This is a genomic window from Mobilicoccus massiliensis (genome assembly GCF_000826525.2).
GTDB classification, from domain to species: domain Bacteria; phylum Actinomycetota; class Actinomycetes; order Actinomycetales; family Dermatophilaceae; genus Mobilicoccus; species Mobilicoccus massiliensis.
Genome location: NZ_LN651328.1, coordinates 286087 through 342690 on the forward strand (window position 1 = coordinate 286087; position 56604 = coordinate 342690).

51 protein-coding genes, 1 pseudogene and 1 riboswitch (2 of these 53 cut by a window edge) are annotated in these 56604 nt (G+C 70.3%); of the genes and pseudogenes, 18 read left to right on the forward strand and 34 right to left on the reverse strand.

Features of this window, described 5'->3' with window-relative positions; all coding sequences use genetic code 11:
- The 4 genes from BN1197_RS07380 to BN1197_RS07395 form a co-directional block, all read right to left on the reverse strand.
- Nucleotides 1–1131: the 5' portion of a glycosyltransferase gene (locus BN1197_RS07380; protein ID WP_040157752.1), read on the reverse strand. 132 nt of this gene lie to the left of the window's left edge; 1131 of the gene's 1263 nt are visible here — the first part of the coding sequence; its start codon is at nucleotides 1129–1131; the stop codon falls past the left edge of the window.
- A gap of 92 nt (nucleotides 1132–1223) precedes the next feature.
- Nucleotides 1224–2297 carry a glycosyltransferase family protein gene (locus tag BN1197_RS07385; RefSeq protein WP_052466179.1) on the reverse strand — a complete coding sequence of 358 codons (1074 nt, stop codon included), beginning with the start codon at nucleotides 2295–2297 and terminating at the stop codon, nucleotides 1224–1226.
- Between the two features lie 25 nt (nucleotides 2298–2322).
- A complete protein-coding gene (locus BN1197_RS07390) occupies nucleotides 2323–3405 on the reverse strand; it encodes a flagellin N-terminal helical domain-containing protein (protein ID WP_040157754.1) in 1083 nt (360 codons plus the stop codon).
- A 254-nt stretch (nucleotides 3406–3659) separates the two neighbouring features.
- Nucleotides 3660–4556 (reverse strand): sigma-70 family RNA polymerase sigma factor, encoded by an 897-nt coding sequence (locus BN1197_RS07395; RefSeq protein ID WP_052466180.1) that lies wholly within the window; start codon nucleotides 4554–4556, stop codon nucleotides 3660–3662.
- 387 nt (nucleotides 4557–4943) lie between these two features.
- On the opposite strand from BN1197_RS07395, the gene BN1197_RS07400 reads away from it, so the two are divergent.
- Complete coding sequence (locus BN1197_RS07400) at nucleotides 4944–6320, forward strand: methyltransferase domain-containing protein (RefSeq protein ID WP_040157757.1); 1377 nt, start codon at nucleotides 4944–4946, stop codon at nucleotides 6318–6320.
- Between the two features lie 282 nt (nucleotides 6321–6602).
- On the opposite strand, the gene BN1197_RS07405 is transcribed toward BN1197_RS07400, so the two are convergent.
- Nucleotides 6603–7490 (reverse strand): sigma-70 family RNA polymerase sigma factor, encoded by an 888-nt coding sequence (locus tag BN1197_RS07405; protein WP_040157760.1) that lies wholly within the window; start codon nucleotides 7488–7490, stop codon nucleotides 6603–6605.
- A 727-nt stretch (nucleotides 7491–8217) separates the two neighbouring features.
- On the opposite strand from BN1197_RS07405, the gene flgN reads away from it, so the two are divergent.
- Genes flgN through csrA form a run of 3 tightly spaced genes read left to right on the forward strand, consistent with a single transcriptional unit; the run spans nucleotide 8218 to nucleotide 9494 of the window.
- Nucleotides 8218–8730, forward strand: a complete 513-nt coding sequence (gene flgN, locus BN1197_RS07410) for a flagellar export chaperone FlgN (RefSeq protein ID WP_040157763.1) — start codon at nucleotides 8218–8220, stop codon at nucleotides 8728–8730.
- A gap of 31 nt (nucleotides 8731–8761) precedes the next feature.
- The gene (fliW, locus tag BN1197_RS07415) at nucleotides 8762–9181 is read left to right on the forward strand and encodes a flagellar assembly protein FliW (protein WP_040157766.1); all 420 of its coding nucleotides are present in this window, start codon (nucleotides 8762–8764) and stop codon (nucleotides 9179–9181) included.
- A 55-nt stretch (nucleotides 9182–9236) separates the two neighbouring features.
- The gene (gene csrA / locus BN1197_RS17955; protein WP_040157769.1) at nucleotides 9237–9494 is read left to right on the forward strand and encodes a carbon storage regulator CsrA; all 258 of its coding nucleotides are present in this window, start codon (nucleotides 9237–9239) and stop codon (nucleotides 9492–9494) included.
- Between the two features lie 129 nt (nucleotides 9495–9623).
- Here csrA and BN1197_RS07425 read toward each other — a convergent pair whose 3' ends face one another.
- Complete coding sequence (locus tag BN1197_RS07425) at nucleotides 9624–9866, reverse strand: BldC family transcriptional regulator (RefSeq protein WP_040157772.1); 243 nt, start codon at nucleotides 9864–9866, stop codon at nucleotides 9624–9626.
- Nucleotides 9867–10193: 327 nt separating this feature from the next.
- Here BN1197_RS07425 and BN1197_RS07430 point away from each other — a divergent pair, with 327 nt between their 5' ends.
- Entirely contained in the window at nucleotides 10194–10382 is a 189-nt protein-coding gene (locus BN1197_RS07430) for a DUF3073 domain-containing protein (RefSeq protein ID WP_040158125.1), read from the forward strand.
- 90 nt (nucleotides 10383–10472) lie between these two features.
- Here the strand turns inward: BN1197_RS07430 and purM are convergent, their stop codons facing one another.
- The 4 genes from purM to BN1197_RS07450 all read right to left on the reverse strand — a co-directional run bounded on the left by purM (nucleotide 10473) and on the right by BN1197_RS07450 (nucleotide 13956).
- Complete coding sequence (purM, locus tag BN1197_RS07435) at nucleotides 10473–11585, reverse strand: phosphoribosylformylglycinamidine cyclo-ligase (RefSeq protein WP_040157774.1); 1113 nt, start codon at nucleotides 11583–11585, stop codon at nucleotides 10473–10475.
- Between the two features lie 12 nt (nucleotides 11586–11597).
- Nucleotides 11598–13187 carry an amidophosphoribosyltransferase gene (gene purF / locus BN1197_RS07440; RefSeq protein ID WP_052466182.1) on the reverse strand — a complete coding sequence of 530 codons (1590 nt, stop codon included), beginning with the start codon at nucleotides 13185–13187 and terminating at the stop codon, nucleotides 11598–11600.
- Nucleotides 13188–13219: 32 nt separating this feature from the next.
- Nucleotides 13220–13513, reverse strand: coding sequence for a hypothetical protein (locus BN1197_RS07445; protein ID WP_040157776.1), 294 nt, complete (start codon nucleotides 13511–13513; stop codon nucleotides 13220–13222).
- Between the two features lie 62 nt (nucleotides 13514–13575).
- A complete protein-coding gene (locus BN1197_RS07450) occupies nucleotides 13576–13956 on the reverse strand; it encodes a sterol carrier family protein (protein WP_040157779.1) in 381 nt (126 codons plus the stop codon).
- 41 nt (nucleotides 13957–13997) lie between these two features.
- Here BN1197_RS07450 and BN1197_RS07455 point away from each other — a divergent pair, with 41 nt between their 5' ends.
- Entirely contained in the window at nucleotides 13998–14792 is a 795-nt protein-coding gene (locus BN1197_RS07455; RefSeq protein WP_040157780.1) for a spermidine synthase, read from the forward strand.
- Between the two features lie 193 nt (nucleotides 14793–14985).
- On the opposite strand, the gene BN1197_RS07460 is transcribed toward BN1197_RS07455, so the two are convergent.
- The 3 genes from BN1197_RS07460 to purD form a co-directional block, all read right to left on the reverse strand.
- Nucleotides 14986–15435 carry a phosphoribosylformylglycinamidine synthase subunit PurS gene (locus BN1197_RS07460; protein ID WP_082043710.1) on the reverse strand — a complete coding sequence of 150 codons (450 nt, stop codon included), beginning with the start codon at nucleotides 15433–15435 and terminating at the stop codon, nucleotides 14986–14988.
- An 80-nt stretch (nucleotides 15436–15515) separates the two neighbouring features.
- Nucleotides 15516–16424, reverse strand: a complete 909-nt coding sequence (locus BN1197_RS07465) for a phosphoribosylaminoimidazolesuccinocarboxamide synthase (RefSeq protein WP_040157783.1) — start codon at nucleotides 16422–16424, stop codon at nucleotides 15516–15518.
- Entirely contained in the window at nucleotides 16421–17722 is a 1302-nt protein-coding gene (purD, locus tag BN1197_RS07470) for a phosphoribosylamine--glycine ligase (RefSeq protein ID WP_040157787.1), read from the reverse strand. The genes BN1197_RS07465 and purD overlap by 4 nt, the downstream gene beginning before the upstream one ends.
- Nucleotides 17723–18034: 312 nt before the next feature.
- On the opposite strand from purD, the gene BN1197_RS07475 reads away from it, so the two are divergent.
- Both BN1197_RS07475 and BN1197_RS07480 read left to right on the forward strand, forming a co-directional pair.
- Nucleotides 18035–19078: a helix-turn-helix transcriptional regulator gene (locus BN1197_RS07475; protein ID WP_052466184.1), complete on the forward strand. Its 1044-nt coding sequence runs from the start codon at nucleotides 18035–18037 to the stop codon at nucleotides 19076–19078.
- A gap of 179 nt (nucleotides 19079–19257) precedes the next feature.
- Nucleotides 19258–21501, forward strand: coding sequence for a HelD family protein (locus BN1197_RS07480; protein ID WP_040157790.1), 2244 nt, complete (start codon nucleotides 19258–19260; stop codon nucleotides 21499–21501).
- Between the two features lie 101 nt (nucleotides 21502–21602).
- Here the strand turns inward: BN1197_RS07480 and BN1197_RS07485 are convergent, their stop codons facing one another.
- Both BN1197_RS07485 and BN1197_RS07490 read right to left on the reverse strand, forming a co-directional pair.
- Nucleotides 21603–23429, reverse strand: coding sequence for a lysine--tRNA ligase (locus BN1197_RS07485; RefSeq protein ID WP_040157792.1), 1827 nt, complete (start codon nucleotides 23427–23429; stop codon nucleotides 21603–21605).
- 25 nt (nucleotides 23430–23454) lie between these two features.
- Nucleotides 23455–24744: an adenylosuccinate synthase gene (locus BN1197_RS07490; protein ID WP_040158133.1), complete on the reverse strand. Its 1290-nt coding sequence runs from the start codon at nucleotides 24742–24744 to the stop codon at nucleotides 23455–23457.
- Nucleotides 24745–25087: 343 nt separating this feature from the next.
- On the opposite strand from BN1197_RS07490, the gene BN1197_RS07495 reads away from it, so the two are divergent.
- Nucleotides 25088–25654, forward strand: coding sequence for a hypothetical protein (locus BN1197_RS07495; protein ID WP_040157794.1), 567 nt, complete (start codon nucleotides 25088–25090; stop codon nucleotides 25652–25654).
- A gap of 142 nt (nucleotides 25655–25796) precedes the next feature.
- A complete protein-coding gene (locus tag BN1197_RS07500) occupies nucleotides 25797–27224 on the forward strand; it encodes an amino acid permease (RefSeq protein WP_040158134.1) in 1428 nt (475 codons plus the stop codon).
- Between the two features lie 255 nt (nucleotides 27225–27479).
- On the opposite strand, the gene BN1197_RS07505 is transcribed toward BN1197_RS07500, so the two are convergent.
- On the reverse strand, nucleotides 27480–27887 hold the full coding sequence (locus BN1197_RS07505; RefSeq protein WP_040157795.1) for a DUF3151 domain-containing protein: 408 nt from the start codon (nucleotides 27885–27887) through the stop codon (nucleotides 27480–27482).
- Between the two features lie 227 nt (nucleotides 27888–28114).
- Between BN1197_RS07505 and BN1197_RS07510 the strand changes: the two genes are divergently transcribed.
- Nucleotides 28115–28444 (forward strand): ArsR/SmtB family transcription factor, encoded by a 330-nt coding sequence (locus BN1197_RS07510; RefSeq protein WP_082043728.1) that lies wholly within the window; start codon nucleotides 28115–28117, stop codon nucleotides 28442–28444.
- On the forward strand, nucleotides 28441–28959 hold the full coding sequence (locus BN1197_RS07515; protein ID WP_082043711.1) for an SRPBCC domain-containing protein: 519 nt from the start codon (nucleotides 28441–28443) through the stop codon (nucleotides 28957–28959). Before BN1197_RS07510 ends, BN1197_RS07515 begins: the two co-directional genes overlap by 4 nt.
- A 131-nt stretch (nucleotides 28960–29090) precedes the next feature.
- Here the strand turns inward: BN1197_RS07515 and fbaA are convergent, their stop codons facing one another.
- From fbaA to BN1197_RS07530, 4 genes and pseudogenes are all read right to left on the reverse strand, one after another.
- Nucleotides 29091–30119 (reverse strand): class II fructose-bisphosphate aldolase, encoded by a 1029-nt coding sequence (fbaA, locus tag BN1197_RS07520; RefSeq protein ID WP_040157806.1) that lies wholly within the window; start codon nucleotides 30117–30119, stop codon nucleotides 29091–29093.
- 301 nt (nucleotides 30120–30420) lie between these two features.
- Nucleotides 30421–30591, reverse strand: coding sequence for a hypothetical protein (locus tag BN1197_RS17720; RefSeq protein WP_245851857.1), 171 nt, complete (start codon nucleotides 30589–30591; stop codon nucleotides 30421–30423).
- 49 nt (nucleotides 30592–30640) lie between these two features.
- A pseudogene (locus BN1197_RS17995) lies at nucleotides 30641–30766 on the reverse strand (MGMT family protein); the annotation flags it as partial.
- A 3-nt stretch (nucleotides 30767–30769) separates the two neighbouring features.
- Nucleotides 30770–31360, reverse strand: a complete 591-nt coding sequence (locus tag BN1197_RS07530) for a TrmH family RNA methyltransferase (protein WP_052466186.1) — start codon at nucleotides 31358–31360, stop codon at nucleotides 30770–30772.
- A 166-nt stretch (nucleotides 31361–31526) separates the two neighbouring features.
- On the opposite strand from BN1197_RS07530, the gene BN1197_RS07535 reads away from it, so the two are divergent.
- A complete protein-coding gene (locus BN1197_RS07535; protein ID WP_040157810.1) occupies nucleotides 31527–32207 on the forward strand; it encodes a DedA family protein in 681 nt (226 codons plus the stop codon).
- Nucleotides 32208–32282: 75 nt separating this feature from the next.
- Here BN1197_RS07535 and pyrE read toward each other — a convergent pair whose 3' ends face one another.
- The 3 genes from pyrE to BN1197_RS07550 form a co-directional block, all read right to left on the reverse strand.
- Nucleotides 32283–32828, reverse strand: a complete 546-nt coding sequence (gene pyrE / locus BN1197_RS07540; RefSeq protein WP_040157813.1) for an orotate phosphoribosyltransferase — start codon at nucleotides 32826–32828, stop codon at nucleotides 32283–32285.
- Between the two features lie 25 nt (nucleotides 32829–32853).
- Nucleotides 32854–33648, reverse strand: coding sequence for an SDR family NAD(P)-dependent oxidoreductase (locus BN1197_RS07545; RefSeq protein WP_040157816.1), 795 nt, complete (start codon nucleotides 33646–33648; stop codon nucleotides 32854–32856).
- Between the two features lie 83 nt (nucleotides 33649–33731).
- Nucleotides 33732–35351, reverse strand: coding sequence for a heparinase II/III domain-containing protein (locus BN1197_RS07550; protein ID WP_040157818.1), 1620 nt, complete (start codon nucleotides 35349–35351; stop codon nucleotides 33732–33734).
- 101 nt (nucleotides 35352–35452) lie between these two features.
- Between BN1197_RS07550 and BN1197_RS07555 the strand changes: the two genes are divergently transcribed.
- The 4 genes from BN1197_RS07555 to BN1197_RS07570 all read left to right on the forward strand — a co-directional run bounded on the left by BN1197_RS07555 (nucleotide 35453) and on the right by BN1197_RS07570 (nucleotide 39787).
- Complete coding sequence (locus tag BN1197_RS07555) at nucleotides 35453–36247, forward strand: exodeoxyribonuclease III (RefSeq protein ID WP_040157820.1); 795 nt, start codon at nucleotides 35453–35455, stop codon at nucleotides 36245–36247.
- 361 nt (nucleotides 36248–36608) lie between these two features.
- Nucleotides 36609–36701, forward strand: a riboswitch (TPP riboswitch).
- A complete protein-coding gene (gene thiM / locus BN1197_RS07560; protein ID WP_040157823.1) occupies nucleotides 36693–37532 on the forward strand; it encodes a hydroxyethylthiazole kinase in 840 nt (279 codons plus the stop codon). (Overlaps the previous riboswitch by 9 nt.)
- Nucleotides 37529–39034, forward strand: coding sequence for a bifunctional hydroxymethylpyrimidine kinase/phosphomethylpyrimidine kinase (gene thiD, locus BN1197_RS17730; protein WP_082043713.1), 1506 nt, complete (start codon nucleotides 37529–37531; stop codon nucleotides 39032–39034). The genes thiM and thiD overlap by 4 nt, the downstream gene beginning before the upstream one ends.
- A 102-nt stretch (nucleotides 39035–39136) precedes the next feature.
- Nucleotides 39137–39787: a TenA family protein gene (locus BN1197_RS07570; protein ID WP_052466188.1), complete on the forward strand. Its 651-nt coding sequence runs from the start codon at nucleotides 39137–39139 to the stop codon at nucleotides 39785–39787.
- Between the two features lie 84 nt (nucleotides 39788–39871).
- Here the strand turns inward: BN1197_RS07570 and BN1197_RS07575 are convergent, their stop codons facing one another.
- The 3 genes from BN1197_RS07575 to BN1197_RS07585 all read right to left on the reverse strand — a co-directional run bounded on the left by BN1197_RS07575 (nucleotide 39872) and on the right by BN1197_RS07585 (nucleotide 46617).
- Entirely contained in the window at nucleotides 39872–41290 is a 1419-nt protein-coding gene (locus BN1197_RS07575; protein WP_217991167.1) for an alanine/glycine:cation symporter family protein, read from the reverse strand.
- Nucleotides 41291–41545: 255 nt separating this feature from the next.
- A complete protein-coding gene (gene clpB, locus BN1197_RS07580; RefSeq protein ID WP_040157825.1) occupies nucleotides 41546–44206 on the reverse strand; it encodes an ATP-dependent chaperone ClpB in 2661 nt (886 codons plus the stop codon).
- Nucleotides 44207–44418: 212 nt separating this feature from the next.
- Nucleotides 44419–46617, reverse strand: coding sequence for a M14 family metallopeptidase (locus tag BN1197_RS07585; protein WP_052466190.1), 2199 nt, complete (start codon nucleotides 46615–46617; stop codon nucleotides 44419–44421).
- 178 nt (nucleotides 46618–46795) lie between these two features.
- Here BN1197_RS07585 and BN1197_RS07590 point away from each other — a divergent pair, with 178 nt between their 5' ends.
- Nucleotides 46796–47350, forward strand: a complete 555-nt coding sequence (locus tag BN1197_RS07590; protein ID WP_052466229.1) for a GNAT family N-acetyltransferase — start codon at nucleotides 46796–46798, stop codon at nucleotides 47348–47350.
- 60 nt (nucleotides 47351–47410) lie between these two features.
- Here BN1197_RS07590 and BN1197_RS18000 read toward each other — a convergent pair whose 3' ends face one another.
- The 8 genes from BN1197_RS18000 to BN1197_RS07630 all read right to left on the reverse strand — a co-directional run.
- On the reverse strand, nucleotides 47411–48286 hold the full coding sequence (locus tag BN1197_RS18000; protein WP_315969805.1) for a VOC family protein: 876 nt from the start codon (nucleotides 48284–48286) through the stop codon (nucleotides 47411–47413).
- 535 nt (nucleotides 48287–48821) lie between these two features.
- Nucleotides 48822–49421, reverse strand: a complete 600-nt coding sequence (locus BN1197_RS07600) for a hypothetical protein (RefSeq protein WP_040157827.1) — start codon at nucleotides 49419–49421, stop codon at nucleotides 48822–48824.
- Between the two features lie 242 nt (nucleotides 49422–49663).
- The gene (locus BN1197_RS18105; RefSeq protein WP_040157828.1) at nucleotides 49664–49897 is read right to left on the reverse strand and encodes a type II toxin-antitoxin system Phd/YefM family antitoxin; all 234 of its coding nucleotides are present in this window, start codon (nucleotides 49895–49897) and stop codon (nucleotides 49664–49666) included.
- A gap of 43 nt (nucleotides 49898–49940) precedes the next feature.
- The gene (locus BN1197_RS07610) at nucleotides 49941–51377 is read right to left on the reverse strand and encodes a short-chain fatty acid transporter (protein WP_040157832.1); all 1437 of its coding nucleotides are present in this window, start codon (nucleotides 51375–51377) and stop codon (nucleotides 49941–49943) included.
- A gap of 137 nt (nucleotides 51378–51514) precedes the next feature.
- Nucleotides 51515–52822, reverse strand: coding sequence for a TRAP transporter large permease (locus BN1197_RS07615; RefSeq protein WP_040157834.1), 1308 nt, complete (start codon nucleotides 52820–52822; stop codon nucleotides 51515–51517).
- Nucleotide 52823: 1 nt separating this feature from the next.
- Entirely contained in the window at nucleotides 52824–53381 is a 558-nt protein-coding gene (locus BN1197_RS07620) for a TRAP transporter small permease (RefSeq protein ID WP_052466192.1), read from the reverse strand.
- A complete protein-coding gene (locus BN1197_RS07625) occupies nucleotides 53378–54463 on the reverse strand; it encodes a TRAP transporter substrate-binding protein (protein WP_052466194.1) in 1086 nt (361 codons plus the stop codon). Before BN1197_RS07625 ends, BN1197_RS07620 begins: the two co-directional genes overlap by 4 nt.
- 10 nt (nucleotides 54464–54473) lie before the next feature.
- A protein-coding gene (locus tag BN1197_RS07630; RefSeq protein WP_040157838.1) for a glycoside hydrolase family 31 protein crosses the window boundary here: on the reverse strand, nucleotides 54474–56604 show its 3' portion. It continues 365 nt past the right edge of the window; only the last 2131 of its 2496 coding nucleotides appear in the window; its start codon lies beyond the right edge, outside the window — the gene reads right to left on this strand; it ends in the stop codon at nucleotides 54474–54476.

The window sequence follows — 56604 nt, forward strand, 5'->3', positions numbered from 1 at the left end:
CCGCGTCGCGAGGCTCTCGGGCGAGCGTGCGCCCCACAGCTTGAGCAGCAGTCGCCCGTAGCGCCGGACCTGGCCGTGCCGTGACACGAGTTCGAGGCAGCACTCGAACGCCTTGTCGTAGTCGTGCACGCGGGCCGCGAGGATCATCGTCTCGTTGAGGATCTCCGGGGGCGCGACGACGCCACCGTCCGCCCGCGTCAGCAGCCCGCGATCACGCAGCCGGTCGACGATGCGCAGCGCCTCGGACGCCTGCCCTTCCGCCGCGGAGACCTGCGCCTCGAGCCAGTCGCTGTACCCCGCGTCGGCCTCTCCGCTGCGCAGCTGCGAGATGAGGGTGCGGGCGCCGGTGAAGTGACGGTGCTCGATGAGCAGCCCCACGAGCTCCTCACGAGCGGTGTCGCGGTACCGGTCGCCGCACGGCAGCGAGCGGGCCCGGTTGAGGTCGGCGAGCGCGCCGTTGCCGTCGCCGAGGCCGCGACGGGCGCGGGCCCGTTCGACGAGCGCCGAGACGAGTTCGTCCCCGCCCTCGGCGTCGAGCACCTCGATGATGCGGGTGGCGCGGGCCTCACGCCGCTGCAGCCGGGCGCGTTCCCCGGCCGGGTCGTCGCCGTGCGCGCAGCTCACGCGCACGACGTCGGCGCCGGGGTTGAGCGGCCGCAGGGTGCGTCCGGCCTCTCGGGCCACGAGGCGTGGGCGGATGCCGCCGACGTAGTGACAGGCCTCGGTGCGGTAGAGACGGATCTCGCGCGAGGCCGGGGTGTCGGCCCCCTGCACCTCGATCTGCAGCGCGTCGGGCCGCACGACCTCGCCGGGCTGGGCCACGAGAAGCTTGCCGAGCATCGCAGGATCGGCGCTCACCCGGTCGTCGCCGTCGAGGACGAACACCCACGGCGTGCCGGCGAGCTCGGCGGCCTCGTTGCGGGCCGCGGCGAGGTCGCCGTCGTCGGGCCGGGAGACGACCTTGGCACCCGCACGGCGGGCGAAGTCGAGCGTGCGCGTCGAGGCACCCACCCCGACGACGACGGTGGCGGCGAGCAGATCTCCGAGCGCCGAGAGGGAGGCGAGGCAGCCGTGCAGATCACGGGCGTCGTCACCGAGGACGAGGCAGCAGGCGAGCGAGGGCGTCTCCATGCCTCGCCCATCGGCAGCGCGGCGCCGGATTCAAGCACCGAAACACCTTGGACGGTAAAGCGATTGGAAATCTTTGGCCGTGCGGGCCGACGTCAGCCGAGCAGGCCGCCGGCCGACGAGGCGGGCACGCGCAGCGCACCGGCCCGCTCCGCCCAGGCCTCGGCCTCCTCGTTGCGGCCCAGGACGAGGCACAGCACGTAGAGGTTCTGAGCGGCGAGGAAGCTGCCACGACCGTGCACGGCGCCCGCGAGATCGGGGCGCTCCCCCAGCTCCAGGCACCGCTTCCAGCTCGTCTCGACCAGTGGCGTGAGCTCCGGGCCGGTCTCGGGGTTGGTCAGCATCATCTCGAAGAGCAGATCGCCGACGAGGAACGCCATGTCGGGCGAGTGCTGCCAGTGCGACAAGTGTTCGTCCATGAGGGCGACCGCGTCGCGCAACCGCCCGGCCTTGACGGCGGATTCCAGCGCGCCGATGACGGCGGCGTGGCGGCGTTCGTCGCCGGTGGAGATCTCCTGCAGGGCGGCGGAGTAGCGGTCGGCAGCCTCGGCGTAGCGGGCGCTCGAGCGCAGTTCGTCGGCCAGTTGCAGGAGCAGGGTCGCATCGCCCGGGCGCACGGCGAGGGCCTGCAGCAGCACGGCCTCGTTGCGCGAGCGGTCGGCCCGCCACCGGCCGGTCTCCATGTCGTCGGAGCGCACGACGACGCCGGTGCGTTCCATCGGAAGGTCGAACACGGGCTCCTCACGATGGGTGCCCTCGTACCGCACGCCGCGCGGCAGCAGCCGCGGGGCAAGGTGGCGGGGATGGTCGCCCTCGTGCCCGCTCCCGACACCGCGACAGACCTCGACGAGACCGACGTGACCCGGCTCCTGCGTCGTGAAGGCGCGCAGCGCCTCGCCCCCCGCATCGAGCCACTCCTCGCCCTCGAGGACGAGGTTCCAGTCGGCGTCGGCGGCCTCCAACGCAGCGTTGCGGCAGGCCGCGGCGTCGTCGAGCCAGCGGCCCTCGACGACCCTCGCTCCGAGCTCGGAGAACCGTTCCCGGGTCTCGGCGGGCGAACCGACGTCGTACACGACGGTCTCGTCGACGTGGTGCTGGGCGGAACGAACCGCGCGCTCCACCAGGTCGGCCTCGTCGCGAGCCACGATCACCAGAGCGAGCCGTGCCACCTGGCCTCCGATCCCGCCCTGCCCGTCAGGGCGCGTGAGTGTGCTCCGTCCTCGTCCTATCGGCAGACTCCCGTGCAGCCCAAGGTAACTCGTCACGCGGATCAACCGGGGGCGCCTCCGGCACCGCGTCGGTCCGCGTCGTCTCCCCCACCGGGGCGGGTGGCGGAGCCGGTGACGAAGCCGGTGACGAAGCCGGTGCCAGGACCGGTGCGGGCGGGGAGATCATCACCGTCGCTCCGGGAGACGGCGGCTCGGCGCTCGCCGCGTCTGCCGAGCTCTGCCCTGCGGGCCGCACGCTCTCGGCGGGGGGCTCGATGGCCGATTCGAGCAGGAGGTCCAGGGCGCGACGTCCGGCCCGCTGCACCTCGGCGAGCATCTGCCCACCGGCCTGGGCCCAGGTCCGCGACTGCAGAAGGCGCACGACCTCGCGTCCGAGATCGGCGTCGGTGATCCGAGCGGCAGTGACGTGCGCCGTGTCGCCCTCGACGCCGAGGGTGGTGAGGATGCGTCGGAGCCGGTTCTCGGCCGCGCCGGCCGCGGCACGGTGGGCGTAGAGCTCCTCGAGTGCCTCATCGAGCACGTCGAGCGCGGATTTCGCCGATTCCGGGTCACGCACCGAGACGGCCCACGCGCGCTCGGCCTGGTCGAGGGTCGGCAGCGACATCGTCTCGCCCGCGTCGGCGCCGACCTGGATGGTGCGCACGCCGTCGCTGATCGAGCGCCAGGTGTCGTCGAAGCCGTCGAGCAGCGTGTTCACGCCGACCTGCAGCCCCGAACGCTGCTCGGCGCCGAACGTGTCGTTCGCGGCCTGCAGCGCGATGACCCGCACCTGCTGGAGGTAGGCCGTCATCGAGGCGAGGGCGCCGTCGGCGATCTGCATGAGCGAGATGCCGTCCTGGACGTTGTGGGAGGCCGCCACGACTCCGGCGGCCTGCGCCTGCATTCGCGTGGCGATGGTGAGACCGGACGCGTCGTCGGCCGCGTTCGGGGTGGCATCGGCGAGTCGGCGCGCGGCCGACACCGTTGTGTCGTGATGCATGGTGACGTGTCGCGCGACCATGCGCGCGAGGGCGTCCTGATCGACGGCGATCCGCACGGCTTCCTCCATGACCGCCCGGAGCCTGCCGGGCACGTGCCTGAGCCCGCCGTCCGTGGCGGGCCTTGTCACCCCCTCGTCGGCCGTCAGGAGAAAGGAGTGAGTGAAAACGAGAAGAAGTCGGTCGACCGTCAGTCCAGAAGGGCCCGGATTTCGATCCCGCTCACACAGGCACTTTCACCCGCCGGGAGCCGAGAATCCGGGGCGCCGAAGCTTTCGCACAGGCGTGTTCACCCGTGACGGCATCGCGAAGAGTAGTCGCGTCGTCAGCTCACGGCGGAGGCCGCGGCTTCGTCTGCGGTGGGCATCGAGAGCCGGTCCCGATACGACGAACGCGCCGCGATCTGCGCGTAATACGCCGCCTTACGCCGCGCCACCGCACCCGTGGCATTCGCCGGACGATCCGGACTCGAGGCCAACATCGCCGGATCCAACTGCGAGTTCAACCCATCCCGCAACAACCGCAACGCCTCCGCCCGCATCTGCGAGATCCGCGACTCCGTCACACCCAGATCCTCGGCCAACTCACGCATCGGACGATCCTCGAAGAAACACCCCCGCACCACCGTGGCCAACCGCTCCGGCAACGCCTCGATCGCATCCCGCAAATACGCCTGCCGCTCCCGCGCCATCAACACCGCCTCAGGAGTCGCATCCGTCGACGGCAAGATCGCATCCGCCACACCCCCACCACCAGAGGCATCCGTGATCACATCCAACCGCAACACCACCGACGCATGCAGATCAGCATCCAACCGCTCCAACTCCGCGACCGAACACCCCAACTCCACCGCCACCTCAGCAACCGAAGGCCGCCGACCCAACGACGCCGCCAACGCATCATGCACCGCATCCCGACGACGCACCTTCGCCCGCAACGACCGCGTCGCCCAATCCGCAGAACGCAACTCATCCAACAACGCCCCACGAATCCGACGCACCGCATACCGACCGAACGGCACCCCCAACGACGCATCAAAACTCTTCGCCGCCATCGCCAACGCCGCCATCCCCGCACTCACCAAATCATCAGTGAACACATGCCCAGGAAGCCGCGACCCGATCGCCCGCACCTCAAAATGCACCAACGGAAAATGCGCACGACACAACTCATCCACATCGTTCGGCGCTACTGCGCTCCGGTCCTGTCCCATGTCTTCCATCCCACCTTTTAATGCGGTCACTCAGCACACGCTAAGAACGTCGACCCGCCCCTCCAAGGCCGTCCAACTGACGAGACAGCCCAGGTCACAGGCTTACAGGGTACCCAAACCCCACCCCTGGAGAGGATCACATGAATGCATGAACGGGCCTGACCAAAGGTTTGCGCAAGCCTGAAACAAGACACGATCCTTTACGTTCGCCATACGTCGCCGACAAGGTCGATCGAGCGTATTGAACAGGTGCCCCACACAAAGAAAAGAGTTCGGCACACCCGAGCAGCGGCGCCCGCCAAGAGGGCCCGGCGGCCCTCAACGCAGGCCCCCGGAGGCCGATGAGAACCCGAGATGTGCCCGCAAGGGCCACGATTACCCACGGAAGGGACGGCGATGTTCGTCTTCGGCGTGTGCGTCGAGTCCAGCCGGCGGTTCGACCGGCACTGCCTGCCCGCGATCGCCGCCCACGGCGGCGCGGACGCGACCCTCATGTCGTCACCGGACCTACCCGTGGCCAAGACGTACAACGACGTGCTCGACGCCTGCCTCGACCTCGACGGAGCCGAGGCCGTCGTGCTCCTGCGCGACGACGTCGAGATCACCGACCCGCACTTTCGCACCCGGGTCCTCGCGGCGTTCGAGCGCGACCCGGCGCTCGCGGTCATCGGCGTGAGCGGCCCCGACGCGGCGCTGCGCTGGTGGCAGACGACGGGACCGGCACCGCGCGCCGTACGAGCGCACGAGCCGGGCAACGACGGCACCCTCGTCGACTACGTCGACGGCGCCTGCATGGTGCTGCGGCCCGACCTCGTCGCCCGATTCCGGTTCGACGACGCGGCCTTCACCGGGCCGGGCGGCTTCGAGGTCGACTTCTGCCACCGGGTGCGAGAGGCGGGGATGCACGTCTCGGTCGAGCCGATCGGTGTCACCCGGCACGCCGATCCCGACGACGTGGACGCCGCGTATCGCCAGGCCGCCGCCGTCTGGCAGGGGCGACGCGCACGCTCGGTCAGCCTGGGAACCCTCGAGCACCACGTGGCCCGCATCGAGGGCACCCACCACCGCCCGGAGCGTTACGGCTCACTCCCACCGCCGGGCCCGTCGGCCGTGCCGGAGGACGAGGCCGTGAGCCGACACCGGCGCCTGCTCGACGCCGTTCCACCGACGGCCGGCGACATCCTGCAGCTCGGCTGCGGCAACGGAGCCTTCGGTCGACTCCTCACTGTCGAACGCGGTGCGCGGGTGACCGGCATCGACCACGACGGCGGCCACCTCACCGAGGCACGGCGTCACCTGCACGAGGTCGTCGCCGCCGACCTCAACCGCCTCGGTGACCTCGACTGCGAACGCGGCCGGTTCGACGCGATCGTCGCCGTCGACATCCTCGACCGGCTCGTCGACCCCGAGGCCACGCTCGCCGCCCTCCTTCCCCACCTCGCGCCCGACGGCGTCGTCGTCGCGGGCGTGCCGAACGTCAAGCACTGGTCGGTGGTGCTGCCCCTGCTGCTGCAGGACCGCTTCGAGTACCGCGACGCCGGACTGCTGCACCGCGGGAGCATCCACCTGTTCACGATGGTCGAGGCGCTCACGATGTTCCGCCGCCTCGGCCTCAGCCGGGTCGAGATGTGCGGAGCCGAGCAGGTGCCCATGCACGACCCGTCTCACCTCGACGCGCTCGTGGCGTGCCTGTCGTCCTACGGCACCGACGCCGAGGAGGCCCGCACCATGCTCGAGTCGTTCGAATACGCCGTGCGGGCACGTCGCGCCTGAGGAGCCGGGGGCAGCAAAGACCCCCGCCGTCGTGTTGGGATCACGACGACGGGGGTCTTCTCTCCACACCGGCCGGGGAAACCGGTGGATGTTCGATGTCGCTTGGGGGAATCGACACCGAACGGGTCGACCGCGGCTGGGGAATGCCACCGGCCGACCGGACCGAAGCGAGGCTCGACGCCGGGACGGAGCCTCGTAACCCTCGGAACGCTGCAGGTCGGGGGCCCTTCAGGCCCCGCGATTCAGTTGTCAACACGATTCTGAACGGTAGTTCTTGTTTTGTCATCCGGTCATGGATGCAGCGGCGGCTTCGTCTGCGGTGGGCATCGAGAGCCGGTCCCGATACGACGAACGCGCCGCGATCTGCGCGTAATACGCCGCCTTACGCCGCGCCACCGCACCCGTGGCATTCGCCGGACGATCCGGACTCGAGGCCAACATCGCCGGATCCAACTGCGAGTTCAACCCATCCCGCAACAACCGCAACGCCTCCGCCCGCATCTGCGAGATCCGCGACTCCGTCACACCCAGATCCTCGGCCAACTCACGCATCGGACGATCCTCGAAGAAACACCCCCGCACCACCGTGGCCAACCGCTCCGGCAACGCCTCGATCGCATCCCGCAAATACGCCTGCCGCTCCCGCGCCATCAACACCGCCTCAGGAGTCGCATCCGTCGACGGCAAGATCGCATCCGCCACACCCCCACCACCAGAGGCATCCGTGATCACATCCAACCGCAACACCACCGACGCATGCAGATCAGCATCCAACCGCTCCAACTCCGCGACCGAACACCCCAACTCCACCGCCACCTCAGCAACCGAAGGCCGCCGACCCAACGACGCCGCCAACGCATCATGCACCGCATCCCGACGACGCACCTTCGCCCGCAACGACCGCGTCGCCCAATCCGCAGAACGCAACTCATCCAACAACGCCCCACGAATCCGACGCACCGCATACCGACCGAACGGCACCCCCAACGACGCATCAAAACTCTTCGCCGCCATCGCCAACGCCGCCATCCCCGCACTCACCAAATCATCAGTGAACACATGCCCAGGAAGCCGCGACCCGATCGCCCGCACCTCAAAATGCACCAACGGCAAATGCGCACGACACAACTCATCCACATCGTTCGGCTCAGTCCTGACCTTGTCAGTCATGGCTGCCTCCACACCCTGAATACACGGTTCTTGCGGTCACATCCGATACGCTAAGAAGGTCGCGAGCCGACCACAAATCGTCACTGCCACGGGCAAACTGGCTGGTCAGGGCGTCGCAGGGCCGAAAATGTGAGCAATTCGAACGTCCGCTTAGATGCATTTCAGAGCGCTTATGAACAAGTTAGCGGCATCATTGATCGAGCGTCCAATACAAACGTCCTGGAATGCACTTCGCACTTTTCACGCCCACTCACGGGCCTCCTGGCCACTCGTGCCCCGTTGCCTTTCAATGCGATTCACACTCCGCCGACGGGCGCTGCAGCTCCTCGCCCGCCCCAACCCGCCTCATCCGTCGCCCAGCCCCGGGCGACAGCGGCTCCTCCGCGTCACGGTCCCCGGCCGAGTGCGACGCCGACTCGCGCAACAAAGACCGGTCACCGACCACGCCCGATTCGCGCCCGATCCCGTGACCTGCAGCGATGCCGCGCGAGTCGCACGGTCGGTCGGGACTGACCGGTCTTTGTTGCGCGAGATTCTCGGGGACCCACGCGACGCGGCCCGACCGACCCCCACCCTCGGACGGTGGAGTCGTGAACCGGGCGCACCCGCACGGCGAGGGAGAACACGACGAGGCAGAAACCCGGTCACCGCAACGCCGATGGTGACGAAAACCTCACCTGCTCTGCCGAGGTGTCGATGGGATCGTCGTGAACGAGCTGAGGTACGCGTGACCGGGCCCTCCGACGCCGCACTGACGGCGCTCTCGAATCTCTCCGCCGGCCTGTGGCGAATCCAGGAGCTCCTCGAGCTCCTGACCTACCGGCTGGAGGTCCAACACGTCCTGATCGAGACCGGCAGGACGCGCTGGATGGGTCGCTCGACCCGCGAGATCGAGGTCGTCATCGGTGAGATGCGGGAGGCCGAACTCATGCGTGCCGTCGATGCCGGACCCGTGTGCGAGTTGCTCGGGCTGGCCGAGGACACCCCCCTCTCCGAGATCGCCTCCGCGGCGCCCGCGCCGTGGGACGACGTCCTCGAGGAGCACCGCGATGCGCTGACCAAGGCGACCCAGGAGCTCTCGCTCCTGAGCCGTTCCAACAGCGCGATGCTCGAGGCGAGTTACCGGGCGGTCCAGGAGACCCTCGACCGGTTCAATCACACGTCCCGCGATTCCACGTACACCGCCGCCGGCACCCGCGCCGGCGGGGCGGGGCGGCACCTGTTCGACCAGAAGTCCTGATCTTCTTCTTCCACTCTGGGGGTTTGACCAGATGAGCACGACCAGCAGCACTTCGACCACGTCCACCGCGGTGGAGAGCGTCGACCTCACCCTGCCCTCGGGCCTCGTCGGCTTTCCGCTCGCCCAGCACTTCCGCCTGTCGGAGAGCCCCGGAGGCCTCTTCGACATGCAGTGCCTCGACATGCCCGACATGGGCTTCGTCGTCATCGCCCCGAGTCCGTTCTTCCCCGACTACTCGCCGTCGATCGACCCCGACACCGCGGGTCGCCTCGGCCTGTCCTCGCCCGATGACGCCCTCGTCCTGCTTCTCGTGAACCTCGGCGTCGACGGCGAGCAGCCGGCGGCCAACCTCCTCGCTCCGGTCGTGGTCAACCGCCACACCAAGGAGGCGGCTCAGATCGTGCTCGTCGACCAGGACCTGCCGCTGCGCGCGACGCTACAGCTCGACTGAGCGGTTAGCCTTGCCGCACAACGTTCCTCACCCCTCCCACCCCTAAGGAACCGCCGTGCTGGTCTTGTCTCGACGTCCTCAGCAGAGCCTCCTCATCGGCCACGACGTCGTGGTCACCGTCCTCGAGGTCAACGGTGACACCGTGCGGATCGGGATCAAGGCGCCCGCCGACGTCGACATCCATCGAGAGGAGATCTACCGCGATCTCCAGAAGGCCAACCAGGACGCCTCGACCGCCCAACCGGGCGCCGCGGCGGCTCTGGCCAAGCGAATGCGAGCCCGGGAGGACGACCAGCCGAAGACCGACGGCTGACCGGCGCCCCGCGCACGACGAGAAGGCCGGCTCCCCCAGACGGGGAGTCGGCCTTCTCGTCGTCGGGTCAGGCCAGGGTCGTCGGCGCGGGGCGCGGCGACACGCGCCCGCCTCGCGGAGAAGAAGAACTCAGAACGCGGCCTCGGCGGTGCCGGTGCTCGCGCGCACGCCCTCGGGGCCGGACGCCTGGGCGAGCAGGGCGTGGACCTCGGAGGCGCGGTAACGCCGGTGACCTCCGAGTGTGCGCAACGAATGCAGCTTGCCTGCCACCGCCCACCTCGTCACCGTCTTCGGGTCGACTCGAAACAGCGCGGCCACCTCGGCCGGTGTCATGAGGTCGTCGTGGCCGTCGCTCTTGTCCTGAGATGTCATGGGCTACCCTTCACGCTTGATTCTCAGCGTCGGTGCAATTGGTCCAGCGTACCCTCGCGACCCCACCCAGCACGACGCCGACCCCACCCAGCACGACGCCTACGACCCGCAGGGCGAGACTGCGGGGTTGCGTCCCGACACGCCGGGCGGCCACCCCCGTCGCGGTCGACCGAGCCGGTTCTCCCTTTCCGCCTCGGCCATGTACCGTAGGGCCCACGAAGATATGAGATTCCCGGAGCCGCTCCGTGACGGCCTGGTACGCCTCGACGCGAGGGGTACCCGGCCGTCGTGATGCCGCCCCGGCAGACGCGTGAGGGGGTCGACGCCATGGGGCGCGGCCGAGCTAAAGCCAAGCAGACCAAGGTCGCACGGGAGCTGAAGTACTTCAGCCCCGACACCGACCTACGCGCGCTTGAGCGCGAGCTCAAAGGTGCCAAGGCGAACGGCGAGCACGAGGCCGACACCGAGGACTACGGCTACGAGGGCGACGACGACTGGCGCTCCTCCGAGCACTGAGTCCCCTCCGGTCTCACCATCACCTTTCGCAGGTCGGCGCACCACGCGTGCGCCGACCGCGTGTTTGAGGCGGCGGAACCCGTCGCGTGGTCAGCTGCGATGACGTCCGACCACCTGCACCGCTCCGCCTTGCACGCCCTTCGCTCCCTGCACGATCTCCGCGTCCGCACGGGCGGGGCTCTCGGCATCGACGACCCGGCCGGCCACCCAGGCGGGTAGATCGAGCTGGTCGCATCGGGCGAGTACGGCGGCGGCGTCGCTCTCAGGCACGATCGCGACGAAGCCCACCCCGAGGTTGAGGGTTCGCTCGAGGTCGGCCGTGGGCACGTTGCCGACCTGCTGCACGACGTCGAACACGGCCGGCCTGGCCCAGGTGCCTCGATCGACCTCGGCGCGCACCCCGGCCGGGAGCACGCGCGCGAGGTTGGCGGCGAGCCCGCCTCCGGTGACGTGACTGAGGGCGTGCACGTCGATGCCCTCGGTGCGGACGAGCGCGAGAAGGTCCTTCGCGTAGACCCGGGTCGGGGTGAGCAGCTCTTCTCCGAGCGTGCGGCCGAACTCCTCGACGTGCCGCTCGTAACCCCAGCCCGCCCGTGTGAAGACCGCGCGGACCAGCGAGTAACCGTTGGAGTGCAGACCACTCGAGGCGAGCGCGACGACGACGTCCCCGGCCTGCACCCGATCGGGCGAAAGCACCTCGTCGTACTCGACGACCCCGGTGGCGGCGCCGGCACAGTCGTACTCGGTCTCGCCGAGCAGGCCGGGATGCTCGGCGGTCTCGCCACCGACGAGTGCGACGCCCGCCTGAGCGCAGGCCGCGGCGATGCCCGACACGATCGCGGCGATGCGCTCGGGATCGACCTTGCCGCAGGCGATGTAGTCGGTCATGAACAGCGGTTCGGCGCCGCACACGACGATGTCGTCGACGACCATGCCGACAAGGTCGAACCCGATCGTGTCGTGCACGTCCATGGCCTGCGCGATCGCGACCTTGGTGCCGACGCCGTCGGTGCTCGTCGCGAGCACCGGCCGGCGCATGCCGCGCAGGGCCGACGCGTCGAACATGCCGGCGAACCCGCCGAGGCCACCGAGAACCTCCGGCCGCTGAGCACGGCGCACGGACTCCTTCATGAGCTCGACGGCCCGGTCACCCGCCTCGACGTCGACTCCGGCGGAGGCGTAGGTGACGGCGTCGTCGGTCATGACGCGTGCTCCTCATCGGTCGGGAGGTCGCCGGGCGTGGCGGTGGCCTCGGGGTGGGAAAGCGCCGGAGCGAGGGTGGTGCTCGGCCGGCACGGTCACCGACGAGGAGTCCGGGTTGCCGGGGAACAACGGTGTGGACTCCCCGGGCTCGAACACGAACGTGCCCAGCGTCGCGTCACCCGGCAGCTCCATGGGGTATTCGCCGGTGAAACAGGCGGTGCACAACCGTTCACGCGGCTGGTGGGTGGCCTCGATCATCCCGACCTCCGAGATGTACCCGAGGCTGTCGGCGCCGATGCTGCGGCAGATGTCGTCGACCTCGAGTCCGGTCGCGATGAGCTCGGCGCGGGAGGCGAAGTCGATGCCGAAGAAGCACGGCCACTTGACGGGCGGGGAGGAGATGCGCACGTGGACCTCGGCCGCCCCGGCCTCGCGGAGCATCCGCACGAGGGCGCGCTGGGTGTTGCCGCGCACGATCGAGTCGTCGACGACGACGAGCCGCTTGCCCTTGATGACGTCGCGCAGCGGGTTGAGCTTGAGCCGGATGCCGAGCTGACGGATCGTCTGGCTCGGGGCGATGAACGTTCGGCCGACGTAGGCGTTCTTGACCAGGCCCTGCCCGTACGGGATGCCCGAGGCCTCGGCGTACCCGATGGCCGAGGGCACTCCGGACTCCGGCGTGGGCATGACGAGGTCGGCCTCGACGGGGTGCTCGCGAGCGAGGGTGCGGCCCATCTCGACGCGGGAGTCGTAGACGCCGCGGTCGTTGATCGTCGTGTCGGGCCGGGCGAGGTAGACGTACTCGAACACGCAGCCGCGGGGGCGGGCCTCGACGAATCGCCGAGTGCGCAGCCCGTTCTCGTCGATGGCGACGAGCTCGCCGGGCTCGACCTCACGGACATAGCTGGCGCCGACGATGTCGAGGGCGGCGGTCTCGCTCGCGACGACCCAACCGCGTTCGAGACGTCCGAGCACGAGCGGGCGGATGCCCTGCGGATCGCGCGCGGCGTAGAGCGTGTGCTCGTCCATGAACACGAAGCAGAACGCGCCCCGCACCGACGGGAACACCTCCAGGGCGCGAGCCTCGAGGGTCTCGCCCGTGCTCTGCGAGAGCAGGGCCGTGACGACGGCGGTGTCGCTCGTGTTGCCCCGGCTCAGCTCGCCACGGCGGGTGGACTCGTTCGAGCCGTCGAGCATCTCGCGCAGTTCGGGGGTGTTGACGAGGTTGCCGTTGTGCACGAGCGCGATCGTGTGGTCCTGGTCGCCGCCGAGCGTGGGCTGGGCGTTCTCCCACGTGCTGCCGCCGGTCGTGGAGTAACGCGTGTGGCCGATGGCGACGTGGCCGGTGAGCTGGGAGAGGCTCGTCTCGTCGAAGACCTGGCTGACGAGACCCATGTCCTTGTAGACCAGCACGCGTCGGCCGTCGCTCGCCGCGATTCCCGCGGACTCCTGGCCGCGGTGCTGCAGGGCGTACAGGCCGTAGTAGGTGAGTTTGGCGACCTCCTCGCCGGGGGCCCAGACACCGAAGACGCCGCACGCGTCCTGGGGGCCCGCCTCGCCGGGGAGGATGTCGTGGTTGAGCCGTCCGTCACCGCGTCGCACGCGGCTCAGTCTCCCACACGCGGATGAGGCGCTCACCGCCGTGAGAGCAGGGCGTCGACGACGACGCCGACGAGGCCACCGGCGAGCCCGCCGACGAGGGCTCCGAAGGCCGCGATGAAGAGGATCGAGGTACGGGCGCCGTAGACCACGCCACCGTGCGACGCGTCGGGCGCGAGCAGGTGGGCGAGACCACCGAGGACGAAGCCGAGAACGACCCCGAGGCCGATGAACGCGGCCCAGTTGACGGAGAGACCGCCGCGCGACGGGCCGCTTGCTCGACCTCCCGGCTCGGAGGTGGATCGACTCGGTGAATCAGTGCTGCCCATGCGCCTCACGGTAGACGAACCCTCCGACGACCCCACGGGCGCCGTCGGGCGTGGGATCGGCGTCACCCGGCGCGCTCGGCGTCCGGTCGGGTCGTGAGCGGGAGGTGCGCCTCCAGTGCGGCCCGTTCGCCACCGGCGCGCACCGATCCCGAGGCGAGCGCCTCCTCCCAGGTGAGGTCACCGACGACGAGGCCGAGCCACGTCGGCGCATCGGTCTCGACGACCGCCGGCGGGGTGCCGCGCCGGTGGCGGGGCCCCTCGATGCACTGGACGACGCCGAACGGCGGCACGCGAACCTCGACCGAGTGTCCGGGAGCCCGTTCGGCCAGCTCTTCGAGGGTGTACCGCACGGCGGTCGCGCGCACGGCACGTGGCGCCTCGGCGTCGGCACACCAGGCCTCGAGTGCGGCGCGACCGTCGGCGGGGCGGATGCGTCTGGGCATGGCGTCATCCTCCCCCACGACCGTGCCGGTACCGTGCGCGGATGGCCGAGTTCATCCGCGACGAGTACGGGGTGAGCGTGCTCGTCGACGGTCATCCGCAGTCGCACGTCCCCGACGACCCGGCGTTCCTCGTGTTGGAGTACGTCGCGCACCTCGCGGCGTGCCTCGACCTGCTGTTGCCGCCCCCACCGCAGCGGATTGCCGTCACCCACGTCGGCGGTGCCGGGCTGACACTGCCCCGGTACGTCGAACACGTGCGCCCCGGCTCACCGCAGATCGTGCTCGAGCCCGACACCGCGCTCACCGAGGCCGTGCGGCGGGAGGCGCCCCTGCCCCGCGGGCACCGCATCCGCGTGCGGGCCACCACGGGCGAGGCCGGGATCGCCGATCTCAAGTGCGGCAGCGCCGACGCCGTCGTCCTCGACGCGTTCGCCGGCGGCAGCGTGCCGGGTGGGGTGACGACGACGGATTTCCTCGCCCGGGCCGCTGGGGTGTTGCGCGCGGGCGGGGTGTTCCTCGCCAACCTCTCGGACGAGCCGGGGCTGCGTTACGTCGCTCGTGTCGCCGCGAGCGCGGGCCGCGCCGGGCTCCCCCACCGCGCGCTCGTGGCCACGCACGACGTGCTCAAGGGGCGCAGGCACGGCAACGTCGTGCTCGTGGCGAGTGCGTCCGAGTTCGATGTTCGGGAGCTGGAACGAGCCGTGCGGCGCCTGGCGTTCCCCACCGGCGTGCGCACCGACGTCGCCACCTGGGCCAGAGGCGCACGCCCTCTCACCGACGCGGACCCGATGCCCTCCCCGGCCGCACCCGACCCGGGGCGCTGGCGGGTGCGGTGATCAGCCCGCAAGGGGCAGCGCCCTCAGGGCGATCGGTGACGGATGGTCAGCTCTTCACGTCGTCGGCGCGGCCGTAGTACGAGCCCGCCCCGACACCCGAGGCCCTCCCCGGCCGCACCCGACCCGGGGCGCTGGCGGGTGCGGTGATCAGCCCGCAAGGGGCAGCGCCCTCAGGGCGATCGGTGACGGATGGTCAGCTCTTCACGTCGTCGGCGCGGCCGTAGTACGAGCCCGCCTCGACGTGACCGAGCATCGTCTCGTCGATCTCGTGGTGTGCCGGCGCGGGACGACGGGAGGGCTGGGCCACGTCGAGCGGCACGTCGGATTCCCCGGCGCCCCAGTGCTCGGGCATGTCGTCCCAGTCGGTGCCCAGGTCGTCGTCGAGGTTCTGGGCGTCGCCCGCCTCGCGCACCGAGACGATCTCGTCGACGCCCGGCGTGATCATCGACTTCTCGGCGAGTTGACGCACGAGAGCGAGGACCTCGTCGGTCACCTCCCCCTCGACCGCGACGACGAACCGCTTGCCCTGGCGAACCCCGAGAACCTGTGGGAACGACGAGGCCGCCACCTCGGCGGTGACGGCGCGACCCAGCGGGTCGAGCTCGGTGGACTTGGGCATGACATCGACGACGACGTTTCCCACGACGATCCCCTCACTTCGACGGACGACACGAGACCGACCGGTGACCGGCTCATCCAGCCTATCGGCCGGCTGCGCGTCGATCAGCGGAAGCGCTCGCCGGTGATGGCCTCGTAGGCAGCCACGTAGGTCGCCCGCGTGGCCTCGACGATGTCGGCCGGCAGCGGGGGCGGCGCGTCGCCGGAGTGGCGGTCCCAGCCCGACTCGGAGGCGAGCCAGTCGCGCACGTACTGCTTGTCGTAGGACTTCTGCGGGCGCCCCACCTCGTACTCCTCCGCGCGCCAGAAGCGGGAGGAGTCAGGGGTGAGTACCTCGTCGGCGAGCACGAGCTCGCCGTCCGCGACGCCGAACTCCACCTTGGTGTCGGCGATGAGGATGCCGCGGGCGGCGGCGATCTCGTTGCCGTGCCGCAGGATCGAGGTCGTCATGTCCGCGACCTTCGCCGCCAGCTCGGCGCCGATCTCTGCCTCGACCTGCGCGTACGTCATCGGCTGGTCGTGCTCTCCGACCGGTGCCTTGGTCGTGGGCGTGAAGATCGTCTCGGGCAGCCGGGATGCCTCGGTGAGCCCCTCGGGCAGCGGGACGCCGCACACCGAGGAGGTCTCGCGGTACTCGGCGAGGCCGCTGCCCGTGAGGTAGGCACGACCGATGCATTCGACGGGGAGCATCGGCAGGCGTCGCACGAGGATCGCGCGTCCCTCGACCTCGGCGGGCACGTCGGTCGACACGACGTGGTTGGGCACGAGCGAGGCGAACTGCTCGAACCACCACAGCGAGAGCTGGGTGAGCACCCGGCCCTTGTCGGGGATGACGGAGTCGAGCACGAAGTCGTAGGCCGAGATGCGGTCGCTCGCCACGAGGAGCAACACGTCGTCCCGCGGCGCGCCGTCGGAGTCGAGCGGGGCGTAGAGCTCGCGCACCTTGCCGGAGTAGACCCGCGCGTAGCCGGGCAGGTCGAGGGCGTCGTCGTAGGTGTCGGGGCGGCCGATCATGCGTCGTCCTTTCCGGGCAGCGCGACGCGGTGCTGCGCCGCTGCCAGACCGATGTCGGTGCGGTGCTGCGAGCCGGGGATGTCGACGGCGGCGACGGCGGCGTAGGCGCGCTGTCGGGCGTCCTCGAGGCGAGGGCCGGTCGCCACGACCGAGAGCACCCGGCCGCCGGAGGTCACCAGCCCGTCGTGGGCCTCGTGCGTTCCGGCGTGGAGGATCTCGGCCTCCCCCACCTCGCCGATGGTGATCGGGTCACCCTTGCGAGGCGCCTCGGGGTAGCCGCGGGCGGCGACGACGACGGTGACCGCGTGATCGTCGGACCACTCGAGCGGCTCGGCCCGAGCGAGCTCGCCGAGGGCGGCGGCGTGCAGCACCCGACCGAGCCCCGACTTCAGTCGTGCGAGGACGACCTGGGTCTCCGGGTCGCCGAACCTCGCGTTGAACTCGACGACGCGCAACCCGCGGCTCGTGAGCGCGAGCCCGACGTAAAGCACCCCGGCGAACGGGATCCCGCGCCGGCGCATCTCGTCGACTGTCGGCTGGGCGATCGTCGTGACGACCTCGTCGACGAGATCGGCCGGAGCCCAGTCCAGCGGCGAGTACGCGCCCATGCCACCGGTGTTCGGACCACGGCCCCCGTCCTCGAGCCGCTTGAAGTCCTGTGCGGGTGCCAGCGGAACCACGGTCTCGCCGTCGGTGAGGCAGAACACCGAGATCTCCGGGCCGTCGAGGAACTCCTCGATGACGACCCGCGCCTCGTCCTCCCCGGGAGTCTTGTGCCGTTCGAGGCACTGCACGGCGTGCGCGAGGGCGCGGGTGCGTTCCTCGGTGACGACGACTCCCTTACCCGCCGCGAGCCCGTCGTCCTTGACGACGAACGGCGCGCCGAACTCGTCGAAGGCGTCCATGACCTGGTCCACCCGGGTGCACACGCGGGAGGCGGCGGTGGGCACCCCGGCGGCCTCCATGACGCCTTTGGCGAAGGCCTTGCTGCCTTCGAGCCGGGCCGCGCGGGCCGTCGGGCCGAAGCAGGGGATGCCGCGGGCGGTGACGGCGTCGGTCACCCCGGCGACCAGCGGCGCCTCGGGACCGACGACGACGAGGTCGACACCACGCTCGGCGGCGAGCGACGCGACCGCCTCGGGGTCGAGACCGCCGCCCTCGACGTCCACACACGTGGCCACCTCGGCGATTCCGGGATTGCCGGGTGCGGCCAGCACCTCCTCCACCGCGGGGTCACGCGAGAGCGCGAGGGCGAGGGCGTGTTCACGGGCACCGCTACCGATGACGAGGACCTTCACGCGCCCCAGCCTAAGTGCTCGACGACCTACCCCGGTCTCGCTTCCCCGCCTCCGACCGTGCGATGCCTCTCCGCCGGTGCCGCAGCGGTGACGGCGCCGAACCTATGAACGATGAGACACGGTTCGACGAGCACCTGACGGCGGCCAGCGCCCCCCTCGTGCACGCCGAGGGCGACCGACCGACGCCCGCGCACCCACGCTGGGAGCCGCCTCGATATCGTGGCTCCTTGCGCGGATCCCTCTGTGCGCGTACCTGACTCGCACCCGGGCCTCGCGCCCCCGCCGACGACGCCGCGACCCGAGGAGGAGGACATGAGCGAGAACGCCGAACTCTCGGCCGCGGCTGTCGACCGGCGCGAGACGCTCGCCTACCGCGACGCCATCGGCACACTGCCCCTCAACGACCGCCTCGACCGGCAGGCCACCCGTATGTACATGCTCGCGGTGCGCAGCCCCAACCTCACGCGTCTGCAGATGATCGCCGCGGGCATCCCGGCCGACACGATCGAGCCGGCGGTGAAGTTCCTCACCCGCAACGGACTCCTTCGCCCCAGCGGGCAGGACACGTGGGAGGCGATCCCGCCCGAGCTGGCCCTACCGTCGCTCGCGACGAGCTACGAGGCCCGCGCGACCTACCTGCGGGACGCCGCCGACGACCTCACGCACTTCTACCACAGCAGTCGGCTGCCCACGGAGGAGCCGACGCACGGGGTGACCGTGCTGCGCAGCACCGACGAGCTGAGGGCTGCGGTGCAGGTGGTCTCGGGGGCCGCGACCAAGGAGATCTGGGCCGCCTACGACGACTCCCCTCGGGCCGCCCATCTTTTCGGCAACGACCTCGACTGGCACCGCGAGCGCCTCATCACCCGCAGCGGCACCCCACTGCGACGGCGCACGACGTTCGACAGCCGCCTCTTGCAACACCCACGCGCCGGCGACGTGCTGCTCGCGCGCGTCGAGAGCGGAGAGGAGAACCGCTTCCTCAGCGGGCTGCCGTTCTCGGTGATCGTCGCCGACGACTCCTGCGCCGTCGTCGACCTCAGCTCGTACGACACCTCGGGCGCCGGCTCCCTGCTCGTGCAGGACCTGCGCATGGTGCTCGCGCTGCGCCGGCTGTGCGAGACGTGGTGGCAGCTCGCGACGCCGATGGCGTGGGAGAGCCTCGGCGAGCTCGATCGTGACAGCGCGTTCATCCTCTCCATGCTCGCCGGCGGAGCCACCGACGCGACGATGGCGGCCCAGACCGGGCTCTCCCAGCGCACCATCGAACGACGGGTGCGGGTGCTGATGAACCGGCTCGGGGCGACCACGCGATTCCAGGCCGGGGTGCTCGCGGTTCGCCGCGGGTGGATCTGAGCGCCGCGCGCTCACTGGCGTCTTCTCGCCGGTGGCCGTGATGCGTTCGTGCGCCCGGGCCGCGACCAGGGTGGTCATGGGTGGCGTGCCGACGCCCGTAGACTAGAGGGCTCGCGCCTACGGTCACGGGGCGCGCGACCTCTGGCGAGCGGGATGGGCGATTCGTGAGCGATGAAGTCATGACGGACGAGCGGGAGCACGGCCAGGCCGACGCGGGCGACGTCCTCGCCCGCGAACTCGCGCACGAACAGGCCCACGTCGACCGCGTCTACGACGAGCTGCGCAAGGCCGGAGAACGGGCGGCGCTCGTCGAGGCCGAGGGCCTGGCCCGCGGCCGCACCGACCGCACCGGCGACATCCGTGACGAGGAGATGTCGGGACTCTTCGCCCGCGACGCCCTCGTGTTCCGCGCGGGTCAGCGCCGCCACGATCTCGAGCGTCAGCACGAGGGGCTCGTCTTCGGCCGGCTCGACCTCGAGGACTCCCACGGCCGGGAGGTGCGTTACGTCGGCCGGCTCGGCGTGCGCGACGACGACTACGAGCCGCTCGTCATCGACTGGCGCGCGCCCGCCGCCTCCGCGTTCTACCGGGCGACCCCCGTCGACCCGCAGAACGTCCTGCGCCGACGCGTCCTGCGTTGCCGCGGCGACCGGGTCGTCGGCGCCGAGGACGACCTCATGGTCAACGACGCGCCCGACGACCTCGTCGTCCTCGGTGAGGGGGCGCTCATGGCGGCGCTCGGCCGCAGCCGCAGTGCACGCATGCGCGACATCGTCGCGACGATCCAGGCACACCAGGACGAGGCGATCCGCGCGCCCGCCCGTGGCGTCACCGAGATCACCGGCGGCCCGGGCACGGGTAAGACCGTCGTCGCTCTCCACCGTGCCGCCTACCTGCTCTACAGCGACCGGCGTCGGTTCGAGGGCGGCGGGGTGCTCGTCGTCGGCCCGTCGGCCGCGTACACCGCGTACATCGAGCGGGTGCTGCCCTCACTCGGTGAGGAGTCGGTGTCGCTGCGCGCGCTCGGCGACGTCGTCGAGGCCTGCACCGCGGGACGGGTCGATCCGCCGGCAGCGGCCGCGGTCAAGGGGTCGCTGCGGGTCCGGCGCGTGCTCGCCCGGGCCTCCCGCGACACGATCCCCGGCGCACCGCGGACCCTGCGGGCGATGGTCGCGGGACGCCCGGTCAGGCTGGAGTCCCGGCGTCTCGACCGCGTGCGTGCGCAGGTGCTGCGGCGCCACCACCGCAACTCCTCGCAGGACGCGATGACGATGGCCCTGGCCGCCGACGCCTGGTCGCAGGTGCGGCGCCCCGAGGACGGCGACACCGATCGCGAGGAGTTCATCGCGACCTTCGTAGACCATCGCGACGTCGAGGCGTTCCTCCACGAGTGGTGGCGGCCGGTCGACCCACGCGAGGTGCTGCTGTGGCTCGCCGACTCCGATCGCACCCGCCGGTACGCGCGCGGCGTGCTCACGCTCGACGAGGCCGAGGTCCTCGCCGAGTCGCTGCGGACGACCCTCGACACGGGCACGTGGTCGGTCGCCGACGTGGCCCTCGTCGACGATCTCGATGCCCGCCTCGGCGAGGTCAAGGAGGTGCCCGTCGAACGGGGCTTCTTCGAGATCGAGGAGCTCGACGAACTCGAGGCCCAGCGCTCGCTGCGCATCGGGGTGCCCGAACGCGACGTCCCCACGCACACGGCTCTCGCGCCGACGCGTCGGGTGTCCCACGGTGACGCCCGCGACCTGCTGCTTCGTGGCCACGTCGATCCGCCGAGCGAGTATGCACACGTGCTCGTCGACGAGGCCCAGGACGTCTCGCCGATGCAGTGGCGCATGCTGGCGCGCCGGGGCCGGTGGGCGAGTTGGACCGTGGTCGGCGACCTCGCGCAGGCCTCGTGGGAGGACCACGCGGAGGCCGCCGAGGCGCGAGAGGCGGCCTTCGGCACCGCCCCGCGGCGCTCGTTCCACATGAGCACGAACTACCGCAACGCGCGCGAGGTCTTCGAGTACGCCGAGAAGGTCATCCGCGAGCACGTCCCGGACGCGGACATTCCCGACGCCGTGCGCGAGACCGGCGTCGAGCCCGTCGACCGCACGGTGCCGGCGGCCGAGCTGGCCGCGGCGGTGCGGGAGTCGGTCGATGCCCTCGCGAGCGAGGTCGACGGGAGCATCGCGGTCATCGCCCCCGCACGCTGGGCCGGCGAGATGGCGGCGCTGGTGACGGAGATGGCGGGCGGCGAGGGCGTCGGCGACCGGCTCGTCCTCGTCGATCCGTTGTCGACCAAGGGCCTGGAGTACGACGCGACCGTCGTCGTCGACCCCGACGAGATCGTCGCGGAGTCTCCCGGCGGCGTCCGAGTGCTCTACGTCGTGCTCACCCGGGCCGCCCACCGCATGCACGTCCTGCGCCCGGCCTGATCCACGCGCCGAGACAGCCGCCGTTTCCCGCCCGCATCGGGGTCCGACCTGGCTCGCAGTGCCGGTGAGGGCGGAAACGGCGGCTGTCTCGGCGGAGTCGGTCAGGGGGTGATGAGGCTGCGGACCTTCTCCGGCTCCAGGCAGAGCAGGAGGGTGGGGAGCCGGGGGCCGGTGTCCTTACCGACGAGCAGTCGGTAGAGCAGGGCGAACAGCTCGCGCTGGGCGGCCTTGACCTCCGGCGGGAGCTTCTTCTCCCCCACCTCGAACCCGGCCTGCAGCTTGGGCACGCCGTAGACGAGGGTCGTGAGTCCGTCGAGCGACCAGTCGTCGGTGAGCCGCTGCGAGAGCATCTCCAACGCCTCGCGCCGGTGCGGCTCGAGGGAGGCCAGGAGCTCGAGGTCCGGGGTCTCGCGCACGCGGGTGCGGTCCTCCTCCGGCATCTGGGTGCGGACCCATGTGGCGGCGCAGTCGAGGCGCGGACGGAGCTGGTCGAGGTGGGTGAGCTCGACGTCGTCTCCGACCATGCCGGAGACGATGCGCAGTGTCTGGTCGGGATCGCCGCCGGTGATGTCGGCGACCGAGGCGAGCGCGCGGTACGGCACCGGCACCGGGGTGCTCGGCAGCTCGCCGGCCGCCGTACCGATGGCGCGGGCGTGCATCGCGAGATCACCGGGCTGCGCCGCGGAGGTGCGCACCTTGCGTCCAAGCGCGTCCCACTCGTCGTAGAGCCGCTGGATCTCGGCGTCGAACGCCACGGAGAACGACTGGTTGGGGCGGCGGCGGGTGTACAACCACCGCAGCACCGCCGGTTCCATGATGCGCATCGCGTCGGCCGGGGTGGGCACCCCACCGCGGGAGGAGCTCATCTTGGCCTGGCCCGCGATGCCGACGAACGCGTACATCGGACCGATCGGCTGGTGGCCGCCGAAGATCGGGCCGACGAGCTGCCCACCGACGACGTAGGACGACCCCGGCGACTGGTGGTCGACACCGGAGGGCTCGAAGTCGACGCCCTCGTAGGCCCAACGCATCGGCCAGTCGACCTTCCACACGAGCTTGCCGTGGAAGTCGGAGTCGAGGCGCATCGTCTCGGTGACCTGCTCGCCGTTCGGGCCGGTGGCAATGTAGGTGAGCTCGGTGGTCTCGTCGTCGTAGGACACGACGCGTGTCGCGTCGGTGCCGAACGCCTTGCTGTACGGCTTGTACGGGAAGTAGCCGGCCGCGCTGCCGCCGTCCTCCTCGCTCGCGGCGCCGCTGCCCTCGGCCGCAGCGGCCTGGGCCTCGGTGTCGTCGGCACCCTCGGAGCCCTCGGCGACCCGAGCCGCGTCACCGGCGTCGGGCGCATCGACCTTGGTGCGGTACTGCGCGAGCACGTCGTCGATCTCGTGACGCCTGTCCATCGCGTGCAGCACCTGGTCGCGGTAGGCGCCCGAGGTGTACTGCGCGGTCTGGCCGATCCCGCGGAACTCCACACCCATCCGCGCGAGCGACTCGGTCATCGCGGCCTTGAAGTGCTCCGCCCAGTTGGGCTGCTCGCTACCCCGCGGCGCGGGGACCGAGGTCAGCGGCTTGCCGATGTGCTGCGCCCACGAGTCGTCGATGCCCTCGACCCCGGCGGGCACCTTGCGGAACCGGTCGTAGTCGTCCCAGCTGACGATGTGCTCGACCGCGATGCCGCGGCGGGCGATCTCGTCGGCGACCAGGTGCGGCACCATGACCTCGCGCAGGTTGCCGAGGTGGATCGGGCCGGAGGGCGAGAGCCCGGACGCACAGACGATCGTGCGGTCGGGATCGCGGCCGTGGGCGGTCTCGATGACCTCGTCGGCGAGGCGCGCCACCCAGTCGACCTCGGCCTGCTTCTCCTTCTTGCCGCGGCCACGCCGGGGTGCGCGGTCGGGAGCGGAGTGCTGCGGGGCGGTGTCGGTCATGGATGTCCTTGCAGGTTGCGGTGGTTCAGTCGTCGAGGAGGGGGTGACGCTGGATGATCTCGTCGCGGCCCGGCCCGACGCCGATCACCGAGATGCGGGCGCCGACGAGCTCCTCCAGACGCAGCACGTAGCGCTGGGCGTTCTCGGGGAGATCCTCGAACTCACGTGCGCCGGTGATGTCCTCGCTCCAGCCGGGCAGCTCTTCGTAGACCGGCACGGCGTGGTGGACGTCGCTCTGGTTGGCCGGCATGTCGTCGAACCGGCGGCCGTTCACGTCGTACGCGACGCAGATCGGCAGCGTCTCGAAGCCGGTGAGCACGTCGAGCTTGGTGAGCACGTAGTCGGTGACGCCGTTGATGCGGGTGGCGTAGCGGCCGATGACTGTGTCGGCCCAGCCGCAGCGACGCGGGCGGCCTGTGGTGGTGCCGAACTCGAAGCCATTGGCGCGCAGCCGTTCTCCGTCGGCGTCGTGGAGCTCGGTGGGGAACGGGCCTTCACCGACGCGGGTGGTGTACGCCTTGAACACCGCGGCGACCCGGTCGATGAGCGTCGGGCCGATACCCGATCCCGTGCAGGCGCCCGCCGCGGTCGCGTTGGAGCTGGTGACGTAGGGATAGGTGCCGTGGTCGACGTCGAGCATCGTGGCCTGGCCCGCCTCGAACAGCACGGTCTTGCCGTCCTCGATCGCGCGCCACAGCTCGTAACCGGTGTCCTCGACCATGGGCTCCAGCCGGTCGCGGTAGGAGAGCAGCTCGGCGACGACCTCCTCGACCGCGACCGCGCGACGGTTGTAGATCTTGACGAGCAGGTGGTTCTTGACCTCGAGGGCCGCCTCGACCTTCTGCCGCAGGATCGACTCGTCGAACAGATCCTGCATGCGGATGCCGACGCGGTTCATCTTGTCGGCGTACGTCGGGCCGATGCCGCGTCCGGTCGTGCCGAGCCGGCGCTTGCCGAGGAACCGCTCGGTGACCTTGTCGAGCGTGCGGTTGTACGAGGGGATGACGTGCGCGTTGGCGCTGATGCGCAGCCGGCTGCAGTCGACCCCGCGGGCCGACAACGCCTCGAGCTCGTGGAACAGCACCTCGAGGTCGACGACGACGCCGTTGGCGATGACCGGGGTGACACCCGGGGTGAGGATGCCGCTGGGCAGCAGGTGCAGGGCGTACTTCTCGCCGCCGACGACGACGGTGTGCCCGGCGTTGTTGCCGCCGTTGAACTTGACGACGTAGTCGACGTCCTTGCCGAGCAGATCGGTCGCCTTGCCCTTGCCCTCGTCGCCCCACTGGGCTCCGACCAGCACGATCGCCGGCATCGTCGCCACCCACTTCCCGATTCTCGATGTGCGCGTTCGCCTCGTGCGACGAGCCCTGGCATCACGCCCGGGCCCGTACCCGACGAGCCTACCGCCTCCCGCCGACACGCCCACGAGGGCGAGAACCCAAGCCGCGCGCTCCGGTCGCTGCCGGTGGGCGGACGGCCACCACGACTCGTGGCGAACACCCCGCCTCGCGCGCCACGCCGGGAAAACCCGCGGGTTCTCGCTCAATTTCCTTCAGATCGAGGATGATCGAGCCGAAGAGAGACGAGTGGACCTGTGTCTCACGAGCACCGCGGCAACGCCCCGGTGTCCATCCGACCTTCGAGGAGTCCCTGCCATGACCGTCCGTCGCACCCTCGCCGCCACCGCCGCGGTCTGCGCCGTTCTCGCCGGTTGCGGCCAGAACCAGGAGCCGACGACGACCGGCGCCACCTCCGCCCTGCCGACGACGCCGGTGACGGCCACGACGAGCACGGCCGCGACGAGCGAACCGACGCCGTCGGCGGAGACGACCTTCTCGGCCACGGCGACGCGCTCGGCCACGAGTTCCCCGACACCGGATTCGACCGTCGTCACGAACAGCCAGGCCCCGAAGGACCGCAAGACCCCCGCCGGCGGCAACGCGGGCTCGACCGTTCCCGAGAAGAGCCCGGAGGACTACGGCGACGCCGCGGTCAACGCCTGGGCACGCGGCGATCACGCGACGGTCGCGAAGTACGTCTCCCGCAACGCCCGCGCCCAGGCGAGCTCGACGCCTCCCGCCGGGGAGCTGCTGCGCGTGGCCTGCGACGGGGACATGTGCAGCTACACCACCGAGGACGGCAAACGCGTCACGCTGACCTTCGACCTCGCGACCGTCAAGGCCGGCAAGACCGGCGGCATCACCGGCATCAAGATCTCCTGACGCCGACGACGATGCCGACACTCCTCGACGCATAGGCTGCGCGGGAACACGCGACCGGCGGTCGATTCGGGCGCCGGTCGCACCGCTGCTCTTGCTCGACGAGGAGTGTCTCGTGGCCGCACCAGAATCACACCCCGACGGTCTGCCCCCGGCCGATCGGCCGGGCGGTGAGGAGACGACGGAACTGGCCCGCGGCCTGAGCCTGCGGCACATCACGTTCATCGCGCTCGGCTCGGCCATCGGCACCGGCCTCTTCTACGGCTCCGCCGCCGCGATCCAGAAGGCCGGTCCGGCGGTCATCGCCGCCTACCTCGTCGCGGGCGCGGCCGTCTACATGGTCATGCGCGCGCTGGGCGAGATGGCCGTGCGACACCCGGTCTCCGGCTCCTTCGGTCAGTACGCGGCGCGCTACCTCGGCCCGTTCGCCGGGTTCGTCACGGGGTGGTCGTTCGCGTTCGAGATGATCGTCGTCGCGCTCGCCGACGTCACCGCGTTCGGCGTCTACATGCAGTTCTGGTTCCCCGGTTCGCCGCGGTGGGTGTGGGTCGTCGCCGTCATCCTGCTCATCGGCGCGATCAACACCCGCAACGTCAAGGTGTTCGGCGAGATGGAGTTCTGGCTGACGATCGTCAAGGTCGGCGCCATCATCGCGATGATCGCCGGCGGCATCGTGCTCATGATCTTGGGCGTGCGCCTTTCCGAGGGCACGCCCGTCGGCCTGGAGAACCTCGTCGCGCACGACGGTTTCGCCCCCAACGGCGCGGCCGGAGTGATCGCCGCACTCGCCATCGTCGTCTTCGCGTTCGGCGGCGTCGAGAGCGTCGGCATCACCGCCGGCGAGGCGGCGGATCCCAAGCGCGCCATCCCGCGGGCCGTCAACTCCGTGCCGTTCCGCATCCTGCTGTTCTACGTCGGCACGATGATCGTCATCATGTCGCTGGTGCCGTGGAACCAGATCACCGGCGAAGCGAGCCCGTTCGTGCAGATCTTCTCCGCACTCGGCGTGCCGTACGCCCCGGGCATCCTCAACCTCGTCGTCGTCACCGCCGCGATCTCGGCGATCAACTCCGACACCTTCGGCGCGGGTCGCATGCTCTACGGCCTGGCTCGTCAGGGACAGGCGCCTGCGGCCTTCGCCTCGGTGTCCCGCCACGGAGTTCCGTGGCTCACCGTGCTCGTCATGTGTGGCGCCCTCGCCGTCGGTGCGGTGCTCAACGCGGTCATCCCGGAGGACGTCTTCCTGCTCATCGCCTCGATCGCGACGTTCGCCACCGTGCTCGTGTGGTTGATGATCCTGTTCTCCCACATCGCGATGCGGCGCGAGATCGCCCGCGAACGCCTGCCGGAGTCGGAGTACCGCGTGCCGTTGTGGCCGGTCGCGTCTTGGCTCGCCGTGGCGTTCATGCTCGTCGTCATCGGGGTCATCGCGTGGTTCCCCGACACCCGCGTCGCCTTCTACGTCGGCGCCGTGTGGGTCCTGCTCCTCGTCGCGGCCTACCTGCTCGGAGTCCGAGGGCACGGCCGCGCCCGCCCGATCCTCGAGGACCGCACCGGCCGCCCCACCGCCTGACCACCAGCATCCCTCCGCCCCACCGCCTGACCACGAGCACCCGCCCGCCCCCCGCTCGGACAGGCTCTTTCACCACCCCTCAGCGAAGCCAGGGGTGGTGAAAGAGCCTGTCCGAGCGATCGGTTCGAGCCGGCGCGACGCGTGCGGACGCGACACGCACGGGCGCGGCACGCGCGGGCGTGACGCACACGGGCGCCACGCGCCCGGGCGTGACGTGCGCGGGCGACGCGCACGGGCGCGGCGCGAGCGGGCGGGTCAGAAGCCGAGGGCGTCGGCCGCCTCGGGGCTGGAGTCGCGGAGGAACTGTTCGCAGCGCACTCGCTCGTCCTCTTCACCGATCTGGGCGGCGGCGCGGGCGAGGGCGGCGACGCTGCGGAGGAAGCCCTGGTTGGGCTCGTGGCGCCACGGCACCGGACCGGCGCCCTTCCATCCGGCGCGGCGGAGCTGGTCGAGGCTGCGGTGGTATCCGGTGCGGGCGTAGGCGTACGCCTCGACGGTGAACCCCATCGCGAGCGCGGCCTCGGCGAGCGTCGCCCACGCGAGCGCCGACTGAGGATACCGGCCGGCGGTGATCGCGGCGTCGGCTCCCGACAGCAACTCGGCCGCGGCCGGGTCGACGTCGAGCAGCGTCTCCGGCGGCTCCAGCAGATTCTCGTGGGTCATGCGTCCTCCTGGACTGTCGGCTGAGGGCGAATTGCTCGGCAGCGTGGCCGATTCGGGCTGTGCTGTCTTCCCATGGTCTCCCGGATGACGGCCGCGCGACCACCCGCCACGTCGACCAGGGCCACGAACACGACGCGCCAGGCCCGATCATCCGACGCAGCGGCCCCTCACCGACCGCTGAATCCTCACCATTGACACGTGACCTTTTGGTCACCTACCGTCGTGGCGTGGACGACGACCTGGTGTTCAAGGCGCTCGCCGACCCGACGCGGCGGCTGCTCCTCGACGCCCTCTTCCAGAACGACGGACAGAGCCAGAGCGATCTGGAGGCCGTCGTCGTCGCGCGCACCGAAATGACACGCCACGGCGTCGCCAAGCACCTGCGCATCCTCGAGGACGCCGGGCTGATCACCACCCGCAGGCAGGGACGGACCAAGCTGCATCACCTCAACCCCGTCCCCATCCGCCTCATCCACGACCGCTGGATCGACAAGTACACGGGGCATCACGTCACCGCCCTCACCGAACTCAAACGGACCCTGGAGGATTCACCATGAGCGACACCCCGACCATGCACGACGGCACACAGCGGCAGGCACCCGAGGTGCAGGTCTTCCGGATCTACATCGAGGCTCCCGCGCAGGGCGTGTGGGACGCCATCACGACGGGTGAGTACAGCACGAAGTACGGCTACGGAGGCGTGGTCGACTACGACCTCCGCGAGGGTGGCGAGTACGTCAGCCACACCACCGATGAGATGAAGCAGATGGGGATGGGCGACGTCGCGATCACCGGCCGCGTCGTCTCCGTCGACCCGCCTCGAAAACTCGTGCAGACCTGGGTCGCGGCCTGGCACCAGCAGGAGACGACCCTGACCTGGGAACTCACCGAGCACGAAGGCCCACTGACGGCCCTCACCCTCACTCACGACTGCACCGGCGCGCAGAACACGGCCCGGGACGTCGAGGGAACCGGCGACGCCGCCCAGGGCGGCGGCGGCTGGCCGTGGATCCTCGCCGGCATGAAGACCTACCTCGAGACCGGCCACGCCATGGTCGGCTCCGGGAGCTGACACCCCAGCCGACAACCCGCGGCCGCCCACCGCTGCCGTTCCCATGGGGCACGACGCGGCCCCCGTCACGAGAAGGTGAGGGGGGCCGCGTCCGTTCCGGCGGATTGCTCCACCAGGTCAGCGAGCGTGACTCACTTGTGGGTGCCGGCGCTGCGCAGGTCCTCGCACGCCTCGACGACGCGAGCGGCCATGCCCGCCTCGGCCGCCTTGCCCCACGAACGCGGGTCGTACTGCTTCTTGTTGCCGACCTCGCCGTCGATCTTGAGCACGCCGTCGTAGTTGCGGAACATGTGGTCGGCGACGGGGCGGGTGAACGCGTACTGGGTGTCGGTGTCGACGTTCATCTTGACGACGCCGTAGTCGACCGCGTCGCTGATCTCCTGCGGCAGGGAGCCGGAGCCACCGTGGAAGACGAGGTCGAGCGGCTTGTCGCCCGCCTTGTCGCCGTACTTGGCGACGATCGCGTCCTGGCACTGCTTGAGGATCTCGGGGCGCAGCTTGACGTTGCCCGGCTTGTAGACGCCGTGGACGTTGCCGAACGTGAGCGCGGCCATGTAGCGGCCGTTCTCGCCGAGGCCGAGGGCCTCCACGGTCTTCAGCGCGTCGTCGGTGGTGGTGTAGAGCTGGTCGTTGATCTCGTTGGCGACACCGTCCTCCTCGCCACCGACGACACCGATCTCGACCTCGAGGATGATGTTCGCGGCCCTGGCGAGGGCGAGAAGCTCCTTGGCGATCTCGAGGTTCTCCTCCAGCGGCACCGCCGAGCCGTCCCACATGTGCGACTGGAAGATCGGCAGCCCCGTCTTCTTCACCTGCTCGGCCGATGCCTGCAGCAGCGGACGCACGAACCCGTCGAGCTTGTCCTTGGGGCAGTGGTCGGTGTGCAGGGCGATGTTGACGTCGTAGTTCTTCGCGACCTCCTGGGCGTAGGCGGCGAGCGCCAGCGCCCCGGTGACCATGTTCTTGATCGACGGGCCGGAGAGGTACTCCCCGCCTCCGGTCGAGACCTGGATGATGCCGTCGCTGTTCGCGTCGGCAAAGCCCTTGATCGCGGCGTTGAGGGTCTGGCTGGAAGAGACGTTGATGGCCGGGTAGGCGAAGGATCCCGCCTTCGCCCGGTCGAGCATGTCGGCGTAGACCTCGGGGGTTGCGATGGGCACGGTCGGCTCCTCAGTGTCGTCGGCTCGTCCACGCCCGGTGCGCGCGGAGCAGGGCTGATGCCATCCTAGTGGCCGTCATCCGGCCCGGCCCCGCCCGCACCCGCGCTCTCGTGGCACGTCCCGAGTCGGACACCCGGTGGGGGGCGCCGGCCGGGAATCTCGCGCAACAAAGACCGGTCAGACCACCGGGTCGAACGAGCCTCGTCGGCATCACCCCTGGTCAGGGGATCACGTGCTCGTGGACCCTCCGCACTGACCGGTCTTTGTTGCGCGGGCTCGAACCGTCGCGCCCCGCGCCGGCTCAGCGCAACGGCGGCAGATCCGCGACGGCGGCCTCGTACGCCCGGGCCCAGTCGGCCTCGTCGACACGGTGGTCGGCGAGACTGCAGCCGCGACCGTTCTTCTTGACGAGGATCCCCTCGTCGAGCCAGTGGGGTCGGGCGCGACGCAGGAATCTCCGCGGGCAGGTCACCGGAGGCGTTCGTCACCCGCCACCACGGCACGTTCGAACCGTAGGCGCGCATGATCGCGCCGACCTGGCGCGGCCCGATGCCGACGAGCCGACCGATCGCGCCGTAGTTCGTCACCCGGCCGCGCGGCACGCACTCCACGGCCCGCAGCACGTGTTCGACGACGAGCTCGTCCACGTCTCAGTCGATCTCGGCGTGCGCGCGAATCCACGCGTGCATCGCGATCGCGGCCGCCGCACCGGCGTTCATCGAGCGCGTCGACCCGAACTGACTGATGTGGAGCACGGCGTCGGCGCCGGCGAGCGCCTCACCGCTGAGCCCCGGCCCCTCCTGCCCGAAGACCATGACCGAACGGCGTGGGATCGCGAACGTCTCCAGTGGCACGCTGCCGGGGACGTTGTCGATCGCGAGGACCGCGTAATCCTCATCCCGGGCCCAGTCCAGGAGCCTGGCGACCTCCGCGTGGTGGTATTCGTGCTGGTAACGGTCGGTGACCATCGCGCCACGACGGTTCCAGCGCCTTCGGCCGACGATGTGGAACGCGCCGACATTGAACGCGTTGCCGGTGCGGATGATCGACCCGATGTTGAAGTCGTGCTCCCAGTTCTCCACGGCGATGTGCAACTCGTGGCGTCGTGTGTCGAGGTCGGCGACGATCGCGTCGTGACTCCAGTAGCGGTACCGGTCGTCGACGTTGCGGGAGTCCCCGAGCTCCAGCAACACCGGGTCGTACGGCGCGCTCACCTCGCCGTTCTCCCCGCGCGGCCACATCCCCGGGCCACCGGGCCAGGGCCCCACCCCCACGACGCGTTCGGCTTCCTCGGCTCCCACGGCGCGGAGTCTACGGGCGACACCCAGCCGACACAGCGTCGAAGAACGCCGACACCGACCCGCGCACAGCGAACTCCCAGGCTCTTCCGCCTACCCTGGTGCCGTGATGCCTGCCCTCGGTCCCGACTGGATGGACCCCCAGTACCTGCTCTCCCAGTTCGGCACCCAGTTCTTCTGGGTGAGCGTGGCCATCGTCTTCATCGAGTGCGGCCTGCTCTTTCCGATCCTGCCCGGTGACTCCCTGCTCTTCTCGATCGGGTTGTTCATCCACCGCGGCGATGTCGCCATGTCGATCTGGCTCGCGTGCGTGATCCTCTCGGTCGCGGCGTTCCTCGGCAACGTCGTCGGCTACGAGATCGGCCGGGCGATCGGCGAGCCGCTGTACCGCCGCGACGGCCGGTTCCTCAAGAAGAAGTACTTCGACCAGACGATCGCGTTCTTCGACAAGCACGGCAACAAGGCGCTGGTCATCGGCCGTTTCGTGCCGATCGTGCGCACGTTCATCACCGTGGTCGCCGGCGTCGGACGCATGGACCGCACCCGGTTCTTCACCTGGAGCGCCGTCGGCGCCGTGCTGTGGGCCACGGGCATCACGCTGCTCGGCTACTTCCTCGGCGGCATCCAGTTCATCCACGACCACCTCGAGGCCGCGATCCTGCTCATCGTGTTCGTCTCGGTGCTGCCCATGGTCTTCGAGTTCGTCATGCACAAGCGCCGCAGCAAGGCCATCGTCCGCGAGAGCACCGAGGCGGTCGGCGACGCGATCGACGCCCGTCGCAAGGACTGACCCGCCCCGCGGCCACACGCCATCGAGCCCCGCCCTCCACGTCGGAAGGCGGGGCTCGATGACGTACCGGGGCTCTCAGGCCAGCCCGAGGTCGGCGAGTCCGTAGGCGTAGCGGTACGGTACGTCGGCCTCGGCCTGGATGCGCTCGCCGGCGCCGGAGCTGCGGTCGGCGATGACCGCGACGGCGACGACCTCGGCCCCCGCCTCGCGGCAGGCCTCGACGGCGGTGAGCGGAGACCCGCCCGTGGTCGAGGTGTCCTCGACGACGAGCACCCGACGGCCCTGGATCGACGGGCCCTCGATGCGCTGCTGCAACCCGTGCGCCTTCTCGGCCTTGCGGACGACGAACGCGTCGAGCCGCTCGCCCCGCGCCGCGGCGGCGTGAAGCATCGCGGTGGCGACCGGGTCGGCGCCCATCGTCAGGCCGCCGACGGCGTCGAAGTCGAGGTCGGCGACGAGGTCGGCCATGACCCGACCCACGAGTGGCGCGGCCTCGCCGTCGAGGGTGATGCGGCGCAGGTCGACGTAGTAGTCGGCCTCCTTGCCGGAGGAGAGGGTCACCTTGCCGTGGACGACGGCCTTGTTCTTGATGAGCTCGAGCAGCTGATCGCGTGCGGTCATGCGCTCAAGATTAGGTCAGCCGGGGTCAGCGGCCGTTGCGTTCTCGCGACGGCCCCGACTGCCCCATCATCGCGGCCGAGAGGGCACGAACGGTCCCGCGAGGCAGGACTCCCGTGATCGCCTCGGCCGTGCGATAGAACGCGCCGGGTGTGCTGATCACCTTGCCGGCCCGCGCGTCCCGCAGACACGACCTCACGAGCCGGTCGGAGTCGAGCCACATGAAGTCGGGCACCGCCGACATGCTCGCGCCCATCCGCTGGTGGAACTCGGTGTGCGTGTACCCGGGGCACAGCGCCGTGATACCCACGCCGGTGCCGCGCAGGTCGAGCGCGAGCGACTGCGTGAGGGTCGTGACGAAGGCCTTGCACGCGGAGTAGCTGCCCATCGTCACGTACGACGCCACCGAGGAGACGTTGACGATGTGCCCCCGACCACGCGCGATCATCGCCCGGCCCGCGGCGTGGGTGAGCACGAGCACCGCCTCGCAGAGCACCGTGAGCTGCCGTTCCTCGTCGGCGACGTCGGAGTCGAAGAACGCCGTCTTGAGCCCGAACCCGGCGTTGTTGACGAGGAGGTCGATCGCGCCATCACCGTCCTGTGAGAGACGGTCGGCGACGCGCCGCATCCCCTCCCCGGTGGCGAGGTCGGCGGCGATCACCTCGGTGCGCACACCGTGGGCCGTCTCGACCTCCCGCGCCAGCTCCTCGAGCCTGTCGAGGTTGCGAGCCACGAGCACGAGGTCGTGCCCACCTCGGGCGAGTTCGTGGCAGAACGACCGGCCGATGCCCGCACTGGCGCCGGTGACGAGAGCAGTGGTCATGGCCTCGAGCCTAGAGCGGCGAGTCCCCACCCGTCCGCGACACTCCCCCACCTCGACGGCCGGCCGGAGCCCTTGTTCGCACGTCAGCGCACGACGAAGGTCGTCGTCATCGCGCGGCTGCCACCGAGGGTGATCTCCCAGCCCGGCACCCGCGATCCGGGCGCGGGGTAGTTCCAGCCCGCCACCGGCCTCGTCGCGCCCCTGACCCGGGAGACGATCGTGCCCGTCGTCGTGATCCGCAGCGTGCGCCCGTCGGGGTGGGTGAGCGTGAGCGTCCGACCCCGCGCCGTGACGAGCTTCCAGGCCGGATCGAGATGCCACGACTGCCGAAGGGCCGTGCGGGCCGGGTAGGTGTCGGTGACGACGAGCGTGCGCGCCGGATCGTCGACACGTAGGTGACGGGTGTGGGCGATGCCGTGCACCCGGTCGGTGACGTTCCACGAGTGCATCCCGGCCGACGATCCGGCACCTCGCAACGTCGCCGTCCGTCCCGCCTCGTACCGGCCCCGGGTGGGCCAGGCGATGTTGTGCGAGTGCGGAAGCCGCGCGTAGCTCGCGAACGGATCCTTCCAGTCGTACGAGTAGTAACCCGGGCCGACGAGCACTCGCGTCCCTGCGGTCGACCACGTCACGGCCCCCTTGTCGGGATGCCCGTGGGCGAACCGGCCCGGGCCGTAGCGGACGGTGTAGTACGTCGTCGCGGGATCCCGCCACGACCACCGGCCGACGAGCAGGCCGGCCTCGTCGTCGCGGAAGGCCTTCGCGGTCTCCGTGCCGGCCGGCTTCACCCCCGGCCCCCGACCCGTGTCGCCGATCTGGACGAGGTCACCGTCGGGCTCGGTGAGCCAGCGCGCGACGCCCTCGGCCTGACCCATCTTCGCCATCAACTGGTGTGCGGCGGCGTCGGTGGGATCGACCGCCAGCATGCGTTGCGCCGCGTCCTTCCACATCGTCATGTTGACGACGTGGTACCAGGCGGACTGCTCCTTGGATGTGCCTGCGCGAGTGAAGGCCATCCCCGACTCCGCGCGCATGCGCGCACCCGCACGGTTCACCCAGTCGCTGCGGCCGACGACCTCACCCGCGATCTTGATGTTGAGGTTGGCCATGAGGCCGTGGTTGTGCACGGGATGACGCGGCGGGCCGTAGTACCGCGGCCCGAACAACACCGCGGTCTCCGCCGACATCCGCTTCTCGAGGCGGGGGTCGCCGGTCAGCACGTACAGGCAGCTCAGAGTGCTCAGACGCCGCAACGAGGTGCCCTCGTCCCACCCCAACCGGCTCGAGCCCACATCGGGGTTGAGCCGGTAGAAGCTCTCCACCTGGCTGACGAGTTGCGCGAGCGCCACCCTCTGACGGTCGTCGAACGCGCGCTTGGCCAGCGGCTTCATCCACTCGAGGCTGTAGAACCGCATCTGCCACGTGGGGTCGGAGGAGGCCGGCCTGCGCCACTGATTGGCGGACATCCGACCCACCGTGAACGGGGCCGTCGGAGGCACGCTGGCGGTGATCGGCTCCCGGTCGCGCACGGGCGTACGGCTCGCGCCCCCGCAACGGGCGTCCTTCCACCTCTCGGCGACGACGGCCGAATCCGGTGCCGTCCCGTCGTCGGCGGATGCGGCGATCGGGCCTGCCGCCGTGCCGGCGAGGACCGCCGCGGCGAGCAGAGCGACCACGACGGTGCGACTGCGTGATCGCTTCATCGAAAGGACTCCTGAGCTGGCGAATCGGTCGATTCGCCTCTCCGATCGGCCGGCGCCCCGGCCGACTGAGGCTTGTCGGCGACCCGGCATAGGGTGGGCCCGTGCGTATCGCGACCTGGAACTGCAACTCGATCCGAAGCCGTGTCGACCGGGCGATCGGCGTGCTGCAACGCCACGACCTCGACGTTCTCGCGTTGCAGGAGACCAAGTGCAAGGACGAGCAGTTTCCGCTCGCCCCGTTCATCGAGGCGGGTTACGAGGTCGCGATGCACGGCCTCAACCAGTGGAACGGGGTCGCGATCGTCAGCCGGGTCGGTCTGGAGGACGTGCAGATCGGGTTCGAGGGCATGCCCACGTGGGGTGAGCCCGACGCCGTCGCAGAGGCCCGCGCGATCGGCGCGACGTGCGCGGGCGTGCGCATCTGGTCGCTCTACGTGCCCAACGGCCGCGACCTCGACAACCCGCACTACGCCTACAAGCTCGACTGGCTCGCGCACCTGCGCGACACCGCGGCCGGGTGGCTCGCCGACGACGCGGACGCCCAGAGCGTCCTCATGGGTGACTGGAACATCGCACCCCGCGACGAGGACGTATGGGACCCCTCGTTCTTCATCGGCAAGACCCACGTCTCCGAACCCGAACGCGCCGCCTTCCGCAGCGTCCTCGACGCCGGATACGCCGACGTCGTGACCCCACACACCGAGGGCCAGTTCACGTACTGGGACTACACCCAGCTCCGGTTTCCCAAGAAGCAGGGCATGCGCATCGACTTCGCCCTGGCCTCCCCCGCCGTCGAACGCCGGGTCACCGGCGCGATGATCGACCGAGAGGAGCGCAAGGGCAAGGGCGCGAGCGACCACGCCCCCGTGCTCGTCGACCTCGCCGACGAGGCCTGAGCCTGCGCGGCATCGGGCCGCGATCCGACTGCGGAACCCCATCGGGCATGACCGCGGCGAGCGCTGCGATCATCGCCTCCCTCGAGCGCCCTACGATGCGCCCGCGCTGACCGAATCGTCCGTGATGTCCGGCGCGCGACGGGTCGCGCCCGCTTGCCTCAGACCGCTGCGTCGCGGGTGGCGGTCGATCTCGCGCAACAAAGACCGGTGACCGAGGCCGGCCGAGCGACGCCCTCTGACGATGCCCCTGGTCAGCGGCGTGCGGCCCGTCACCTCTCGTGTGTCTGACCGGTCTTTCTTGCGCGAGATCTGACGCACCTCGGCCCGACGGCCAGCGCGGAGCCGTCCCTGGCTACAGTGGCAGGACGACGCGGGGTGCGCCCAGGCGCTGAGATCACACCCGTCGAACCTGCTTCTAGTTCGGACTAGCGAAGGGACGTCGTCGATGACGCCAACCCATCCATCCGTCACCGCGGCCGCGTGTGGGGAGGCACTCGCCACCTTCCGCGAGACCGGTCCGCTCGTGCAGAGCCTGACGAACACCGTGGTCACCAACTGGACGGCGAACGTGCTGCTCGCCGCGGGTGCGGCACCGGCGATGGTCGACAACCCGCACGAGGCCGGGCAGTTCGCGCGGGTCGCGAGCGGGGTGCTGGTCAACCTCGGCACGCCGCAGGACCAGACGGTGGAGGCCATGCGGGAGGCCGTCCGGGCCGCCTCGGAGGCCGGTACGCCGTGGGTGCTCGACCCGGTCGCCGCCGGCGGACTCACGTGGCGCACGGAGTTCGCGCGCGAGTTGCTCGCCCTCGCCCACGCGCCGGCGATCGTGCGCGGCAACGCCTCCGAGATCATCGGGCTGGCCGGCGGCGCGGGCGGCCGCGGCGTCGACTCGACCGACACCGCCGACGCCGCGCTCGACGCCGCCCGGGCTCTCGCCAGCGAGCACGCCTGCGTCGTCGCCGTCAGCGGCGAGGTCGACCACCTCACCGACGGCGCTCGGCTCGTTCGGGTCCACAACGGTGACGCGCTGCTCACGAGGGTCACGGGTGTCGGATGCTCGCTCGGGGCGCTCATGGCCGGGTTCGCCGCCACCTGCGACGATCCCCTGCTCGCGGCCACCGTCGCCACCGGGCTGCTCACCGTCGCCGCCGACGTCGCGGCCACGGAATCTCGCGGGCCCGGCTCCTTCGCCGTCGCCCTGCTCGACCGACTCGCGCTGCTCACACCCGACGACCTCACCGCGCGCGTCCGCCTCGACGCCGAGACGGACGGGAGCGCGGCATGAACACCCGGATGCGTCCGGACGAGCTCGCCGTCTACCTCGTCACCGACACCGGCCAGTGCGGGATGACCGGTGTCGTCGAGACCGTGCGTCAGGCCGTCGCCGGCGGCGCGACGCTCGTGCAGCTGCGTGACCCGGATGCCACGGACGAGGAGTTCGTCCGCCTGGGCCGTGAACTCGTCGAGGTGCTCACGGGCACCGGTGTGCGGCTCGTCGTCGACGACCGGGTCCACCTCGTCGAGGCGATCGGTGCCGACGGGGTGCACGTCGGGCAGTCCGACATGCCGCCTCCCGTCGCCCGCGAGATGCTCGGGCCGGACGCGATCGTCGGGTATTCGGTGACCGACGAGGCCGAGCTCGACCGTGCCCTGGGGTTCGGCGATGTCGTCGACTACCTCGGTCTCGGCCCGCTGTACGGCACGCCCAGCAAACCCGGTCACGCCGACCCGATCGGCATGGCGCGCCTCTCGGCGATGGCGCGCCGCAGCCCCTGGCCGACCTGCGCCATCGGCGGGGTCAAGACGCGCGACGCCGTCCCGCTCAAGGCGAGCGGCGTCGACGGGATGGCGGTCATCAGCGCGATCTGCGGCACCCCCGACCCGCAGGCCGCGACCCGCGAACTCGCCGAGGCGTGGGCGGCGGCGCCGCGCGTCGCCAACGTCCTGTCCATCGCCGGCAGTGACCCCGGTGGCGGCGCGGGCATCCAGGCCGATCTCAAGTCGATCAGCGCCAACGGCGCGTACGGCATGTGCGTCATCACGGCGCTCACCGCCCAGAACACCCGCGGCGTCACCGGCGTGCACCCGGTGCCGGTGGAGTTCGTGCGCGACCAGCTCGACACGCTGCTCGACGACATCCGCGTCGACGCCGTGAAGATCGGGATGCTCGCCTCCGCCGACCTCGCGCGCACGGTCGGTGAGTACCTCGCGGGCCCGTTCGCCGGGGTGCCGATCGTGCTCGACCCGGTCATGGTGGCAACGAGCGGCGACCGGCTGCTCGACTCGGACGCGACCGATGCCGTGCGCGAACTCATGCCGCTGGCCGACCTGCTCACGCCCAACCTGCCGGAGACCGCCGTCCTGCTCGGCGTCGAACCGGCGCGAACCCTGGAGGACCTGCGCGTCCAGGCCCACGAGCTGCTGAAAGCCGGGGCGCGTGGCGTCTACGCCAAGGGCGGGCACCTCGAGCCCGCCGAGGTCGAGGCGCTCGACGCGCCCACCCTCACGACGGACGCCGTGACCGAGCGCCTCGCCACCGACCTGCTGATCCTCGATGGCACCGAGCACGTGCTCACCGCCCCGTTCGTCGACACGCCCGACACCCACGGCACCGGCTGCAGCCTGTCGTCGGCCCTCGCCGCCCTGCGCCCGCAGCGCGTGGACTGGGTCGAGACGGCTCGTGACGCGAAGGCCTGGCTGGCGGGCGCGATCGCGGCCTCCGGCACGCTCACCGTCGGCGGCGGCCACGGCCCGGTCAACCACTTCCACACGTTGTGGGGACGCTGATCCGCGCCTGTTTCGGCCCACCCGGCCGTCACCCGACGACCCAGCGCACGACGCAAGAAACGACACCACGAACAACTCCGACAAGCGACCCACGAGGACGACATGACCACCTTCAGCCAGACCCTGTGGAGCGAGATCGCTCCGATTCGCAAGGCCATCGACGACCTGCCGTTCGTGCGCCAACTCGCCGACGGCTCTCTGGCCCGCGAACGCTTCGACTACTACATGGGCCAGGACGCGCTCTACCTCGCCGACTACGCCCGCGCCCTCGCCGCGTGCGCCGCGCAGAGCACGACGAGCGACGACCTCGTGTTCTGGGCCGGTGCCGCCCGCGACTGCATCATCGTCGAGCGACAACTGCACGACAGCCACGTCGACCACACCAGGCTCGAACGCTCCGCCACGTGCACGGCGTACGTGAGCTACCTCAACGCCCTCGCCGCGGGCGGGTCCTATCCCGTGCTCGCGGCGGGTCTGCTGCCGTGCTTCTGGATCTACGAGGACGTGGGCAACGACCTGCTCGCAGCGGCCGGCGACCTCGAGAAGCACCCCTACGGCGACTGGATCGCCACCTACGCCGACGAGCAGTTCGCCGAGGACACCCGCGCGGCCAGGGCCATCGTCGACCGGTTGGCCGAGGAGAACTCCGAATCCGTACGAGCGCGGATGCTGGAGGCGTTCCGCCACGCCTCCCGCTTCGAGTGGATGTTCTGGGACGCCCCCGACCGCATGGAGACCTGGCCGATCGGCTGAGACCCACTGCACGCGAACGCCGCCCGTCCTCGACCGGAGGAGGGGCGGCGTTCGCGTATGGATCAGGCGTCGGTCGCGCGCCGATCAGGCGTCCGGGCGGGCGGAGGCAGCGGTGATCTCGCCGGCCTTGAGCCTGGTGAAGTAGCTCTTGGTCTCACGGAACACGACGCCGGAGAGCAGGAGCACTCCGATGAGGTTGGGGATGGCCATGAGGCCGTTGAGGGTGTCGGCGATGTCCCACACGACCTTGAGGCTGCCCACGGAGCCGGCGAACACGGCGGCGACGAAGACGACGCGGTAGCCCATGATCGCGGCCTTCACGCCCGAGGTGTGCCGGAAGATGAACTCCAGGCTCTTCTCGCCGTAGTAGGACCAGCCGAGGATCGTCGAGTACGCGAACATCGTGAGGCCGATGGTGAGGGCGGTACCGCCGATCGTGCCGGGCAGGCCGTGGTTGAACGCGGCGATCGTGAGGGCCGCACCCTCGTGCTCGAGCTGCCACACCCCGGTGGTGAGGATGACGAGCGCGGTCATCGTGCAGATGATGATCGTGTCGACGAAGACCTCGAAGATGCCCCAGAGCCCCTGCTCGACGGGCTCCTTGGTGTTGGAGGCGGCGTGGGCGATGGGCGCCGAGCCGAGACCGGCCTCGTTGGAGAAGACACCCCGGGCGATACCCATCTGGATGGCCTTGGCGATCGTGTAGCCCGCCGCGCCGCCGACGGCCGCGCTCGGGTTGAACGCCGCCTCGACGATGAGCACGAGCGAGGGCACGAGCTCGCCGACGTTGATCGCCAGCAGCACGAGCGACATGACGACGTAGAACACGGCCATGAACGGCACGAGCTTCTCGGTGACGCTGGCGATGCTCTTGATGCCGCCGAGGATGACGACGGCGGTGAGGACGACGAGGGCGGCGCCGGTGATCCAGCGTTCGACGCCGAAGCTCGACTGCACGGCCTCGGCGATCGAGTTGGCCTGGGTCATGTTGCCGATGCCGAACGTGGCGAGCGTGGCGAAGACGGCGAAGACGTACGCGAGCCACGGCTGCTTGAGGCCGTTGAGGATGTAGTACATCGGGCCGCCGACGTTGCGCCCCTCGGCGTTGACCTCGCGATACTTCACGGCCAGCACGATCTCGGCGTACTTGGTCATCATCCCGAAGAACGCGCTGACCCACATCCAGAAGACGGCGCCCGGGCCACCCACGGTGATGGCGGTGGCGACACCGACGACGTTGCCGGTACCCACCGTGCTGGCCAGCGCGGTCGAGACGGCCTGGAACGGGCTGATGTTGTCGGCGTCGGCCTTGCGCCCACGCCCGCCGATGACGGTGCCGATGGTGTTCTTGAGCGCGAAGGCGAACTTGCGGATCTGGAGGAAGTTGGTGCGGATCGTGAGGTAGACGCCGGTGCCGACGAGGACGACGAGCATCACCGGCCCCCAGACGAACCCGTTGATGGCCTCGTTGACGTCCAGGAAACCGTCGATGAACTGATTCACGCTCGCGACCCCTCTGTGCTCGCATGGCTGGACCCCGCGGCGCGGGCCGCGAAGCTCGGATGCCGGGGATTTTCCCAGTGCGCCATCAGGAAAGACAGCGTTGTCGGTAAATCGCTCTCAGGTGTGAGGGGTCTCACGCGTCGTTCACGCCGGCCCGACTCCGTCCGAGACCCGGCCACGGCTGCCCGGCCCCTCGCACACGACGACGGTGCGACCGCGTCGTGCGGTCGCACCGTCGTGGGTGACAGGAGGGCCTCAGGCGTCGACGACCTCCGCGTCGATGATCTCGTCGTCGGCCTCGCCGTTCTGCTCACCGACTCGCGGCGTCTCGCCGGCGCGCTCGCCGAGCGGGCCGCGGTCGGTGAGGACGAGGTGGTCCTCGGCGAGGTCGACGTCGACCTCGACCCGATGCCCGTCGCGCACCTCGCCGGCGAGGATCGCCATCGCGAGGCGGTCGCCGATCTCCTTCTGCACGAGGCGACGCAGCGGCCGGGCACCGTACGCCGGGTCGTAACCGGTCATCGCGAGCCACTCGCGGGCACCATCGGTGACCTCGAGCACGATGCGACGGTCGGCGAGGCGCCGGTCGAGCGCCTTGACCTGCAGGTCGACGATGCGCGACAGCTCGTCGGTCGAGAGCGGCTCGAAGATCACCGTCTCGTCGAGCCGGTTGAGGAACTCCGGCTTGAACGCCGTCCGCACCGCCGCCATCACCGCGTCGCGCTTGGCCTCCGGCGTGAGGTTCTCGTCGATGAGGAACTGGCTGCCGAGGTTGGAGGTCATCACGAGGATGACGTTGCGGAAGTCGACCGTGCGACCCTGCCCGTCGGTGAGGCGACCGTCGTCGAGCACCTGCAGCAGGATGTCGAACGTCTCGGGGTGGGCCTTCTCGACCTCGTCGAGCAGCACGACCGAGTACGGGCGACGCCGCACGGCCTCGGTGAGCTGACCACCCTCGTCGTACCCCACGTAGCCCGGGGGCGCGCCGATGAGACGGGCCACCGCGTGCCGCTCGGAGTACTCGCTCATGTCGATGCGCACCATGGCGCGCTCGTCGTCGAAGAGGAAGTCCGCCAGCGACTTGGCGAGCTCGGTCTTGCCGACGCCGGTCGGGCCGAGGAAGAGGAAGCTGCCGGTCGGGCGGTCGGGGTCGGCGATGCCGGCCCGGCTGCGCCGCACGGCGTCACTGACGGCACGCACCGCGTCGGACTGGCCGATGAGGCGCTCGCCGAGCCACTTCTCCATGTGGATCAGTTTCTCGGTCTCGCCCTCGAGCAGACGCCCGGCGGGGATGCCGGTCCAACTGCTGATGACCTCGGCGATGTCGTCGGCGCCGACCTCGTCCTTGACCATCGGGTCGACGGTCGCGGCGGCGTTCTCGGCGGCGCTGGCCGCGTCGATCTCCTTCTCCAGCGCGGGAATCTCGCCGTAGAGGATCTTGCTGGCCTCGGCGAAGTCACCCTCGCGCTGGAGCCGCTCGGCCGAGCTGCGCAGCTCGTCCAGGCGCGCCTTGAGGTCACCGACCCGGTTGAGCCCGGCCTTCTCGGCCTCCCACCGCGCGGTGAGGGCGGCGAGCTCCTCCTGCCGGTCGGCGAGGTCGGACTGCAGCTTGTCGAGCCGCTCGCGGGAGGCCTCGTCGGTCTCGCGCGAGAGGTGCAGCTCCTCCATCTTCAGGCGGTCGACCTGGCGTCGGAGCACGTCGATCTCGACCGGGGAGGAGTCGATCTCCATGCGCAGGCGCGAGGCGGCCTCGTCGACGAGGTCGATGGCCTTGTCGGGAAGCTGACGGGCCTGGATGTAGCGGTCCGAGAGGGTCGCGGCGGCGACGAGCGCGGAGTCGGCGATGGCGACCTTGTGGTGCGCCTCGTACCGCTCCTTGAGTCCGCGCAGGATCGCGATGGTGTCCTCGACACTCGGCTCGCCGACGTAGACCTGCTGGAACCGGCGCTCGAGCGCGGCGTCCTTCTCGATGTGCTTGCGGTACTCGTCGAGCGTGGTCGCGCCCACCAGGCGCAGCTCACCGCGGGCGAGCAGCGGCTTGAGCATGTTGCCCGCGTCCATCGAGCCCTCACTGCTCCCGCCGGCGCCCACCATCGTGTGGAGCTCGTCGATGAACGTGATGACCTTGCCCTCGGCCTCCTTGATCTCGTTGAGCACGGCCTTGAGGCGCTCCTCGAACTCACCGCGGTACTTCGCACCGGCGACCATCGCCGACAGGTCGAGGGCGATGAGGCGCTTGTCGCGCAACGACTCGGGCACGTCGCCCGCGACGATGCGCTGGGCGAGACCCTCGACGACGGCGGTCTTGCCGACGCCGGGCTCGCCGATGAGCACGGGGTTGTTCTTCGTGCGACGGCTCAACACCTGCACGACACGGCGGATCTCGGAGTCGCGCCCGATGACCGGGTCGAGCTTGCCCTCGCGCGCGACGAGGGTGAGGTCGGTGCCGTACTTGGCCAGGGCGTTGAACTGGTCCTCCGGGTTCTCGGAGTTGACCTTGCCGCCCCCACGCATCTGCGGGATGCGCTCGTCGATGGCCTCGGCGTCGAGACCGAACTCGCCGGTGCGGGCCAGAGCGAGCAGCAGGTGGTCGGTGGAGACGTACGTGTCTCCCATCGCCTCCATGATCTGGCGGGCCTGCTCGAGCGCGGCCTGAGCACCGCGGGAGAGGCTCGGTGAGGTCACGGACGATCCGGAGACCGTGGGCAGCTGGGCGAGCTTGGCGTCGGCCGCGCGGGTGGCGGCGAGGCGCGAGGAGCCGGTGGCGTCGAGCAGCGGGCCCGTCGTCGTCTCGGTCTGGTCGGCCAGGGCCTTGAGCAGGTGGGCAGCCTCGACGTGAGGGTGCCCCTCGGCTGCGGCGGTGCGCACAGCGGTGGAGAAGGCCTCCTGGGCCTTCGTGGTGAGCTGAAGAGACAAAGCAACCCTCCTCGGGCAAGTCGTTTCGGTGACGTCTCGTGCGGGGCGGAGCCCGCGTTCATCGAGAGCAACGCCGACCAAGTTGAGTCTATTCCGCTCAAGTCTGCGCGTGCACGACTCTCTGACCGAGGAGCGCCTCGGGCGCACAGCACCACGCCCGCCCCCGAGATCCGGGGACGGGCGTGGTGACCGTGGCGAACGGAGCGGGCCTGTCAGCCCTTGCTGCGGGTGCAGACGTCGCCGAGGTTCTCGATCTCGCCGCGATCGACGATGACGTCGCGGGTCGACAGCGTCGCTCCCCGCGCGTTCTTGCAGGTCAGCGTCCACGCCTCCTTGATGCCGGAGTACGACGCGGGCTGCGGGGAGGCGAAGGTGACCTTGCCGCTCCAGTCGGCGGTCTCCCCACCGGCATAGTTCGTCACCCGCACGGTGTACGCACCCGGAACGGGATCGAGCATGACGGCCTTCTCGGGCACGTTCAGCGTTCCGGCCGAGCCGGCGGGCTTGCCGTCGGGACCGATGATCTCGACGTCCCAGTCGATGGCGGCGTCACCGGAGCGCCCGGGCCAGCCGACCTCGACCGTGACCCGGCCGTTGTCCGCCTTCGGCGGCCCCTCGATCGTGAACGTCGTCTCCTCGGTCTTGCCCTTGGCCGGGATGCCGGAGGGGTTGACGAGGGTGATCGCCGACTGCGGCGGCGCGACGGCGTCACGGCCGTAGCGGCCGGCGACGAGCGGACGCGTCGAGGGGTTGACGGCCCAGGTGAACCGGCCGTTCTTGCCCGGTCGCATCGTGCTGACCAGCGTGTCCTCGTAGTAGCGCGGAGCGCCCACCGTGCCGTCGGTGCCGATGACCGGCGAGGTCGCCGAGACGAACTTCTTGCGGATCTCCAGCGTCGAGTTCGGCTTGGCCCTGCCGACGAGCGTCGAGTGCCGCTCGGTGTTCATCGTCGACATCGAGGCCCGGTAGAAGGCCTCGCGGATGCCGCCCTTGCCCGCCCCCGCGGCCGGCTTGACGCCGACGTATTCGGCGACGACGCCGTCCTCGAACGGTGGGTGGAAGCTGTCCGGGCCGATCTCGAGAGTGAATCCCAAACCTCCGGTGGCCCAGTAGCTCCAGTCCTCGGTGCTGCCGGAGGTGTCGTACAGCTCGAACGAACGCTGGTTGACGTAGCCCATGGGGTCGGCCATCTCGGCCCCGACCGCCTTGTACAGCGGCTCGTCGGGCGCGAGGCCGGAGTCCATGATGCTCGGCGGACGCAGCACGAGGTTGCTGTACGTGTGGTTGGACAGCATGGTGACGACCTGCCGACTCGAGATGAGCTTGCGGATGTTGTCGGTCTCGGGCTCGCTGCCCGGGCCGTCGCCGCGGTAGGTGTCGCTGCGCCAGTTCGCCGAGGCGCCGGGGCCGCCCCAGAAACCGGGGTAGTTGCGGTTGAGGTCGGTGCCGCGCAATCGGCCGGCCGGGTTGTCGCCGCAGGTGCCGCCGCGCATGTCGGCGGGGGTGTTGACGCTGATCGCGCAGTTCTTGCGGCGGTTCTCGTAGTCCGTCGCCGAGAAGTCGCCCTTGGGCACGGCGTTGCGCGACACGATGAACCCGTCGACGTTGACGACGGGCACGACGATCGTGCGGTTGTTCTTGACGATGTCGCGTGCGCGAGGGTCGCCGGTGCGGCTCGCACGGTTGGCGAGGAGGTCGAACGCGTACTCGATCGTCGCCTCGGACGAGGGCCATTCGCGGGCGTGGTGGGCGCCCATGACGAGGAACACCGGCTTGCCGTCCTCGAGGTTCGCCACGTTCTCGCTGATCTCGATGCCGTAGACCGGGCGTCCTTCGACCGTCTTGTTCGGCAGGGTGAACATGCGCACGAGGGCGGGATAGGTGGCGGCCAGGCGCTTCATGTCGGAGACGTACTCGTCGTACGTGCGGTAGGCCGTGCGCCCGCTGGGCAGCGGCGAGCGGACGGTCGCCTTGTCGTACGCCCGGTCCTTGGCCGCATTGGCCCGCTGCTGAACAGCCAGGTCGGCGGTGCGCACCGTCCACGAGAACCCGGCAGCGCGGAGACGTTGGGCATCGGCCTCGCCGTGCAGGATGACGTCGATCCCGCCTCCGGGCCGGACTCGGCTGGTCGTGTCGAAGCCGAGGGCGACGAGCTTGCTGCGCGCGGCCTTGGTGCGGGTGTCGACCGTGACGAGCTGCGCGGGATCGGATGAGGTGGCGCGGGCCGCGGGTTGCGGGCCGGGGCCGGGGGGTTCGGCTGTCGTGTCGAAGCCGAGGGCGACGAGCTTGCTGCGCGCGGCCTTGGTGCGGGTGTCGACCGTGACGAGCTGCGCGGGACCGAGGGCGGTGGCGCCCAACGCGGCGACCGCGACGAACGACCGTGTTCTGGTCGTGAACCTCTTGACGGACATGTCGACTCCTTCGGCGAATCGTCCTGGGGTAGGACGAATGCTCGCGGAGTGACGCTCATCACTGTCTCAAGGTTCGGTCAGGATCGGGTCAAGGTTCTCCCCCTGCTCCGCGCACGGCGAGCGACGTGGCTCCCCGGTCGAGGGAGTGGACTCGGAAGAGGATGTGATCGTGGGTGAGATGGGCGAGCCGCGCACGGCGTGGGAGCGGACGGTCATACCCCCGCGAACGGCGCGATTGATCCTCCGCCAGTGGCGCCCATCGGATCTCGAGCCGTTCGCCCAGCTCAACGCGGATCCGGAGGTCATGCGGTTCTTCCCGGCGCCGCTCTCACGCGAGGAGAGCGATGCGTTGGCCGAGCGGATCCGCCTGCGGATCGAGGAGGCGGGGGTCGGACTGTTCGCGCTCGAACTGCGGGAGAGCGGGGAGTTCCTCGGCTTCACCGGCCTCAACCCCATGCCGGAATGGTCACCCGGCAGCGGGTTCCTCGAGATCGGGTGGCGGCTGCGCCGCGAGGCCTGGGGGCGCGGCTACGCGACCGAGGCCGCCCTCGAGTGCCTTCGGTTCGCCGGCGAGCACGGAGTGCCGGAGGTCTGGTCACTCACGGCCCGGCTCAACATCCCGTCGATCGCCGTGATGCGCCGCATCGGGTTGGAATACGTGGCCGCCCTCGACCACCCCGACGTCGACGGACCCTTGAAACCGCACGTGTTCTACCGGCGCGGCCTCACCTGAGCGCTGCTCACCCGACTCACCGACTCACTCGGCGATGGACTCGACCGCGCGGCCGCGTGGTCACCCGACGACGGTGCCCTGGTGCCTGCGGGCGCGCCACGGCGCCCCGGGATCGCCGGTGCGTTCCCACAGTGTGGTGCGGCGGCTCGCGCGTTCTCCCTGGTGGAGGAGGTACGCGGCCTCCCAGAGGTCCGGCGCGAGTTCGGTGACGGAGAAGTCCTCGACGATCCACGTGTCGTCGTCGCCGTGCTCGTTCTGCTCGTACCGGGCCAGCGATCGGGCGATGTACTCCTCGCGTTCGGTGCGGATGCCCGAGGCACCGATGTGCACCATGTCGGGCGCGATGAGCGCCTCGAAGTGGGCGCGATCCGCGTCGCGCGGCTCGCGATGGGTGAGGGGTTCGCGGGCACGGAGTTCGGCGGTGACGCGGGCGGCGTCGGTGGAAGGCGTGGTGGTCGGGGGCCCGGCTTCGCCCGTCGTGTCGTGAACCTGCCTCTCGCGCAGCCAGTTCCGAGACCGCGTGACGAGTTCGTCGCCCAGAGGGCTCGGGTTGTGCGCGACCTCCCACCGGAACCCGTCGGGGTCGCTGAAATACCCCGAGTACCCACCCCAGTCACGTCGGAGCGCGTCCGCCACCACGGCCCCGGCCGCACGGGCCACGGCGAGCACGGCATCGACCTCCCCCGACGACGTGACGTTGTGGGCGAGGGTGATCGGCGCGAGTCCGACGCCCGGCTCTCCGATCTCGTCGACGAACCCCGACCGGCACCACAGCGAGAGCACGAGCCCTGGCCCGAGCCGGATGAACACGACCTCCCCCGGCGCCTCGAACTCGACCTCCCAGCCGAGTCCGTCGACGTAGAACGCTCTCGACCTGGCCACGTCGGCGACGGCGAGGGTGACGAAGTTCAGTCGCTGCTCCACGGTGCGCTCCATGCCGGCAGCCTCCCATCCCCCACCGACAGACGCTTCCCCTCGCGCCTTGCGTCCTCCGTGCACGTCTTCGGCATACGAGGCACGCCGCACACGCCGTGCACAGCGCACCTCGGACGTGCACCGATCACGAAGACGTGCGTCGTGTTCTCTACCCGTGCACGAGTGACGGCGGCCTCGACCCCGCAGACCTTGCGACATCCGTGCACGTCTTCGGTACACGAGGCACGCCGCACACGACGTACACAGTGCACCTCGGACGTGCACCGATCACGAAGACGTGCGTGGTGTTCCCAACCCGTGCACGAGTGGCGGCGGCCTCGACCCCGCAGACCTTGCGACATCCGGGCACGTCTTCGGCATGCGAGGCACGCCGCAGATGACGTGCACAGCGCACCTCCGACGTGCATCGATCACGAAGACGTGCGTCGTGGTCCCAACCCGTCGGCGGAGGGACATCCCCCGCATGCGACGAATCCCCCACCCGCACCGGCGACGAGCGCCGGGCGCGTGAGGGATTCGCGGTGGAACAGGTGGGTCAGCGGGTACCGGGGTCCCGCGGATCGGCGGGAGGCCGGCGGTCCACATCGGCGGCGGTCGCTCCGTCCCCTCGCGGGTCGCCGCTCACCGGCCCGCGGCCGTCCGGCTCACGGCGATCGATGTGCGAGCGATCGTCACGCACCTCGCGCTCGCCGAGTCGACCGTCGCGAGCCGGCTCGACGCGCGTCTCCTCGACACGGGATTCGGTCACGACCCGCTCCTCGTCTCGACGCGGGGCGGTCGTCTGCGCGGGGCGCCCGGTCCGCTCGTCCTCACCGAGGCGGCGGCGGGTCTCGGCGAGTTCCTTCTCCTGGCGGCGCTGGCGCTTCTGCAGGTCGCGGCGCTCCCGCGCGGCGCGGTACTTGCGTCGGCTGGCGGCCATCATGATCCAGAGTCCGAACAGGCCGACGAGGATCGCGGCGGCACCGAGGATGACGAGACTCAGCGTCTGGACCTGCAACTGATTGCCCGCGACGTCGACCGCGAGTGCCGACGAGCCGTCGGCTGCGGTCACCTGCGAGCCCGCGGTGGCCACCCACACGGCGAAGGCGGCGGCTCCCACGGCGAGGAGCACGAGGATGAGGCCGAAGACGACCATCGGAGGTCCTTTCGTCGTTCGAATCGGGCGCCGGTGCGCAGCGTCCTCGTCGACAGTACCCAGGTGAGGCGATCCCGACGCGTCGCGCACTCGTGCGTGTCACTGTCGGAAATGGATCGTGACGTCGTGACCAACGGGCAGCCGGACAGGGCTACCGAATCCGTCCGGCCGCCTCGACGAGGCGGCGGCCCAGTGTCACGAGGCGGCCATGAGGCAGTGCCATCGCCGCGGCGCGCGCGAGCTCATCGACGAGCCTCGGCGATGGCGTCCCACAGAGGCATCTCCAGCGTGCGGCCTGTCCGCGCTCCGGCGAACGCTGCCAGGATCTCGTCAGGGTCTCGATGCTCTCCACGAACACCCACGAGCCGGGCGACGGGCCTGCCTCGCCTGGTGATCGTGAACGAGGCACCTGCCGCGACGTCGTCGAGGAGTCGCGACAGGTGCGTCTGGGCGTCATCGGCACCGATGCACCTCATCCACCCAGAGCAGCCAGGCTGGTTGTCGTCCGGTCGGCCGTCACTACGGCATCACCGGCGGCACGTACGTGAACGTCATCCCGAGCAGCCAGACGAGGAGCAGCACGACGGGCAGGTGGATGATGAACTGCAGGAACGTGAAGCCGACGATGTCGCGGGCGCGCAGCTTGAGCACGGCGAGCAGCGGCAGCATGAAGAACGGGTTGACGAGGTTGGGCAGGGCCTCGGAGATGTTGTAGATCTGCACGGTCCAGCCGAGGTTCATGCCGATGTCGGTGGCGGCCTGCATCACGTACGGCGCTTCGACGAGCCACTTGCCGCCGCCGGAGGGCACGGCGATGCCGAGGATAGCGGTGTAGATCGCGATGACGACCGCGAATCCGCCCCCGCCGCCGATCGAGGTGAAGAGTTCGGCGAGCAGGTGCGACACCGTGGCTCCGTCGCGTCCCTCGGCCTTGGTCAGCAGCGCGGCCATCGAGGCGTACAGGGGGAACTGGACGAGGATCGCGGCCGTGGCGGGCACGGCCTGCGTCACGGCGCGCATGAACCGGGCCGGGGTGCCGTGGAGTACGAGGCCGAGCATGAGGAACACGAAGAGGTAGCCGTTGAGGCTGCTCATCACCGACAGGAACGGCTTGGTGGCGAACTGCAGCACGATCCAGCCGAGGGTGAGCACGCCGAGAATCATGGGGAGCCACACCTGGTGCTCGAGCCACTCCCCCGGTCGAGACGGCTTCTCGACGCGGGCGGGCTCGTCGTCGAGATCGACGTTCATGTCCTGGGCCGTGCGAGTGGCCCCGGCACGGGGAGCGCTGGCCCACGCGACCGCGAGCGAGAGCAGAAAGAGGATGAGGGCGCAGAGCAGCGACTGCCACGTGAAGATCGTCTTGCCGAAGTCGAGGACGCCGGTGATCCGGAGCAGTTCGGGCGGGATCGACTTGGGCGTCGCCTGCAACTGCGCCGCCGAGGACGAGAGGCCGAGGGCCCAGATGGCGCCGAGCCCGAGGAACGCCGCGGCACCGAGCGCGCGGTAGTCGACGCGCAGGTCGCTGCGCCGGGCGATGGCGCGCGCGAGCAGGCCGCCGAAGATCATCGACAGACCCCAGTTGATCATCGAGACGGCCATCGCGAGCGCGGCGACGAACGCGATCGCGCCGCGCGGGGTCCTCGGCATCACCGCGAGCCGCTCGATGAGCCGGGCCACCGGCGGGCTCGTCGCCACGATGTAGCCGGTGAGCACCACCATCGCCATCTGCAGGGTGAACGCGGTGAGATCCCAGAACCCGTCACCGAAGGCGCCGGCGACCGAGGCGGGGGTCGCGCCGATCGCGAACGCGGCGATCGCGCAGACGACGACCCCGACGAGCGCGAAGATGAACGCGTCGGGGAACCACTTCTCGGTGAACGCGGCGAGGCGCTGGGCGACACGGGCGAGTCCGCGCTCCTCCTCCTGCGACGGCGCGACGGCGGCTTCGCTCATGATCCCTACTCCTCGGCGAGTGCGGTGGTCCTGCGGACGGCCGAAACCTATGCCGCGCACGGGAGGCGTTCAACGATCGACGACGCCGACGTCGGCGAACGGTCGCGGTGAGGGGACGACCGGCGCCGCGGCGATCGTCAGCCCGACAGGCCCATGACCCCTGGCAGCCACAGCGACAACGCCGGCAAGTAGGTGACGACGAGCAACAACACGACGAGCGCGAGGAGGTACGGCCAAAGCTTGGGGAAGATCCGTTCGATCGTCACCCCGGCGATGCCGGCACCGACGAAGAGCACCGAGCCGACCGGCGGCGTCATCGTGCCGATGCACATGTTGAACACGAGCACGACACCGAAGTGCACGGGGTCCATGCCGAGTCCGGTGACGATCGGCAGGAAGATCGGCGTGAAGATGAGGATGGCGGGCGTGATGTCCATGAACGTGCCGACGACGAGCAGCACGAGGTTCATGAGCAGGAAGATCACGAGAGGGTTGCCCGAGACCGACAGCAGCGCGTCGCTGATGGCGCCGGGGATCCCGGTATAGGCCATGACCCACGACATCGCCGAGGACGCTGCGATGAGGAACAGCACGATTCCGCTGGTGGAGACGGTGTCGACCATGATCGTGCGCAGTGCCCGCCAACTGAGGCTGCGGTACAGCAGCGACAGCACGAGCGTGTAGAGCACGGCGACCCCGGCGCCCTCGGTCGCGGTGAACACCCCGGCGACGATGCCGCCGATGACGACGACGACGAGCAACAGCGCGGGGATGGCCTCGAGAACGATCCGCCACATCCGACTACGGTCGACGCGGTCGGCGACGGGGTAGCCGTGGCGTTTGGCGTGCCAGAACGCGACCGCCATCGTCGTCAACCCCATGAGGACGCCGGGCACGACGCCGGCCATGAACAGCGCCGAGATCGAGACGCCGCCGGCGATCATCGAGTAGACGATGAACGCGGTGGTCGGCGGAATGAGCAGGCCCGTGGGCGCGGACGCGATGTTGACGGAGGCGGCGAACGCGGGATCGTAGCCCTCTTCCTCCTCCATCTTGTTCATCGTGCCGCCGATGGCGGCGGCAGCGGCGACCGCCGAGCCCGACAGCGCCCCGAACAGCATGTTGGCCAGCACGTTCGTGTGCGCGAGCGAGCCGGGGATGCGGCCGGCCACGAGCTGCGCCAGCCGGATGAGACGCCGCGCGATGCCCCCGTTGTTCATGATGTTGCCCGCGAGGATGAACAGGGGCACCGCGAGCAGCGTGAAGCTGTCGAGACCGTTGTTCATCTTCTGCATGACGATGAACGTCGACTGGTCGAACGGCAGGAAGCACAACGCCGTGAGGATCGAGGAGACCGCGATCGCGATCGAGATCGGCGTACCCAGCACGAGGAGCAGGAAGAACACGCCGAACAGCACGAGGGCGGCGAGACCGACGACGCTCATCTCAGACCTCCCGGCTCTCGACGGGCTCCCCCGCGTCGGCGCCTCCGCCGGGATCAGACGGGTCCAGGACGTCCTCGACGAGGTTCGCGAGCTGGATGAGCACGATGAGCGCGCCGCAGACCGGGGCGACGGCGTACACGAGCCCGCGGGAGATGCCGAGCAGCGCCGAGAGGTCGGGCATCGCGCTGCTCGCGAGCCAGGCACCGCCGACCGCCATGACGAACAGGGCGAAGACGAGGACGAGCACGTCCACCAGCACGATCGCCGCGGTGCGCAGCGGTGCGGGCAGGCGGTCGCGTACGAGCGTGAGGGCCATGTGGCGGCGGGTGGTGAACGCGTACGCGCCGCCGATGAACCCCGTCCAGATGAGCAGATACTTGACGAGTTCTTCGGTGAAGTCGGCCGGGCTGCCGAGCACGTACCGGGTGACGACCTGATAGATGACGAGCACGGTCATGACGGCGAGCAGCAGCGCGCCGATCGCGGCGAGCACCCCGCCGACGACGCGGTTGACCTGCCGCGCGAGCAGGAGGGGTCGAGCGGTGGTGGCGTGGTTCATCGCTGCTCCTGGCGGGTCGAGGAGATGATGTCGAGGACGCGGCGCACTCCGGGGTACTCGCCCGCGAACTGCTCGTTGAGCGAGGCGGTGGCCTGCCGGAAGGCCTCGCGGTCGACGTCGGCGACGAACGTGACGCCCTCCTTCCGGGCCTCCGAGCGTGCCTTCTCGACCTCCTCGGCCCAGGCCTTCTTGTGCCGTTGGGTGGAGGCGTCCGCCGAGTCGACGACGAGCTGCTGATCCTGGGGCGAGAGCCGGTTCCACGTGCGGGTGCTCATGACGAGCATGTCGGGGATCATCGTGTGCTCGTCCTCGGAGAACACCTTGGCGACCTCGCCGTGCTTGCTCTGGGTGAGTGCGGTCTCGTTGCTCTCGGCGCCGTCGACGATCCCGGTCTGCAGGGCCGTGTACACGTCGCCGAGCGGCATGACGACTCCGCTGCCGCCGAGGGCCCTCATCATCTCGGTCTGCGAGCGCATGTCCTGCACGCGGATCTTGAGGCCGCGCAGATCCTCGGGTCGCCGGATCGGCCGATCGACGGTGTAGAACGAGCGCGCGCCGGAGGTGTACCAAGTGAGGCCGATGAACCCGTCGTCGCCGGTCGAACGGAAGAACTCGTGCATGCCCGGGGAGTCCATGGCGGCGTGGTAGTGCTTCTCGTCGGAGAAGACGAACGGCAGGCCGAACGCGTGGTAGCCGTCGGCGTACGTCGCGAGCCCGGGAGCCGAGACGCGGGTCATGTCGAGCACGCCTGCCTGCAACTGCTCGAGCTGCTCACGCTCGGTGCCGAGCTGACCGTCGGGATAGAGCTCGACGACGATCCGCCCGCCGCTGTCCTTCTTCACCTGCTCGGCGAAGTCCACGAGGGCCTTGGAGGTCACGTGGCCGCTGGAGAGGCTGTGCGCCAGGACCAACCGCATCGGGTGCTCCGGTCGGGCGTCGCCGCTGGCCTGCGCCCCGTCCTGGCGGCCGCATGCGGTGAGGGCGACCATGACCGCCGCGAGCAGGAGGGCGAGGACGCCCGAGGCGCGGCGGCGTCTCGGGCCGTCGAAACGGCGGTGCGGCGCATCGAGTGGCGGTGTCATGGCGGGCCTTTCACATGCCGATCATGTCGAAGGGGCGGAACGAGAGGGCGACACGATGATCGCCTCGTGGCCTCGGGTAGCGGACGAGTGCCGACCGGCGGGTCTGGGAGTAGTACCAGCCGCGCTCGCACCGCTCGAACGCGCGGCGATCGAGCAGGTGGGGCAGCGGGTCGCCGTCGACGCTCACCCACAGCGGCGCCCGCTGGGTGGCGACGACGTCGAGGAGCACGCGCGTGAACGGCGACTCGAAGGGCCCCTCACCGGTGAACGTCAGGATCGTCTCGTCGTCGGCGGTGCGCATGGCGATGCGGGTGAGCAACGAGACCCCGCGCTCGTGCTCCAGACTCACTCCGTCGTCCTCGTAGAGCTCGAAGTCCCCGTCGCACCCGGGCGCGCACACGAGGCGCAGGGTCTGCTCGTCCGCCCCGTCGGCGCCCCCACCGGCCATGGGGACGATCCCGCCGGCGCGAAGGAACACGGGGATCGAGTCGAGGTCGACGGGCAGTTCGACGACCTCCCCGCCGGGGTACGGGCGCCGCGTCCACAGGTCGACGAACTCCTCACCCGCGGGCAGGTAGACGCGTCGGGTGGCGGCGCCGGGCTCGACGACGTTCGCCACGAGCAGCGCGTCGCCGAGCATGAAGTCGACGCCCTCGGTGTCGCACACGGGATCGTGCTGGAACGCGCTGCACATCGGCTCGACGATGGGCAGGCCCGTGCGGTGTGCCCGCGCCATGAGCGAGTACAGGTACGGCATCAGGGCGTAGCGCAGGTCGATGGCGCGGCGGATGCGGTCGGTCTGCGCCGAGTACATCCACGGCTCGGTGACGGTGTTGTCGACGTTGACCGAGTGGATGGAGAACCGCGGCTGGAACACGCCGTGCTGCACCCACCGCACGAAGAGCTCCGGCCCGGGCGCCGGGCCGTGGAAGCCGCCGATATCGCTGCCGTTGTTGGCGACTCCCGACAGGCTCATGCCGAGCATCGTCGCGATGTTGCCGCGCAGACTCTCCCACGACGTCGCGTTGTCGCCCGACCACGTCTGCGCGTACCGCTGGATGCCGGCGTGACCCGCGCGGCAGACGACGAACGGGCGCCGATCGTCGCCACGGGCTCGAATCGCCTCGTGGGTGACGCGGCACATGAGATCGGCCATCACGGTCCGCAACCGGGCCACGGTGCCGCCGCGACCGTCGAAGGAGCAGCGGGCGTCGAGGTCGACGATCGAGTCGTACTCGCAGTTGTCGTTCCACACCGACGCCGTGCCCATCTCGAGCACGTGCGCGGTCAGCCGTCGCGCCCACTCCGTTCGCGCCACCGGATCGGTGAAGTCGACGAAGTGACCCGGCCCTCCCCACCACGTGCCGACGACCGGGTCGTCCGCGTCGGCACGCCTGATGAACAGGCCGGCCCGCCTCATCTCCTCGACGTCCGGATGCACGAGCAGCACCCCCGGTTTGACGTTCGGCGACACGGTGATGCCCCGCTCGCTCATCGCGGCGAAGAACCCGGCGGGGTCGGGAAAACGCTCGTGGTTCCACGTGAACACGCAGCGTTTGAGACCGGCTTCGGTCTCCTGCTGGGTGTATCCCGACGAGAGCTGGAACCCGTCGATCGGCATGTCGTAGGCCCGCGCCGTGTCGACGAAGCCGAGGACCGCCTCGTCGCACGCTGCCGGGAGCTCGGGGTAGTACATCGACGAGCCGAGGTAGCCCAGCGCCGCCCGTGGAAGCATCACCGGCCGCCCCGTGAGGCCGGTGTACCGGCGCACGACGTCACGGATGCGTGGGCCGGCGATGACGAAGAGGTCGATGTCGCCGCCGTCGCTGCGATGGGTGACGTGCGGAGGCCAGTAGTTGGAACGCGAACGGCCGAGGTCGAACTCGCACTCGTACGTGCCGTGGTAGAAGTACCCGACCGCCACCCGACTCTCGCCGCCGAGACGGACGAAGAACGGGATGTGCTTGTAGAGGGAGTCGGTGCGATCCGGGTCGTAGCCCATCGCGTCGCTCGGGCTCATCGTCAGCAGGTGGCCCGCCTTGTCGAGCGGGCCGGTCTTCTCGCCGAAGCCGTAGAACCGGTCTCCCGGGGTGAACCGGTGCGTGTGCAGTCGGCGAGCGTTGAGGTCCTCCCGCCAGCCC

Excerpts from the sequence above, each read along its gene's own strand:
- BN1197_RS07390 (WP_040157754.1), bottom strand. The coding sequence starts at position 3,405 with ATGGAGGAAGCCGTGCGGATCGCCGTCGATCAGGACGCCCTCGCGCGC.
- BN1197_RS07395 (WP_052466180.1), bottom strand. The coding sequence starts at position 4,556 with ATGGAAGACATGGGACAGGACCGGAGCGCAGTAGCGCCGAACGATGTG.
- BN1197_RS07400 (WP_040157757.1), top strand. The coding sequence starts at position 4,944 with ATGTTCGTCTTCGGCGTGTGCGTCGAGTCCAGCCGGCGGTTCGACCGG.
- BN1197_RS07405 (WP_040157760.1), bottom strand. The coding sequence starts at position 7,490 with ATGACTGACAAGGTCAGGACTGAGCCGAACGATGTGGATGAGTTGTGT.
- fliW (WP_040157766.1), top strand. The coding sequence starts at position 8,762 with ATGAGCACGACCAGCAGCACTTCGACCACGTCCACCGCGGTGGAGAGC.
- BN1197_RS07425 (WP_040157772.1), bottom strand. The coding sequence starts at position 9,866 with ATGACATCTCAGGACAAGAGCGACGGCCACGACGACCTCATGACACCG.
- BN1197_RS07430 (WP_040158125.1), top strand. The coding sequence starts at position 10,194 with ATGGGGCGCGGCCGAGCTAAAGCCAAGCAGACCAAGGTCGCACGGGAG.
- purM (WP_040157774.1), bottom strand. The coding sequence starts at position 11,585 with ATGACCGACGACGCCGTCACCTACGCCTCCGCCGGAGTCGACGTCGAG.
- BN1197_RS07445 (WP_040157776.1), bottom strand. The coding sequence starts at position 13,513 with ATGGGCAGCACTGATTCACCGAGTCGATCCACCTCCGAGCCGGGAGGT.
- BN1197_RS07450 (WP_040157779.1), bottom strand. The coding sequence starts at position 13,956 with ATGCCCAGACGCATCCGCCCCGCCGACGGTCGCGCCGCACTCGAGGCC.
- BN1197_RS07455 (WP_040157780.1), top strand. The coding sequence starts at position 13,998 with ATGGCCGAGTTCATCCGCGACGAGTACGGGGTGAGCGTGCTCGTCGAC.
- BN1197_RS07465 (WP_040157783.1), bottom strand. The coding sequence starts at position 16,424 with ATGATCGGCCGCCCCGACACCTACGACGACGCCCTCGACCTGCCCGGC.
- BN1197_RS07475 (WP_052466184.1), top strand. The coding sequence starts at position 18,035 with ATGAGCGAGAACGCCGAACTCTCGGCCGCGGCTGTCGACCGGCGCGAG.
- BN1197_RS07480 (WP_040157790.1), top strand. The coding sequence starts at position 19,258 with ATGACGGACGAGCGGGAGCACGGCCAGGCCGACGCGGGCGACGTCCTC.
- BN1197_RS07485 (WP_040157792.1), bottom strand. The coding sequence starts at position 23,429 with ATGACCGACACCGCCCCGCAGCACTCCGCTCCCGACCGCGCACCCCGG.
- BN1197_RS07490 (WP_040158133.1), bottom strand. The coding sequence starts at position 24,744 with ATGCCGGCGATCGTGCTGGTCGGAGCCCAGTGGGGCGACGAGGGCAAG.
- BN1197_RS07495 (WP_040157794.1), top strand. The coding sequence starts at position 25,088 with ATGACCGTCCGTCGCACCCTCGCCGCCACCGCCGCGGTCTGCGCCGTT.
- BN1197_RS07505 (WP_040157795.1), bottom strand. The coding sequence starts at position 27,887 with ATGACCCACGAGAATCTGCTGGAGCCGCCGGAGACGCTGCTCGACGTC.
- BN1197_RS07515 (WP_082043711.1), top strand. The coding sequence starts at position 28,441 with ATGAGCGACACCCCGACCATGCACGACGGCACACAGCGGCAGGCACCC.
- BN1197_RS07530 (WP_052466186.1), bottom strand. The coding sequence starts at position 31,360 with ATGTGGCCGCGCGGGGAGAACGGCGAGGTGAGCGCGCCGTACGACCCG.
- BN1197_RS07535 (WP_040157810.1), top strand. The coding sequence starts at position 31,527 with ATGCCTGCCCTCGGTCCCGACTGGATGGACCCCCAGTACCTGCTCTCC.
- pyrE (WP_040157813.1), bottom strand. The coding sequence starts at position 32,828 with ATGACCGCACGCGATCAGCTGCTCGAGCTCATCAAGAACAAGGCCGTC.
- BN1197_RS07545 (WP_040157816.1), bottom strand. The coding sequence starts at position 33,648 with ATGACCACTGCTCTCGTCACCGGCGCCAGTGCGGGCATCGGCCGGTCG.
- BN1197_RS07550 (WP_040157818.1), bottom strand. The coding sequence starts at position 35,351 with ATGAAGCGATCACGCAGTCGCACCGTCGTGGTCGCTCTGCTCGCCGCG.
- thiM (WP_040157823.1), top strand. The coding sequence starts at position 36,693 with ATGACGCCAACCCATCCATCCGTCACCGCGGCCGCGTGTGGGGAGGCA.
- thiD (WP_082043713.1), top strand. The coding sequence starts at position 37,529 with ATGAACACCCGGATGCGTCCGGACGAGCTCGCCGTCTACCTCGTCACC.
- BN1197_RS07570 (WP_052466188.1), top strand. The coding sequence starts at position 39,137 with ATGACCACCTTCAGCCAGACCCTGTGGAGCGAGATCGCTCCGATTCGC.
- BN1197_RS07585 (WP_052466190.1), bottom strand. The coding sequence starts at position 46,617 with ATGTCCGTCAAGAGGTTCACGACCAGAACACGGTCGTTCGTCGCGGTC.
- BN1197_RS07590 (WP_052466229.1), top strand. The coding sequence starts at position 46,796 with ATGGGCGAGCCGCGCACGGCGTGGGAGCGGACGGTCATACCCCCGCGA.
- BN1197_RS18000 (WP_315969805.1), bottom strand. The coding sequence starts at position 48,286 with ATGGAGCGCACCGTGGAGCAGCGACTGAACTTCGTCACCCTCGCCGTC.
- BN1197_RS07600 (WP_040157827.1), bottom strand. The coding sequence starts at position 49,421 with ATGGTCGTCTTCGGCCTCATCCTCGTGCTCCTCGCCGTGGGAGCCGCC.
- BN1197_RS18105 (WP_040157828.1), bottom strand. The coding sequence starts at position 49,897 with ATGAGGTGCATCGGTGCCGATGACGCCCAGACGCACCTGTCGCGACTC.
- BN1197_RS07610 (WP_040157832.1), bottom strand. The coding sequence starts at position 51,377 with ATGAGCGAAGCCGCCGTCGCGCCGTCGCAGGAGGAGGAGCGCGGACTC.
- BN1197_RS07615 (WP_040157834.1), bottom strand. The coding sequence starts at position 52,822 with ATGAGCGTCGTCGGTCTCGCCGCCCTCGTGCTGTTCGGCGTGTTCTTC.
- BN1197_RS07620 (WP_052466192.1), bottom strand. The coding sequence starts at position 53,381 with ATGAACCACGCCACCACCGCTCGACCCCTCCTGCTCGCGCGGCAGGTC.
- BN1197_RS07625 (WP_052466194.1), bottom strand. The coding sequence starts at position 54,463 with ATGACACCGCCACTCGATGCGCCGCACCGCCGTTTCGACGGCCCGAGA.